Genomic DNA, 57,119 nt, shown 5'->3' with positions numbered 1-57,119 from the left:
GCCCGGCAGTATAGGCAACGCCGTTGATATCGGCTGCGGACAGGTTAGCTTCCTTTAGCGCCGCCTGGATCAGCGGCACGGTTTTGCGCACATGATCTCGGGAGGCCAGTTCCGGCACCACGCCGCCGTAGTCGGCATGCAGCTTCACCTGACTGTATAATTGGTTAGCCAATAAACCGGCTTGTTGGTCATACACTGCAATTCCGGTTTCATCGCAGGATGTTTCTATACCCAGTACTCGCATTACATTTTCCACCATTCACATGCAACTGCCAGTCTACCACAAACGTCACCATTTACCGCCAGCCCCGTGTATCCTGCCGCCAGCACACACTCTTGGTGATGATCCCTGCGATATGAGATACATGCCGGTTTGATTAAAAACGCGCATTTTTTTCTGATAGGTCTATAATCAGCGCCCGATGCAAAATTGCGCGTGTTTTAGCACAGCGGCGCAGTATTCAATTTTCTGTGGTGCTTTACAAAGCAGTATCCGTTGAAGTAGAATTTCGCACCATTTTAAGAAGGCTGGCGCTTGGTCAGCAGCAAACCGAATTTTATCGAGGTGAGAGGCACATGCCGGTAATTAAAGTACGTGAAAACGAGCCATTTGATGTTGCTTTGCGTCGTTTCAAACGCTCTTGCGAGAAAGCGGGTGTTTTAGCTGAGGTTCGTCGTCGTGAGTTCTATGAGAAACCGACTACCGAACGTAAGCGCGCTAAAGCTTCTGCTGTGAAACGTCACGCGAAGAAACTGGCTCGCGAAAACGCACGCCGCACTCGTCTGTATTGATTCTTCGGGGATATCGTTATCCCGCCGCGTGAGTTTCTGATTTTCAACATCGCGCAGACTGAGTAGTTGCATACGAAGGCCGTGCATTTCCGAAAGGAATGCGCGGCTTGTTCTCGTTTATAGGCTAGTGAAGTAGGGCTTATGGCTGGACGAATTCCGCGCGTATTTATCAATGACTTGCTGGCTCGCACTGACATCGTCGATCTGATCGACGCACGTGTGAAGCTGAAAAAGCAAGGCAAAAACTATCATGCGTGTTGTCCGTTCCACCATGAAAAGACGCCTTCTTTTACCGTTAATGGCGAAAAGCAGTTTTATTACTGTTTTGGGTGTGGTGCGCACGGTAACGCTGTCGATTTCTTGATGAATTACGACAGGCTTGAGTTTGTCGAAACCATCGAAGAACTGGCGACCATGCACGGGCTGGAAGTGCCCTACGAGGCAGGTACCGGGCTGACCCAAATCGAACGCCATCAGCGGCAAAGCCTGTATCAACTGATGGAACAACTCAGCGCATTCTATCAGCAGTCACTGCATCAGCCCGCTGGCACGTTGGCGCGCAACTACCTGCAACAGCGTGGGTTGAGTGATGACGTTATCCGCCATTTCGCCATCGGCTTTTCCCCAGCAGGATGGGATATCGCACTGAAGCGCTTTGGTCGCGACAATGATGCGCGCAGCGCTTTGAACGATGCTGGCATGTTGGTGACTAACGATCAGGGGCGATCGTATGATCGTTTCCGTGAGCGCGTGATGTTCCCTATCCGTGATAAGCGTGGGCGGGTGATCGCCTTTGGCGGACGCGTGGTAGGTGATGGCATGCCGAAATACTTGAACTCGCCGGAAACCGAAATATTTCACAAGGGTCGGCAATTGTACGGCCTGTATGAAGCGCAGCAGAGCCATCCTACCCTGCAACGGGTGCTGGTAGTGGAAGGCTATATGGATGTGGTGGCGTTGGCACAGTACGGTATCGATTATGCGGTCGCCTCACTTGGAACCTCAACGACGGCTGAACATATTCAACTGCTGTTCCGTGCCACCGATAACGTTATCTGTTGCTACGATGGCGACCGAGCTGGCCGTGAAGCGGCCTGGCGGGCGCTGGAAACCACGCTGCCTTATCTGAACGATGGGCGGCAGTTGCGGTTCATGTTTTTGCCCGATGGCGAAGACCCGGACACGCTGGTGCGCAAAGAGGGCAAGACAGTTTTCGAACAACGGATGGAACTGGCACAGCCACTTTCCACTTTCTTGTTTGAAACTTTGATGCCACAAGTGGATCTGAGCAGCCCGGATGGGCGAACCAAGCTGAGTTCGTTGGCAATTCCGATGATAAGCCAAATACCCAGTGAAACATTGCGTCTGTATTTACGACAACAACTGGGTCAAAAATTAGGCATGCCTGATGAATTCCAACTGGAGAAGTTGCTAAGTAAGCAGGTTGAAAATGCAAGCCCTTACCAGGCACCTCAACTAAAACGCACAACCATGCGTATACTGATAGGGTTACTGGTGCAAAACCCACGGCTGGCTACACTTATTCCTTCGCTTGAAGGATTGGAGCAAACTAAACAGGCGGGGTTGCCGCTGTTTGTCGAACTGGTACAGACCTGTTTGGCGCAGCCGGGGTTGACCACTGGGCAATTGTTAGAACTGTATCGCGATAACAAATTAAGCCAGCAGCTTGAAACCTTGGCGACATGGAACCATATGATCGTTGATGACAGGGTGGAGCAAACCTTTTTGGATACGTTAGCTAGCCTGTATGACTCAGTATTGGAACAGCGGCTGGAGGCGCTGATCGCACAAGCTAGAACCCATGGACTGAGCCAGGAAGAACGCGAAGAAGTACGTTCACTTAACCAGATCTTAGCGAAGAAAAACTGAACACCAACGGCTTAAGTGCTGATAAATGCGAGGGCATAGCCCTGCAATATGCCGCCATAGTGGGGCGCGGCAATAACAAAAATACCCCAAATGCTATTGTTGGCGGTTTCGCCGACCGACACCAACCCAAATACTCTGAAGTGTGGAACCGTCTTATGGAGCAAAACCCGCAGTCACAGCTAAAGCTGCTTGTCACCCGTGGTAAGGAGCAAGGCTATCTGACCTATGCTGAGGTCAATGACCATCTGCCGGAAGATATCGTCGACTCCGACCAGATCGAAGACATCATCCAGATGATCAACGACATGGGCATCCAGGTGATGGAAGAAGCACCGGATGCCGATGATCTAATGCTGGCCGAGAACACCACCGATACCGATGAAGACGCAGCGGAAGCTGCTGCTCAGGTGCTGTCTAGCGTTGAGTCTGAAATTGGCCGCACTACTGATCCAGTGCGCATGTACATGCGCGAAATGGGTACCGTGGAGTTGCTGACGCGCGAGGGCGAAATCGATATTGCCAAGCGCATTGAAGACGGCATCAACCAGGTGCAGTGTTCCGTTGCTGAATATCCAGAAGCCATTACCTACCTGCTGGAGCAGTACGATCGCGTCGAGGCGGGTGAAGCTCGCCTATCTGATCTGATCACCGGCTTTGTCGATCCAGATGCGGAAGAGGACATCGCCCCTACCGCTACACACATTGGTTCTGAACTATCGACCGAAGAGCAGGACGACGAAGACGACGACGACGCTGAAGATGACAACAGCATCGATCCAGAACTGGCGCGCCAGAAATTTGCTGACTTGCGCGATCAGTACGAAACGACTCGCCTGGTTATCAGAAAGAACAGCCGTAGTCACGCCAGCGCAGCAGAAGAGATCCTGAAACTGTCCGAAGTATTCAAGCAGTTCCGCTTGGTACCGAAACAGTTCGACTTCCTGGTCAACAGCATGCGCGCCATGATGGATCGCGTCCGTACGCAGGAACGCACCATCATGAAGTTGTGCGTTGAACAGTGTAAAATGCCGAAGAAAAACTTCGTCACCTTGTTTGCTGGCAACGAGACCTCCGATGTCTGGTTCGAAAAGGCGCAGGCAATGACTAAGCCGTGGTCGGAGAAGCTGAAAGACGTCGCGGAAGACGTACAGCGTAGCCTGCAAAAACTGCATCAAATCGAAGTAGAAACCGGCCTGACCATTGAGCAGGTGAAAGATATCAACCGCCGCATGTCGATCGGTGAAGCGAAAGCCCGCCGCGCGAAAAAAGAGATGGTTGAAGCCAACCTGCGTCTGGTTATTTCCATCGCCAAGAAATACACCAACCGTGGCTTGCAATTTCTGGATCTGATCCAGGAAGGCAATATCGGCCTGATGAAAGCAGTAGATAAGTTTGAATACCGTCGTGGTTACAAGTTCTCTACTTACGCCACTTGGTGGATACGTCAGGCTATCACCCGTTCTATCGCCGACCAGGCGCGTACCATCCGTATTCCGGTGCATATGATTGAGACTATCAACAAGCTCAACCGTATCTCGCGTCAGATGCTACAAGAGATGGGCCGTGAACCGATGCCGGAAGAGCTGGCCGAGCGTATGTTGATGCCGGAAGATAAAATCCGTAAAGTGCTGAAGATCGCTAAAGAGCCTATCTCCATGGAAACGCCGATCGGTGATGATGAAGATTCACACCTGGGCGATTTTATCGAGGATACTACCCTCGAACTACCACTGGATTCTGCGACCTCGGAAAGCCTGCGTTCTGCCACGCACGACGTACTGGCTGGTTTAACCGCGCGTGAAGCGAAAGTACTGCGTATGCGGTTCGGCATCGATATGAACACTGACCATACGCTGGAAGAAGTGGGCAAACAGTTTGACGTTACCCGTGAGCGTATTCGGCAGATCGAAGCTAAGGCGCTGCGTAAGCTGCGTCACCCAAGTCGTTCCGAAGTACTACGCAGCTTTCTCGACGACTAAGGCTCATTGTCAGCGAAAATAAAAAACTCCGATTTGGTTTCCAGAAAACGGGATAGGTATAGAGAGAGGTGAACGACTTTGCGCACCAATTAAGTGAGATCTTCTCTCTATGCTTGCCCATACAGAATGCCTTGCTGGCACATATCTGCAGCCTCGCTTACCCAGGCGTTATCTGCCGAGTACTTTCAAGATGAAAACAATTTGTGCCAAACACCCCATGCAGGTTAGACATCAGGAGCTTGACGGGCAGCGGGCGTCCACTAAAAGAATTTACAGCGGTCATCAAAAAATCCACCAGCAATAACAACAGGCTAGGGTTGAGCAGAAAAGCAACATACGAGTAGGCAACGGTAGACTTTAGCCGAAGCATTACCGTATAATCCCGCCGCCCGGCCCCTTAGCTCAGTGGTTAGAGCAGGCGACTCATAATCGCTTGGTCACTGGTTCAAGTCCAGTAGGGGCCACCAAATAAAACAAGGGGTTACGATAAAAATCGCACCCCCTTCGTGTTTCCTAGGCTACCTATAGGCTACTTCTGTGTTGATATCAAAGTGATTTATCACTATAAAAATCAACTAATTTGCACTCATGAATCAGCCCTGAATCGCCAGCCCGTGGTCAACTGCGCAATTTTCAATCACCACTATTCCATTTAATTTCATCAATCAGGCAACCGGCCTCGTATCTTTCCACCATATAGGCTTCATTCCACGACTCATAAACCGCCAGGCGATTAAATTCCGGCTCATTCTTCGCAAACGTCCTGCCGCCTCCTTTCAGGAAATACAGGGAAAGATTTCGCAAGGATGTAACCAGTACCGCGTTATCCGGGAAATGCGGCACAGGAACGGCGGGAAGTCCGCCCAGCGTCGGGTTATTCAGCAGGATCTGATTGACCAGCATTTCCTTGTTCGACTGATTGGGTGCCACGGCATTCACAAGCGGATACTCCTTGTTGAAAAGTGTATTCATGCTGCATACCGATACCAGATCCATACGGTATTGCTGAGTAATGGCCGATTGCCAGCCATCCAGTACAAGGGCGTCAACGGTGCCGTAATCGCCGTGCGAGATGATCCGCCCGTCTTCATTGCGTCCTGCAACTGAAAGCCCGCTGATAACCCTCTCCGGCGCTTCCTGACGGTACTTCTCTAGCCAGCCCACGCCGCAATCCTGACGCTTCGGATACTTTTCAGGACTGGACAGATAGGCGTAGTGCGTACCGTTAAAACCGATTAACAGGCGATCGAGGTTGCGCTGTTGATCAACTGCCGCCTTAGCCAGTTCCGGGTAATTTTCAAGATGCGTCCACGCATCCAGTTCGTCATATGAAATACAGGTGTCAAAGTTGACCTTCTGGCACTGGTAGCGGTGGGGTTTCAGTGCAGCCCCGGCCTGTGGATTCCGGCGCGTACTGCCATTGCTGACGTAGGCCAGCGATCCGCCTGACCCCACCATAACGCTTTCCCCTTCGGCGTCTTTCACGGGGGTGACGTTAATCCGGGTCAGAAATTCCGCGCTGTAGTTCGCCGCCAGCGCCCCGGACTGCACCGGGGACGGGTTGGTATTACTGTGATTGATTGACACAAAGCCTGACGTAAGATCGATTGAACCGCTTTCTTCGTTAGTCAGAGCTTCAATAACGCGCGTGACAACCGTCGCCATTGCGCGGGGCCTCTCACCGGCCAGCATGACCGGCTGCGGCAGAGCCTCATTGTTACCAGAAGGCCCGGGCAGGAAAATATTAGGATCTGAAGAATTACCCCCTCGCCCGCAGAAAACCGCTGCCCTGAGTGCCCGCCGTCATGCCGTCCGTGAAGTTCGGCTTCCAGCTTCTTATTTTCCTGCTCCATCAGAATTTTGTCCTTCGGTGAGGCACCGCTCGCAAACTGCTTGTTACGCTGAATGAGCGCCCGGATACGTGTTGCAAAGTCCATAACATTATCCTCTCAGTTATCAGCCCATGCCCTTGCACGGCTCGCGGCCATCGGCAAGCGCACGCATCTTCTCCGGGTCATTACGTGCCATCGCCATCTGTGCGCCAGACGGAGAGCGGCGCATGATGTTACGCATGTTTTCCGGGAATGAACCCGGCCAGAGATGAAGCGCATTTTCGCTGTCGTCTGCCACCGCAGCCAGATAGTCGCGGGCGGGGGTGAGGTTATTCTCGCGGGTGATATCCCTGACCAGCGAGCCAAGCAGGTTATCAAAGTCATGAGCGGGGAGCGGGGAAAGCGCAAACAGACCGCGCACAATCACCAGCGAGTCGCGCAGGCTGTTCAGCAGGGCTTCACACTCCGGCTGAATGAGCGCGGTACTCAGTTCACGCCAGGCAAAATCATAGCGTCTGGCCTTATCAGCCGCGTCATAGCGCAGCTTAAGCACTTCCACGCGGGCCGCATCAATCAGCGGGGAGATACGCCCCAGCTTATCTTTTGCCAGGCTGGCAAGCAGCGTGGCTTTGTCTGAGTCTTCACATTCAACGCCACCGGACGCCAGCAGACTCTGCTCCCATCCGTCAGACTGCCTGCCCGCTTCTTCCTCCAGCTTTTGACGGGTATCCAGCAGGTTTTGCACGGTGGCCTGTTTCGCTTGCAGCAGGCCATATGCCTCGTCAAATTCGAGGCGCACTGTCGCGGCGTTCTCTGCCAGTCGGGTAAGTTCGGGTGTCATTTTCATAGTCCTGATTCCTGATGTAATACAGTTACCACGGCACGCACTCTGCCTGCCGGTATGGCCTTTATGGTTCACCAGAATCAGAAGGGATGTCGCGGCGCTTTTGTTGTCAGCCGCAGGCAAGACCCGAAACTGTATAACAGGGCAAAATAATCACCGGATAATGCCGGACACAGAGCACTGACAAAGGCAGGAAAATCATGTACAGCCCGGCAAGAAACGGTAAATCCGTACTGCGTGCGGTCAGAGTCCCCCACGAACTGGACGAACAGATCCGCAGGCTGTGCGAACAGCATTCGCTCAGCTATTCAGGGTGTGTGATAAGACTGGCCCGGCAGGGCATGGAGCAGGCGGTAAACAGCAGTGCGGGCCGTTATCAGAGTCTGGATACCCTGATAAATGACGTGCTGGCAGGTAATGCGAGGGAAGGATAACACCCCGCCCGGAACGGGCGGGGGAACAGCACACATTGACGCTTCAATCTCCCGCCGCAGGCGGAAGCATCGCCGGTGCGTCACGACTACTGACCCGGCGTTCAAAGGCGTTCAGTGTGGTAAAGCTCTCACTACATTCCAGATTCTGGCACTGATGATACTGGCGTATGGTGTGATCGCTCAGGCGGCGACTGGTACGGGTGCGGGCCATAGCGCCGCAGAAGGGACAACGAAACATGATGATAGCTCCCCTGTGGGAGTTGAACTCGCCGATATTATGATTCAGGCAGGGCATGACAACAACATCCGGCCTGCAATAAAAATCTTTGCAGCAATCCATTCAAAATTATTCACCAGCCCACACGCCCCGTGCAGGGAGGTTCCTCAGCCTGCGGGCAGTCTGTGGAAAAATAATTTCATCTTCATTCAGCGCGTGTAAGCCACTGTGAGGGGCGCAGCCTCAATCCTGCTCCGCGCATGATCCCCGTTCTGAAATGTGCCCCACAACACGTACATTGATTCTGACGGCAAAATATTACTGGCTCACCGTCCCGCGCCCCGTCGCGTGGGCTGTTCCCCCGTCACCTGCGCGCGACATTTGCTTCATTTTTCGTGCATCTGGCGATCCGGCCTCAGCCAGCGCCAGCAGCGGGCGGAAAGGGCATAAACACCATCAAAAAAATTGTGCAAATTTGTGCACTATTGTGCAGTCACGAAAACCGATAAAACAGGCTTAAAAATGCAGGAAAACGCACCAGCGGGATCGGGTGTTATACAGACAAAACGCCCCTGATGGTGAACAGGAAAAGGCACGCCAGCCAGAAAAAGAGGCTTTACGACTCTGAGAAGGGGAAAAGCAACTGAGCAACTGAGCAACAGGCAAAATCTATCAACACCTCATTAAAAGCCTGATTTTTGCTTTTTATTTTCCTTTACTGTCAAAAACGGTGGGAACAGTGGGAACAACGTTGATATATAGGGAATATTTCTGTTCCCACCCGTATCGACCAGTGGGAACAAAGATAACAACATGCTTATAACCCATTGATTATAATCATTTTCCCACTGTTCCCACCTGGGTACAGGCAATGGGAACAGAATAAAGTCTTTTAAATCAATCGTGTTCCCACTGTTCCCACTGTTCCCACCAAAATATAATACTCGCGCGATATGCTTTTATTCTGGAAGGGTATGCCTATCAATGGGAAACCGGCTTAATGGCCAGCACGGTCATAAATAACCCTGCCTGCCGGTATCTGGCACCACCAGTTCTGGCAGTGCTGCAGGAAACAAAACAGGCCAGCGCACCGCGCAAGCCTGTCGAAAAATAGATTCCGTTCATTCACCGGATTAAGGCTTCTTACCGTACCGCCCCGCGCCCGTCAGTGGGTTAAACCTGACGGCATCTTGTAAAAACTCTGGTGCAAAATGCGCATACACCATAGTTTGCTGGATCGTTGCGTGCCCGAGGATACGTTGCAAGGTGATAATGTTCCCTCCGTTCATCATGAAGTGCGTAGCGAACGTGTGTCGTAGCACATGCAGCGCTTGGCCATTGGGAAGATCGGGCTTGATTTCTTTAAGAACGGCACGGGCATTCATATAACTCGGATAGAAAAGACGCCCCGTTGCCCTGGTTTTCACTTCCGCTTCCAGTGCGGTATCGATTGGAACAGCCCGGCGTTTGCCATTCTTGGTCTTCATAAATATCACCTTTCCACCGATCACGTGCTCCCCTTTCAGACTGGCAACCTCGTTCCATCGGCCACCTGTCGCAAGGCATAGCATCACTGCTTTTAAATCATCGCCACCAAGCCGCGACAGTAATGACTCCATTTCGTCGGCTGACAGGAAAGTCATATCGGTTTCTGCTTCCTTGAACGCTTTCACCTCATGGAACGGGTTGGGGTTCTGATATTCTTCGGCGTTGATCAGTTTGGTGAGCATACCGCTCATAATCGCGCACTGGCGATTCACGCTTGATGGTTTCAGTCCGCGATCGAGCATCATCACCCGATAGTTCATGATAGCCTTGCGTGTCAGTTGGTCGGCTCGCTTGATACCCATTTCCGCCAAATTAGCGATAATACTTGTAAGTCTTTGTCGTTCTACCTCTCCATGATGATGGCTCTTACCGTGAAATACCCACCAACGCGCTAATAATTCAGTAAGTTTTCGCCGGTCTGGCGGCTTTTCCAGCCAATCCTTATTGTGATAGTTGACCAGTATGTGACGCACAAAAATAGATGCCTCCCCCTTGCTGCTGAACTTGCGCCGGATCCTCTTACCTTCAACACCCTGCGGCCTAATATCCACCTCATAACGCCCATCATTTAGCCTTTTTATCGACATGAGCCACTTCCTTCATCATCCGACAACATCGCTTTTGAACACATATACCCATTTGGAGCCAATCTCAGGGAGCCTTACCTTTCTCTGGAAACGCCCTTCATCACCGGTATCCAGCCAGCCCGCTTCATTGCATAAACGGGCGGTTTTGGCTGTATCGGACGTACCACAAATTTCTTTCCAGCCGCTGGGGAGAACGTAGTACGTGGTTTTGGGTTCTTTGCTGTTATCCCCTTTAATAACCCGGCGAAAGCCCACCATGTTTGCCGGGCGGTTTTCTTCTGTCCATTCGGCAAACCGGGTGTACTGATTACCGGTGATAAACCGCCGTACTTTCTCCATGGCATCAGCATCTTCCTGGTTGGCGGTATGCCCACGATCTTGTATCCATGCATCAAGGCACTTCCTGGCCGCATTCTCAGCCTCACCGGGTTCCCATCCGGTGATACCGGCTTCGGTTGCAAGTTCACCGGCAACGGCCAGCAGGGCAAAACGATCAACCACACGACCCACCTGATTACCGGCATTTTCAGGAAGAAGCGTTCGCTCATATTTTTTGCGTAAGGCTCTGGCCCGCTCCGTTACCGTGTTGAGGTTGGCGGTGAGCCAGCGCAGCCAGTCGCGGAATACCGCACCATGATATTGCCTGCTCGCCTGCTCAAGATGTTCAGCAAACGCCTTGCCCCCGCTGAATCCATGTAACTCCTCAAAGGCACCAAACTGGCCCGTGTTGCTGGGGATTTGCACCATTCGCACCCCAACCCCGGCACCGGTTCGACGCTCCCCGGCTTCTGCTGCATGTTCGGCTATGGATACCTCCCCCGTGGAAAGAAACAACAGCGTCCACTGCGCCTGTTCGCGCGGGCTTCCGTCCACTCTCGCCCTTGCCTTGCCCTGACCGTTACCCAGCATATAGGCGATACGGCTCGCCTCCCTGCCGTCAACCTCGCTGATTTCGTCGAGCATAAGCACGGCGTCATTACGACGCAGCGCGATACCTTCCAGGGCGTTTCCCGTCGCCCGCCATGTTTTCCAATAATCCGGCCCGCCACAGACGGAAGCGGCCACCTTCATGGTGGTGGTTTTACCATCGGTGGATTCCCCCTTGAGGTGATATCCGCCCCCACCGATTCCCAGCAGTGTCAGCAGTGTCAGCAGGGGAGCAGCAAACGCCAGACTGACGCAAAAGACCAGGCGGGAATTTCCGGCGCAGTAACGGCCTACATGCTCCATCCACTCGCGGGTATCACCACTTACCCTGAAATCATTTTTTGATGACCGGGCGGCCTGAAAAATGACCGAACTGGCTTCGCCGCCAATCACCTCGCCATTGAGCACGTAAGAGCCACCGTACCAGCCCGTCCTCTCTACACAGGTCACTTTACGTACCGGGCGGCAGGTAGCGATATACTCCATCAACAGCCCACGCGCAGTACCGTTCACGCTGATAAAATGAAGACCATTCTCAAGTAACACCTCACGCAAATCCTGCCCGGCTCCGGCAAGTACCGTCATGGGCATGGCCCACTCATGACGGGAGCCGTTGGAATCATCCCACTCCAGCAGACGCCCGAAATTACCACCGTCTGCGTCGCAGGTAATGGCGGTCACTTTCAGCGGGCTGCAAATCTTTATCTGTTTCACCTGGCCGCTTTCACTTCCGTCATTATGGGTACGCTCGCACCACAGAAATTCTTTCGTCAGCCTGAAGCCGGGAGGCAGGCGGGTCTCCGTATCTCCGGGATTAAACATTTCTTCCGCAAAGGCTTCCCGCGCCCGCTGGACGCCAAAATCACGGCGGTAATCGTCCCAGTCTGCCTTTGCCCTGCCGGGGGGAATACTGACCCAGCCTTTTACGGCCAGTGCAGCTTTGATTGCCACTTCCCGCCCTTCATTGGGCTTGCCGTCCATGAAATCATTGTCACCGGCAATAATGATCTGCGTTTCAGGCCATTTTTCCCGCACGGCCTCTGCCGCCGCCCTGAGGTTAGTTTTGGACAGAGCCGCCAGCGGCCACGCATCACTGAGCAGTGAAACGGAAACAGCCGTAGCGTAACCCTCTGCAATAACGACTTTTTCGGGCGATCCTTCCGGAAAATCGCTAACCGGAATAAAGCAGCCGGAATATTTAGACCCTTTCATCAGGTTCTTGACGGCATTACCGCTGATAAGCTGGATACCGGTTATGTATCCCTCCGTGTTTTTAACCGGCAGCATCAGGGAGCCTGACGGGTATTTTTCACCACCGGCCATCAGTTCTCTGGTTGTCAGTCTTGACGCATGACCGGCCAGTCCTTTACCTGCCAGATAGGGACTTTCCCCTGTCACCGACTGACTCAGAAGTGCAGGCCAGTTCACCGTTGTCTGTTTTGCAGCATCTTTTCTGGCGGGGGCAGTAACAGCCGGTACGGACGGCAGACATTCAGCCACGCGAGCCGCAGCGGGAACGGTATCAATATCAAAAACCAGCTTCACAATATCAATGCCATCACCATTGCCACAGTGATTACAGAACCACGTTCCGCGCCCGTCTTTATTATCAAAACGGAAACGATCTTTCCCTCCGCATTTAGGACAGGGGCCGTGTTTCCCATTTTCGGGAATTTTTATGCCAAGGCGCTGTAGAATGTAATCCCACTTCCCCACAGACTGCTTGCTAATTTCTGACACTTTGATATTCTTCATGCCGCAACCTTTTTCAGTAAATTCATTAAGCGCCGCTCACTACGGCGCTTTTTTATTGTTATATCAGTCACTATCTTTCAGTAGTGCCTCAGCCTTATTTTCCCCATAGCGTTCAATAATATGCAGGCCAGTTACGCCCTGAAACTCAGAGAATATACCTCCAGTGATAAATATACCTGACTCGATGCGTTCCAGCTCCTCACTGAGCACCTGAAAAAGGCTGTGCATTCTTCTGGCATCTACACTATCCGCATCTTTATTTTGTGCCGTATCTCCCAGGAATATAGCCATCAAATCCACAATATCCGTAAACATATCAAGTCTGTCCTTGCTTTTCTCCGTCATAAAACAGGTATAATTTGGGAGCAATGACAGTTCGCTGTTAACGTATGAATCCGCATTTAATGTATTTTGAGACATAAAGACTCCCTGACCCGTCAGGGTCATATAAAATATGAATTTATTTACCGAATTATCAGTGCAGTTTACTGGTGTCAGGCGCGGTTATTTCCAGAACCTTAAGCGCTTTAAAATACGTTAATCCTTCCCAACGTAATTGCGCTGCAGCCCGAATAATTGCGTCTTCACGATTTAGCGCTTCAACAGTTGCTTCTGCGCTGCGGGTATAACCCTTCGGTGTTACCGCATAACCGGAAACCAGAAACGTTTTATTGCGGGTTACTTTTCCGCAGAAGATATCAGCCATGCTTTCACCTCAATAACTTTTACCATGCATTCATGCGTGACAGTGCCAACGGCATTTTTATGGATATACGCCATTTTCTGTGCGTCTTTCCAGGCAGCTTCGCGGGATTTATAGCGGCCACCGTGAACCAGTTCGCGCCGTTCGGCAGCTTCGTAATTAATTAGGGTGATAAGGATTCTAAACATGAGTCACCTCACGAACAGGCAGGCGACCAGCAAATGAGGCGACAAAATCACGCGCTATCGTGCATCGTGCGCTCATGAAATCAGGGGCGGTGACTTCCCTACGGTGCGGTTTAGACAACACGTCAGAACGGCGAACAGCGAGAAAAAGCCAAACAAATTGGGGATACAACGGGGTTGGGGTTGTCATCATAATGATGATCTCCTTGTACTTGATTAAGGAGTCACCACCGGAGTTTCCACGCTCATGATTGGTGGTGACGCTGACAGGGGTGGAAATACCGGCGTACAAGGAGACCGGCCAGCCCGAAAGCTGCCCTGCCAGCGCCACCATTGATACTGCGCGGATCTGCTCCGCTGAATATGGTGGCACTGACTTAACGACAATAAAAAAGACGCAATCGGCGTCTGGTGTCGCCTTGTACTGATACGGGTTTCCACGCCCGGTTGCCCATTGAGTGGCAACGGTAAGACGATAGCGCCGTAATGCCTTCTGCGTCAATAACAATGCATCATTTTTATTTGAAAATGATAACATCACATTGATTTTATGAGCATTAAAGATACAATGCTTGTGGTTGAGTTGTTTTGGCATAACCAATCTCCGTAAGTGATATCACCAGATCCCCCTGTGTTGCTGCACCGGGGGATTTTTATTTAGAGTGCCTGAGTACGGCGGGTGGATGCGATGTAATCATCGAGATCATGCTTGAAATAGATGACCTTTTTCAGGCCAGCTTTATAGAAAGGCAGCTTCACTTTGCCAGTGCAGGCCCAGTTAGCCATTGTTGCGGAAGTTACGCCGATATAGTCAGCAGCTTCTTTACGGGTCATTCTTTCTTTCACTTCCATCTTTCACACCTTAAGTAAGCGGGTTAACACCGTGAAAAAGATAAATTGAAAATTAGAATGGCAAAAGAATCATAAGGCTAATAGTAAGATCACAAGCAATGAGTAAGCATACTCATTAAGCCAGTGATCACTATAAAATCAGTTAGTTACTCATGTATCAATTTAAAGTGTCTTGTGTAAGGTTCTTGTGGGATCTGATTATTTTCATCACGTATATCCTGAACCCATCGCCTTAATGTCTGTATTGATGGTGCATCACGGTGTTTAGAAAGATGAACATGTAGCCTATTTGATAATGAATAGGTTGAAATATCTGGATATGGCACCAGTGTTAGTTCAACAATTCTAACAACCTCACTGTAATGCTTATTTCTTGGCCCTCTTTTAGCTTTCGGTTGATACTCAAAATATTGATCTTCGTCAGTAGAAGAACGTGATAAAAGAAGTAATGATATATTCTTTCCAAACCTAACCTTGAAATAATCCAAATAAATTCGCCTTACCAAACCGTTAACAATGACAGTAAGCAGGTTATCAGCTTGTATAGTCATACCTGTTGTCCGTAAGTAAAGGCTTGTAGAAAATGCATTCATCTCACTCTCATTAAATGGAACAGAGTATTCTTTACTCATAACCTGAACATCCCTTAAAAGAGTGGTAAAATCAGGCAAATGATCAGATGAGTCATTTGTTTTTATAACAGAGGAAACTCGCTGTATTTTGAATTTTATTTCTTTTAAGGCCGCACTTTCAATCCAAACCAAAAGACTCTCAAATATATCATACGCATTCCCATTGTTAGGAATAGAATAAGAAATGGCATCGTTAAGAATTTTTATAACCTTTGGTGATAAAAGCCCTGAAGCCTCGATTTCGGGAATTATCAACTTTATCGTATGATTGATAAAATCACGTTCATTATTTTTAGAATCATCTAAACTGTAAATGTTCATTCTTTCCCCTTCAACAATTCATTAAGCAGGGATTCTTTTTCATCTTCAGACAGAGTTTTTAATAAGTTTTTTGCCCCCGCAAAATTCCTTCTTATTCCAGCCTCATGCAGAATTTTGCTTTCAATTCTCCCTGCTGGCTCAATTAATTCTTCAACTGGCAATGATATATAACCTTGTGTTGTATCGGAAGTTCTTCCAGAGCGGTGATTCATGAGCCGCTTCAAAATATATGTACCAACGCCACTAAGTTCGGCTAGCGTCGCGAAAGTACGTCTTGCATCATGGCAAGTAAAATTAAATTCCTTCTGTTCTCTGTCCTTATCAGATATTGTTTTACTGATAATTTTGGTGATGACTTTTCGGGGATCTGTTATCAAACCGCCACGCGCCGCAGGGAAAACATAAGGATTATTATCTACACGGAATTTAAGCCGCCGCTCAAATATAACTTGCAGCGTTGACGTTATGGGCAATTCAAGAGGATCGCCATTCTTTGTTTTGTCTATCCAGAAATAGCCACCTTCAAGGTTAACCCTATCCCATTCAAGCCCAAACACCTCACCTCGCCGCAACCCGGTAAAGAGAGCCATATCAAGCGCATCGCACACCGACACAGCATGATCATCACGCCACTCAAGGGACTCTGTTCTCACGGTTTCTACAGCATTCAGCCAGCGCCCTAACTCATGGTTACGGATGCGCGTATTTTTCCTTGCCAGGCCATGCCACTGCCTTTTAGTACTGAGAACAACCGTTGGCGGTTCTGGTAACAGTTTTAGGCCCATCTCATTCCTGTAATGGTCATGAGCGAAATTAAGAATCGCTCGCAGCGCACGCCCCCACAAATCGGCCTGAGCCTTGCTACCACATCCAACGCCGGAACGGAGCGTTGAACGATCCTCACCAAACCACGCGGTGCCATCTGTTATTGCTTTATGCCTGTTGAATACACTATCCCGCGAAATATTCGCGAGAGGTTGCCCCAGCCAGTCACCGGAAAAATTATTCAGTAATCGGCGATACTGGTTCGCCGTGTTTTCTTTAAGGCGGTGCCCTCTGGTCTTGATATACAACTCCATGGCATCCCTCAAAATCACATCAGCAGCGTCATTCTCACGCTTAACCGTATTCGGGTTACGACCCGTAAGACCTATGCCCCCCAACGTCTCAAGAGCTGCGGTTCTGGCTTGATCTACAGTGATTTCAGGAAAGCGACCCAACGCCGTTCTGAAAAATTTCCCTTTGACCTTCCTGACTACGCAAAAAACCTTAAGCCCAGAGGAGCCGACCCGGATTCTAAGCCCTTTAACCTGGCTATCATGATATTCAACCTGCTTACCATGCGGGGCTGGGGGGAGATCATGAAGTTTTGCTTTTGTGAATTTGAATGTTGCCAATGTCAGGTATCCTACAGAGAAGGCCGGAACGACTCAGGAAGCGAGAAATCTCAGCGTAAGGGCTGTTGCCAGGATTCGCTTAGGCTACCTTAGAATAGCGTTTAAAGTGAATAACAGTGAGTTGCAGGCATACAAAGAGAACAACTAACATACTGAAATTTATCATATTTTATAAAAATAAATTATCCGTGAGAATCTTGATTTATTTCTCATAATCGCTTGGTCGCTGGTTCAAGTCCAGCAGGGGCCACCAAATAAAACAAGGAGTTGGATGAGAAATCGTCTGACTCCTTGTTTTATACGAATCGGGTCAGGTAAGGAATTGCCGGGACTGTTTTTGATTCGATTAAAGGTACTCAGCCAGTATATCCAGGTTCAGTAATCCCAAAATCTTTTGAAATGTCATTACCGAATGGTCAAAAAGTATGGATCCACGGAAATGCTACCGAGCATATGGCAGAATATGCAGCATCAAAAGCTGTGACACAGACGCCTGAAGCTGTAAAGCTTGCCAGTCAGGAAGAGCTAAGAAGTTTCCAGGCAGCTGTAAATACAGCAACGAAAAATAAGATGCCGTACGGTGAGAGGATCACCGTTGATGGCTGGCAGTTGGAAATTAAGCCGCCTCGTGCTGCTGGCGAGTTACCAACAATTATTCATGCTCGTTACTTAGGATCCCATTAAATGGATATAGAAATTAGTAGTCCTATAAATATCAAGATGGATGTTGTGGAGCTTGATGAGCATGTTCCATCACTAAAGTTTAGCATTACTATCCGGGTAGAAAAATTTAGCTATAGCTCCGAAGTAAACTCTCAGTTATGGATAGAATGCCAGTGTTTTGATGCGTTTATTGATAGTATGCGAAGGGGGGATATAGCAGTTCTTAAAGATATGAATGGCTTTTTTGAATTGCGAGTAAACCCGGCTCAAAGTTGGCTCGAATGGTCATGCTCCAAAGAAGACCTGGAAGGTTATGTCACTTCAGTTCAGGGCAAGGAAAAGCTAACTAATCAGTCAATGCGTACGTTATACGAGGCGTTTAACGATTATCCCAAGTGGTGGTAATTAATTAAAGATCCCGGCTATCAAGCAGGGATCTTTGTTTTTATGCTTTACCCCCCTCAACTTCGCGCCGCTGCAACCGAATCACACCGGGCGTGGCGTTGCTCTCCAGTTGTTCGGCATCGGTGATCCCAGACTCAATGATCCAGTCGCCACCGACAATCACCTCGCCGTTCTGCCGTACCCAATCCGCACCGAGGTCGTGGCGGTGTTAGCTGGCGTCACACAAGGTATGCCAGTACTGCCATCTACTGACTCATAAAGTAAAAATTTACCAAGCTTAGTGAGACTAGAGGTTGGTCATATATTAGCCTCACCCAACCAACCTAGAAAGCAGAGGATCGTTGCGCACCAACAAACACCAACGAGCAACAGCTGATAATTCAGCTGTTGTGCTGGTCATTGCACACACTCGAGCTCGAACTTTGGTCAACTTCGGAGTCAGGTCGGGGGGCGGTCGGCCAGCGGAAAAGCGGCTTCAGGTCAGGCAGCACAAGGCCCAGAGGCAAAACCGGTCGGATCTGCACCAGACACAGTAATCAGGAAGAAAAAGAAAACACCCCATCGCCTTCGCCCTCGTTATCCGAATCCTCGTCTTAACTGCCAGCCACGCAGGGAGCAAATATCATGGCCAATCGCAAACCTTCTCCGAATCGCCTGCTTACCGTCGATGAAATCTACCGCCCGCCGGTCGGCCCGGCTTCCCATCCGAAGAGCCTGTATGCGCTGCTGCTGCGGTTCGTGAAGTGGCGCAGGGAACGCAACGGGTCGGGGACCACGCTGAAGGTACAGACGCATCACAGCTACCGCTTTATCTGCTGGGCGGCAGAGCGCGGACTGTATCAGGCCGGGGACATCACGCGCCCGGTGCTGGAAACGTATCAGCGGCATCTGTATCAGTACCGGAAGAAAGACGGTGAGCCGTTAAGCACGCGCACCCAGCGGACCACGCTGCAACCGCTTCAGGTGTGGTTCTCCTGGATGGCGAAACAGGGGCTTATCCTGGCGAACCCGGCCGTTGACCTGGAGTTGCCGAGGCTGGAGAAGCGCCTGCCGCGCGCCATCCTGAGCGTGGAGCAGGTGGAAGACATCGTCAGCCTGTGCGACCTGACCACGCTTCAGGGCATCCGTGACCGGGCGCTGCTGGAGCTGCTGTGGTCAACGGGGATACGGCGGGGTGAGGTGGCCAACCTTGAGATATACAGCGCGGACTTCAGCCGGAAAATACTGACCATCTTGCAGGGAAAAGGACACGAAGACCGCATCGTGCCAGTGGGAGAGCAGGCGCTGTGGTGGCTCAACCGCTATCTGCATCATATGCGGCCAGAGCTGCTGGCGGTAGCGGGCTGTAAGGCGCTGTTCCTGGCAATGGACGGTCTGACAGGTCTGACGGCCAGCGGTATCACAATGGCCGTGGTGCCGTACCTGAGAGCGGCGGGTATCGACAAAGGGAGCTGCCACCTGTTCCGCCATGCGATGGCGACGCAGATGCTGGAGAATGGTGCGGACCTGAGATGGATACAGAGAACAGTTGGATGTCCAGGGAAAAGAGGCGAAAAAAAGGACACAACAGGCACCACCGCACATCCAAACAGACAAGAAGAAACTGTGGACTGGGAGATGGTTTAGGCAGCTAAGCAATAGAGGAACCAGGATGAAAACGTCGGGTGACCAGTTGCTCATCTAGGGGGGAATCTCAATGGAACGGAAATGTACGTTAAAAACGTAACTATATGATTTTAAGTCTATAAATACGTTACTTTGTCAACCGGATTTACGTTGATTTCATTGTTGAGTTTATTAACTTCAAAAGTGCTGAAAACGGTAAGAGGACTGACATGAATGGTAGGATTTCACTATCATTTGATAGCATGGGGTAATGTGTATTTATGCCTAAAAAATAAGTTTTTGATTAAAAACACATCAAAGCAGGCGTTTTTAGGCATAACCTTGTGCTATGCCGCGCCATTTGGGAATGAACCACGCGATGGTCTATGGTTAGGATACTCAAAATACGGCTATTGAGATTCCTAACCATCAAGTTTTTTGTGCAAAGCGGCTCTGTCTGCCCTGAGTAGGTGCCAGAGATGGAGTACGGTCAATCGTTTTTTCAATGATGGGTTAAACTGCATCGGTCATCTGGTAAAGATGACCTTCTCAACCTAAAAGGTCAAAGTTCGGTAGAATACCGAACTTTGACCTCATTAATCGCTTAACACAAACTGTCCAATTTTATGGGGTATAGTTCATTTAGTGGGCTTTATCATTTGAATTTTTAAGGTATTATTCATCAAATTTAACACACACCCAGCCATCACCATCCTTAGCCAAAATTTCATCACTCTGGCAATGAATAAGGTCAATTGGTGATGCAGTGGCAGATACCGCAATACCAGCAAGCAGTGTAAATGCAATTAACCTACTGAATACGCTTATAACTCCCCCTTTCTTGAACCTAACTACTCAACGACATATTATAGAAAAAAATAAATAATGAAAATATTATTTTTCCAGACTTTTTGTCGCCTCTTCCGGGAAAATTTTTGCTTTGAGCACGTAATCCGAACCCAACAGCTTGCCCCTCCCCAACCAGTTTACGCCCTGATATGACAATAAAATTGTGTTATCAGTACGTGTAAAACTGTAGCCACCACTGCTAGAAAAGGCATAGTCCCCTTCTTTATTGATAGCGGTCAGTAGGTAGCCATTTGTGTCAGGCGAGTATAATTGTTTTACACGCAAGAGATAATAAGACGAGAGTTCGCTGAACATTTTTTTTACTTTTACGGAATACTGTTCTGGCGACAGCCCTGGTTCATCGCGCAGCAGGCTGGCGATAAGCGCATAAACTTCCGCATTAGCACGGGCTACCGCCATGTTGGTGGCCAGGGTATCGCTAAGCTGGGTTGGATTAACCTGCTCTTTATAAACCGTGGTTTTTTTCTTGTTATTATTGCTAATGGTTTCTGCTTTTTTCTCCATAAACTGGGTACGATCGAGCGGAGAATTTAGGTTGTTAGCAATATACGCGGCACACAGGGTCTGCCTGCCTTTATTATCATCGTTAATCAACAGTGACATATTGCTGCCAGACTGCGGGATAGATTCCAGCTTAATCCCATCACGCTTTAAAGATTCTTTGACTACCGCTTTGGTGACCTCTCCACGGGCAAGCAGGCAAATTTTCTGGATTGCAGCAATATCGACATCCCCTTTAAGCTGCGGAGCCATAAGGCGGACCGTGTTTTGGATCAGTGGGAGCGCGGCCATGTCAACGTAATAAGTCCCTACCTTTGGCATTGGTGCATTCTCCTGCACTGTAGCCTCGCCGGGTGCCTGTTTAGCAGCAGGGATATCGCAGGCTGATATCAGGGAAGCGGCACATAACAAAAAGACGCACTTGATAGATTTCATTTTATCCACCTGAAGAAACAAAAAAAGGGGTATTGCTATACCCCATAGCAACATAAATCAGAATTGATAACCGGTACCTATACCTAAGCTCCACTCACCCTGGGTGTTAGTACTTATGCTGGCTTTCGTCACCCAGCGTTCGTTTTCAGAACGGTGTGAAATACCCAGAGCTAACCCAGACTCACTGTGGTAAGTACCGATACCCATCGATATCATGCTTGCGTCAGGATCGACAGGCTGCGGCAGGTTAGCCATGGCAACGACACTGGCGATACCACTGCTTAATCTTTTATTCTGGCGTGCCATCTCGTCCCTCAATTGGTTTACGTGTCTATCGGTATAGGCGTTAGAGCTCGCGCCGACATTAGCGAGACTGTTTTTCAGTTGATCGTAGTTAACGGCATCTGTTCCTTGTGTTGCAGCTGCAACATGGGTTATCTGACGTTCATGGCCTTTACTCCCCACAGAGACAGAATTATCCCGCTCGGCTATGGAGGATGCCCCCAGCGCCACAGAGTTGCTGCTTTTAGCCATTGCGCCGTTACCCAAGGCAGTTGAATTATTCCCTGATGCGCTGGCACCCGCTCCGGCAGCCAAGCTGTTATTACCGGTCGGCGTTGGTGAGGCCTGCCCATTGGTATCTTTCACCTGGATAATACCTGACGTACCTTGCCGCAAAGCAGTAATGTTAGCCTCAGCTTTATCCATACGCCTACCATAACTGCCACCCTCAATGGCGGAGGCGTGAGCAATGGCGTCGTCGGTATATCTTTTTGACTCTGCTACGGCACCGTCAAGTTGCCGAACGTTAACCGCATCGTTAGCCAGTCGACCATCGGCCACATTACTGATGGTACGCGTTTCACCTGTCGCCGCATTGCCGACAGAAACCGTACCTACGCTTTGGTTACTGGCCCCTGAGTATTGACCCGTATAAGTCTCCGCCCCTCGGCCATTGTCTGAAGCCCCCGAACCGAGGACAACGCTGTTTTTGGCTTGCGCCTCGGCCCCGGTACCCATCGCGACAGCGTTATTGCCGGACGCCGTCGCTTCTGCGCCCATCGCTAAAGAATCAGTACCACTCGCTGAAGCATCCGCCTTGCTGGAATTAGCGCGGTAATATTTAACCCCGTTACCTGCATTCATATCATTGACCGCAGCTTCAACATTGGTCATTCTGGTGCCCAATTTATTCACCTCGGTGTTAGTGGCAAACAACTGACTGCCATTGACTCCATCAGTGCTGGTGTCAGACAATCGGCCCGCAGCCATATGGGTAAGCTGTCGCTCGGCACCGGCCTTACCCACACTCACTACATCACCGGCAACGGGTGCACCACCTGCAAAACTATAATTGTTACCATTAAGCGTAGTGGAGGAGGTTGGATTAGCGGCCTCTACGGTTGAGGCATTTCCCAAGACAACAGCACCATTAAGATCGGAGGGTATAGTAATATCATTGCCAATCGCAAAAGCATTATTGGCCTCAATGGTATTATTATTGCCGAGTGAGTAAGAATTAGAACCGGAGACGGTTGAAGGGTCACCGATAGCGCCGGAACCATTACCTGATACAGTATTACCAAAACCTATGCTGATGCTTTTATTACCGGTAGCCTTGGCTGTATTGCCGATAGCCACGCCGTAGTTTCCGGTTGCTGACGCATAGGAGCCCAAGGCGAGACTTTTGACTCCTTTGGCGTGGCTATAATAGCCTAATGCTATAGTATTGGGTCCGTCTGCTTTAGCAGATGGACCCAATGCTGCAGAGAATGAGCCATCTACCACAGCACTTTCTCCTATAGCAACACTGGCATAGCTTTGGTTAGTTGCCTTGGCACGTTGGCCAATTGCTATACCAAACTCCCCTGATACAGAAGAATTTAGACCAAAGGTCATGCCTTGTTGAGCATCATGGGTAATCTTTGAGTTATGGCCCATAGCGATACTATTATCTCCTAGTGCCGAAGTGTCAGTGCCTAAAGCTATGGAATTGTACCCCCCTGTGGTATTGGCATGATTACCAATGGCAATACCATTTTTTTCGGCAGTCGCGCCATTACCGCCGCCAATTGCAATGCTATTTGGATCACATCTGACGGAAGTGGTTGCCCCACTTCCCATTACATTATCAGAATCAATTTTGTCAATTTGAATACAAGTTCCGGCTAAAGCAGGTACAGATAGAAAAGAGATAATTGACGAAAAAATTGACTTTATAATTATTTCTTTTTTAAATAAGAAATAATTTTTATAACCCACTAATAACAAGTTTTTTCTAATTTTATATTTATTGCCCACTTTTAACCTCGCAATTTAAATAAAAAACTCACGCAAAACACACTAAAATATGTGTTTTTAATATCTAGCGAATCGATAACCCCTCACACAAGCTAATATAATGTGAATAATCTGTTCTTTCACGATGCTAACTATTTAATGCTGAATATTATCGTCATATTATTATACCATTACTTTCGATTTTGTGCCCAATCGTTAAAAACGGTACGAAAAATCGCTGCAAAGTAATAAATTCGTCATAATTTCATGAGCAGGAGAAATAAAACTTTTGATGGGATACATGTTGAAGATCAGTTAAATGCACTTAGGGTTTGAAGCCCAATGCAACGGAGCGGTGTGTAGTGGCACACTGAATTTGGCCACCTGAACAGAGGTGATATGCTCACCTCAGAACAACACGGGTGCTCCAATGTGTTAGTACCAATGAAAAAAAGAAATTTTAGTGCAGAACTCAAACGTGAAACGGCTCAGTTGGTTGTCGATCAGAGCTACACCGTTGCTGAAGCAGCAAAAGCCATGGATATTGGCCTTTCAACAATGACCCGATGGGTCAGACAATTACGGGACGAACGACAGGGAAAAACACCGAAAGCTTCTCCCATTACCCCGGAGCAAATTGAAATACGTGAGTTTAAGAAAAAACTACAACGTATTGAAATGGAAAATAAAATATTAAAAAAGGCTACCGCGCTCTTGATGTCAGACTCCCTGAACAGTTCTCGTTAATCGGAAAACTCAGGGCGCGTTATCCCGTGGCTACACTCTGCCACGTATTTGGGGTTCACCGCAGCAGCTATAAATACTGGAAATGCCGTCCTGATAAGCCGGACAGAAAGCATACAGAGTTACGCAGTCAGGTTCAGGAACTATACAACATTAGTCATGGCTCAGCCGGGGCAAGGAGTATCGCCGCAATGGCAACGCTCAGAGGCTTCCTGATGGGGCGCTGGCTTGCCGGCAGACTCATGAAAGAGCTGGGGCTGGTCAGTTGTCAGCAGTCCACTCATCGGTATAAACGCGGTGGCCCTGAACACATCGCTATCCCGAATCACCTTGAGCGTCAGTTCGCAGTGACAGAGCCTAATCAGGTGTGGTGCGGCGACGTGACGTATATCTGGACAGGTAAGCGCTGGGCATACCTCGCCGTTGTTCTCGACCTGTTCGCGAGGAAACCGGTGGGTTGGGCAATGTCGTTCTCACCGGACAGCAGACTGACCATCAAAGCGCTGGAAATGGCGTGGGAAGTTCGTGGCAAACCAGCCGGGGTGATGTTCCACAGCGATCAGGGCAGCCATTACACAAGCAGGCAGTTCCGGCAGTCACTTCACTGTGGCGGTACCGGATCAGGCAGAGTATGAGTCGTCGTGGAAACTGCTGGGATAATAGTCCGATGGAGCGCTTCTTCAGAAGCCTGAAGACTGGAAAATAGGAAAAGATTATCTATACTCGGTGGAGTATAACCACCTCAACAACCAGATCCAGATAAGGAACGAGACGATGTAATTGACATCACATGGAGGGGAATCAATTCAATTAATCGTTTAATGGTCTTGAGGTGACTATGTTTTTTATATTGTTACGCTCAATGCGTAAGTATCTTTGGTTAAGAATACTCGCGTTAGCGCTAATTTGCAGTTCCGTAGGTTCTGGATTGACGTTCATCATGGTTTTTGGTGAGCTGGCCAGATTGAACGCGGCACCGTCCTCCTTTGCCTTGGCGTTTATTTTGTCAACATCACCGGGGTTTTTGGGGAGTATTGCAGGAAAATATCTGCTTGCACGTATTGAAGCAAAATATTGCTTCATGATCGCTGAATGCATTGGCGCACTGGGTTTGATGGTTCCCTGGTACGGATTGGTTCATGGTTCCGTGACCATACTGCAGCTTGCTGGCGTTGCCTCGTCGGTATCTGCGGGGATCACCATTCCTGCCATTAATCATTATACCAAAGCTAAACTTGCTCCAGAAGATATTGGTGCCGGTGCGGTTATCGACACGCTGGTGTTTGCTTGACAGGTTTTATTTGGCATAGGTGTTGGCGTATTCCTTTATGGTACCGTCCAGAGCAATACCTATTTGTTGGCAAATCTGCTCAGCTACATCATAGCCATTACATTTATATTTTCACTGCCAAAGCTGGCGAATTATGCAGAACAGAATGTTTACGCACAAGGGTTGCCTAAAAGGTTGTCATCAAAACAACGTGCTAGCCTCTATTTATTGCCGGCACTGGCAATGACAGGAGCGCCGGCTATGTCGCTCCTGCCCACATTGGTTCATAGCAATAATGACCAAAAAGAAACACTGTTGTTTTTATTGTTCGCCCGCAGTCTGGGACAACTTCTCGGGCCATTTTTGGTCAAGGAAGAACGTTACAAAAATCAGTCATCAAAGTTTATTATTGCGTGCATGGCGGCGTTTATTTTGTGTTATTTTTTCATTCCATTGACACCGTTCATGAGTATTTCATTAGTACTGGTTTTTTCTGCTCATGTATTTTCTAATATTATATACAGTCTTGGCTGGTACAGTTTGCTGACGAACTTTAACAACGAACAGGTAGCAGCAGCCTCTGCCAGCAGCTACAGAAAACAAATCATTATCGGTGCAGTAGTCAGTATTTCGGCAGGTATGCTGGCTGACAGAGTAGGCAGTCCGCTGGCTCTTGTCATTTGTTCCATGACTGGGTTGTTGCTTTCTTCTCTACTCATTTTACATGTAAAGCGTCAGTCTTAATGACATTAAAATGGTCGGTATTGATTACTGGCCATAACTTCAGCTTTTATGAAAGAAACCAGCAACGGAACAACGCATATTGTCCCCGGCACTGACATCAACTTTCTTGATACAGTGTGAGTAATTTGGTTTTATTATCACAAGTCGATTGGGTTTGGGGTAAATAAATGTTCCGACCCCACAATCATTGATACTGCGTTCACGGATGCTCCATCCAAACTCCGGTCCAACAGCACCTCCGGTTATCCCTGACATGCGTAAAACCTCTTCAGACGCATTGTAGGTTTGTTCGGACAACCCTGCGCTGGAATTAACGGGGGTGTCGATGACACAAATCTCCCCACCCCAATTGGGTTTCCATTCTGGATGCGCATAAAATATGTATGCTCCTTTATATTGGGCATCGTCTTCATGCCAGCCTAGCCCGCTACCAGCTGGATACAGGAACGTTGTGAGTGAAAATGCATTCCAATCCTCCCCCAAAAAATTACGCAGATGTGATGTTATTAAACCGATCTTTTTACTTAAAATATCAATGCCGGAAGTAATGACATTATCATCCACGGTGGTTTTTTCTGTCAGCAATGAGTAAAAATAGCTGACACTCACCAACGGTTCTCCGTCGGTCATTCTCCAAGATTTTGACCACCCCAGAGAATGGACGAGATAGTAATTCTCAAATTGCATATATAACTGAATGGCGAAAATCTCATCGCTACTTAAAAAATCGTCAAGAATCAGATAGCCATCCCATTCAGCTATATCACTCATAATTGTTTCTCCTGGTTGAAATATTTTCCCGCATCATTTTCCAACGTCCATTCTTCGATGAGTGATTTCCAGGGAGGTAAAAAGGCGTCCCTCACGGGATATAAACGTGTGGCCAAATTAAATCGCATCATTATTGCAGAGTCCAATGCCTCATTTATCCATGTTAATTCTTCAACCCGATATTCCTCGGAAAGGTATTGCGCTACTTTACGACGATATCTAACAATTTCCCCGTATACGTAACAAACATTGAAAGCCTGGGTATAACTGAAAGTTCGATCTTGCCGTTGAGGAAAATCTATCAACGACTCCCCCAGAGTTCCCTGACAGTATTGATTACCATGAAATGCGTTGAACGTGTGTACTTGATGATGGAGTGCTTCGTGATAAAGATTTTCGACGAATCCAAGAAACCCGAATTCTCTTAGAAGCTTATGGAACGGTGGAACAAAGAATAGTGTGGCATCGAAAATAAAGGTAACATGTGGAAGTTCGTAAAATGATGCACTCCCATTATTGGCGTTTGCATTTTTAGGAACCAACCATACCAATGTTGAGATAAAATTAGCGATGAATGACATTTCACTCTCATATAACGAAGAAAACCTTTTCACGCCGTCATTGAGGAATGCCAATCGATTATCACATACTGGAATGCTGCCAACATCAGAAATCCCCATCAGCAGTGCCATAAAGGTGGCGCGCAACTGTTCCAGGGAAGCTGGGTCGTGCCGACCATAGGAAGCCAACGCGAACAACGAGCGTGCCGTCTCGGGGTTGTGCCGCGCTTCAATGATGGCCTCATCGATGGCCTGGACTGCACGTTGCCAGTGATTGACAGGTTCGGGCTTCGGCGCTTTTGCCGGCAGGCCACTGGTGAACCCAGTTTGGGGCTCGGGCCAGAATAGCTTTGCCTGCTCGCCTGGCGGGCTTATATCCCTTACCTCAATCGAACTGATTGCCGTTGCCGCCGCCTCCAGCATCTGCAACCGTACTGTCGGGTTCAGGGTTTCATACGGTCGCCACAGACTTTGCCCAGCACGTAGCGGATGCCCGCAGCCTTCCCAGACTTGGCGAAGATATCCCGCATAGGTGCCGCATGCCGAAAGCGGGGTGTTCAGCTCATCGAGCAGCGTGCGTAGTAGCCGAAACCACAATCCAGCGTGGATGCGTCGGCGCGGCAACTCCACATGGCCGCTCGTCAGTGCCTGCCAGGTACGTTGGTCCATCACCGCAATCGCGTCGCTGGCGGTGCGCGGTGCAGTGTCAGCGTTCTCCCAGCCGAGAAACCGCCCTGGCACGCCCCAATAGGTTTCCAACCAGCACCCATGCAGCGGGCAGCTCAGCATCAGGGGCAGCTTCCATGCAAGCAGTACGGCTTGGTTTGCCGGGTCGTTCAGACAGAGCGGACAGGCGCGATGTATCGGCTGGCTGGGCAGCCAGGCACGCCAGCTCATGATGGATCGCGTCCTACGGCGGAGTTTCGGCAGCAGCACCGAGAGCTGGAACACATAGGTTTCCAATGCGTCTGGAATCTGATCATCAAGGCTGTCCAGTAGCCAAGACACCCAGCCAGCGAAACTCATGCAACGCAGCCGGTCCAGCTTGATGCCGCTCCGCTGGGAGAGCATCGACAGCAGCGCCAGTGGTGGCGCGGCGTCCAGGTCATCGACCAGGCCGTGACCAAGATCGTGCTCCAGCAGCTCGGGCACCTCCATGTAATAGCAAAGAGCCACGCGGTTGAACCATGAGGACAAGGCTTCGCCTTCCCTGGGAGCGGGCTGCAGCGGCCAGCGCGGGGCTGGCTTCACATCAGTTCCCGCTCGAATTGCCGACGCCGCTCGCCAGGGCCGGTGTAATCGGCCATGCTAAGCGTGCGGTGGTTGATCGCTTCTTCACCACTCTCCACGGCGGCGACAGCCGCTGCCATCAACAGGTGCGCCAACTCGCCGATGGTGCCCTCGCTGCGCGTGAGCAGGTAGCGGGCCATGTCCAGCGTGGCAATCGACGAGGGTCGCCGCAGCGGGAGCGAAGCCGCGAAGCTGGCCAGCAGTGAGCAGCAATCATCGTTGGCCTCCCACACCGGCAGCATCATCGGCTCAAAGCGGTTTTCCAACTGGTCATCTGAGCGGATGGCTAGGTAGGCGTCGCGCGTGCCAACCCCAACCAGCGGGATGCGCAGTTCGTTACCGAGAAAGCGCAGCAGATTGAGGAATTCCCGGCGGTTGACGCTGTTGCCGGCCAGCACGTTGTGCAACTCGTCGATCACCAGCATGCGCACGCCGACCTTGCGCAACAGTGCCAGGGCCAGTTGCTCCATTTCCGGCAGCCGTGGGCGCGGTCACAATGGGGCACCCATCGCCGCGAGCAGCGCGACGTAGAAGCGGATCACGGACGGTTCGGAAGGCATCTGCACGACCAGCACCGGAATGTGCTCCTGGTCGGCATCGGAGTTGACCGGGTGGGTGCGGCGGAACTTCTCGACAATCATCGACTTGCCGTTGTTGGTTGGCCCAACCAACAGCAGATTGGGCATGCGTTGTTTGTTCGGCCACGCATACAGGGTTCCCAGCCGATTCAGCGCCTAGACTGCGCGCGGATAGCCGATCCAGCGGTCGGCACGCAGGTGCTGGATGCGTTCGTCCGCCGGGTGACGGGCCAAGCCCTGGGCCGTCGGCAGCAGGTAAGACAGGTCGATGATGGGATATTCGTCCACGGCTACCACTCCTCGATCTGATCGAACGGTTTGGCTGATGGCTGGTTGTCCGCCTGCGGGTCAGCCATGTCCGTATCCGGCGGTAGCGTCGTTTTGACGGGCGGTGCCGTTGCCTTGAGGTGCTGGCGTCGATCCGTATCGCGCCGAGCCTTGCACGTAGCCTTCTGCGCAGTGGTCACGATTTCGCGCATCTGGCCGATCATACGGAACAGCGCCGACTCATCCACCTGCTCGCGTCCTTGCTGCCGCAATTTCGCCAGCGCCTGCCGTTGTTCCCAGAGGGTGACAGCCGGGTGCGACAAGGTGCGGTAGGGAATTTCCAGATAGTGCTGACCCTCTGGTTCCAGCACCCAGATGCGGCTGATGTCGCGCGGGTCGCGCCGGATCAGGAACGCGGGCAAGCGGTCACGCCGAGCAATCCACGGCTTGAGCGCATCGGCGTAGTAGTGGATGTGGTCGATGACGAAGCCCGTGCGGGTCAGCGTGCGGCGGATGATGGGCAGAAAATCGACCACAAAAGCCGTGGCACGGGTGATGACGGCGGGCACGCCGGCCAGTGCGACAGCTTCGGCCCAGCGCGCGGCAGGCGGTTGGAGCAAGCCGTTGTGCACGGAGCCGTGATAGGTGCCGACCGCCAATGCGAGCCAGCGCTCCAGCTCACGCAGCGTCAGGGCAGCCATCTTCTCGGAGACGTATTCCCCGCGCTGCTCAGAGTTGGAAAAGGTCGTCCCTGGCAGTTCGTTGTGGATCATCTGCATCGCCGTACCGATGATCCGTTCCACGATGCCGCCGTAGTGCGGCTGCCCAAGCGGGCGATAGTCCAGGCGGATGCCATGCTGTTCGCAACCACGGCGCAGCGCCTCGCTCTTGAACTCGGCTGCGTTATCTAGGTAAAGCAGCCTGGCTTGCCACTCATCGGCCAGTCCATCTCTACGTCCAACCCTTCCAGCCAAGGGCGCTTGTCGCCGCCGACACGCGCAAGGCACAGGCCGACCGAGACGGCGGATGGCGCTTCCAACGTGACCACCATGCCAACCACGCAGCGGGTAAATACGTCGATGGCGAGGGTCAGGTACGGACGGCCAATCGGTTGCCGGTCGCGCTCGTCCACCACGATCAGGTCGATGACTGTAGGGTCAATCTGTACCTGCTCTAGTGGCGCGGAGACTGGCGGCGGAATGCCGCCGGCACCTTGCAGGGTGCGGGACGCATCCTGGCCTTCCCGAAGACGAGTGGCCTTGAGTGGATCAAGGCTGGCGATCCGCAACGCCACGGTGTTGCGCGCCGGCACCCGCAGCTTATGCAGCTTGCACGCCCGCGCAACTTCACGGTGAAAGGACGCCAAGCTGCGCTTCTGTTTGGTCAGGAAGCGCTTTTGCAGTAGCTCGCGGATGATTCGTTCGACCAACTCCGGCAAGCGACCCTTGCCTTTGCCGCCGCTCGACTGCCCAAGAGCCATGTCAGTGACCAGCCCCGAACCTTGCCGGGCACGGCGGATCAGGACATACACCTGTCGCCGGGACAGACCCAGTGCCTGGGCTGCCGCGTTGGCCGCTTCATGCCCGACCGTCTCCGACTGTGCCAGCGGCCCAATGATCTCCGCGCGGCGGCGCGCACGCTCCCACGCCTGTTCTGGCAAGGTGGCCACGCCGTATTCGGTAATCGATGCGGTATCGGTCACCATGCTCACCTCGCTTTGGTGCACACAAGTATTGAGCATAGACGAGTTTCGTGTAGAGGAGTCCTGATATCGGTCTGTCAGGAGCCGTATGCACAACAGGCTTCAAGCCCCATTGATTGGTGCAGTCGTCTTCTGAAAATGACATAAATTGGCCGGTTGGTTTTTGGCTATTTAAAATGACCGCTTAACGGCGTTTACGGTTCCATTCCTCCCTAAACCCCAGGAATTGGCGCAGAGCGAACGGGTAATTGTCGTCTAATATTATACGGAGAGATAGTTTATCGGGGAGGGGAAGTTCCATACGCCAGCCTTAATTTCATTAACATTTTAATTAATAAAGGTTAAGTGATGTATTTATTTTCAAAAAAAATGGTTACTACTACAATTCTACTAAGCATGAACATTATAGCTATACCGTTATATTCCATGGCTTATTCTCTTACGCCAAACACAAAAGAATTTACGCTAAAGTTGGGTACCTCGCGAGTTATTTATCACGCCAACTCCAGTGGTGCAATGCTGTCCGTCATTAATGAGCAGGACTATCCCATTCTGGTTCAGGGCAAAGTCTATGCCGAAGATAAAAAATCGCCCCCCCCCTTTTATTGTCACTCCTCCTCTGTTCCGGCTGGAGGCCGGACAGCAGAGCCGTATGCGCATCATCCATACTGGCGGCGCGGATGTTTTAGACCGCGAGAGCCTGCAGTGGCTCTGCGTTGCCGGAATACCCCCCAAAGACGTCGACGTCTGGGCAAAAGATGAAAAAAACAATAATTCCAGCCCCTCCACCCCAGTTACTGTCAATCTGGGTGTTAGCGTGCATAGCTGCATCAAGCTGCTCGTTCGCCCCAGTGGTGTGAAAGGCATGCCGACTGATGTGGCGGCTGACCTAACCTGGAAGCGGCGGGGAAATAAAATTTCTGTGCACAACAGCTCGCCGTTTTACATGAATCTGTTGTCCGTTACCGTTGGGGGAAAACCTGTAAACGACCTGGATTATGTTGCTCCCTTTGCTGAACGCAGCTTTACCCTGCCGGAAGGGGCATCAGGAAAAGTTGAATGGAAAATCATTACTGATGTCGGTGGTGAAAGCCGGGTGTTCCAGTCGTCCGCTTCCGTCTGATAGTGAATCACGATGCGCTTCTGGATTTCTTTCATAGCTCTGACTGTATGGTCAGCCTTGCTACCGGTCTGTGCGGTAGCAAAAAACTACGTTTTTGATGCCAGCCAGTTGGGAGAAAATGTCAGCAATGCCGATATCGCGTTGTTTAATCAGGGCAGGCAGTTGCCAGGCACCTATACCGTTGATGTGTTGGTTAACCGCGAGCATGTTGGCTCGGAGAATATTGTTTTTCGTTCGCGTGAAACAGAACAGGGAAAGAGCGGGCTGGAAGCCTGCCTGAGTGTGGAACAACTGTCCCGCTATGGCGTGAAGGTGGAAGACCATCCCGGCCTAACGGGTACCCCGGACGAAAACTGTGCCGACTTATCGGCCATTCCGCAAGCGCAGGTAGAGTTTCAGTTCAGTAGTCAGCAACTGCTGCTGAGCATTCCGCAAGTGGCCATGCGCCCGATAGTATGGGGGATAGCCCCGGAGTCGCTCTGGGATGATGGGTTGCCAGCGTTTCTGATGAATTATCGGTTCAGCAATACACAGACTGAGTACAAGGGGAACTACCGCAGTCGTAATAGCAGTCAGTATGTACAGCTTGAACCGGGTGCAAACATCGGCCCATGGCGGCTGAGGAATAACACGGCTTGGCACAAGAGTCAGGGGCAACCTGTCCGGTGGCAGAAGTCTTACACCTATGCTGAGCGGGGGCTCAATCGGCTGAAAAGCCGACTGACGCTTGGGGAGCAATTTACTCCCTCAAACGTTTTTGACAGCTTCCCCTTCCGTGGCGTGATGCTGCATTCTGATGACACCATGGTGGCAGCGAGTATGCGGGCTTTTGCGCCCGTGGTGCGCGGTATTGCCCGGACGCATGCCCGGGTTGAGGTAAAGCAGAACGGTTACACTCTTTATAATGCTGTGGTTGCCCCGGGTGCTTTTGCGCTGACTGACCTTTCTGCGAGCAATTCGGGTGGGGAACTTGAGGTCACAGTCTGGGAAACCGACGGCAAACCACAGGTGTTTACCGTTCCCTGGCAGACGCCCGCCATTGCCTTAAAGACTGGCTATCTCAGCTATAGCGTGATGGTAGGGCAGTATCGGTCATCCCACAGTGAGGGGGAGGCACCTGCGGTGGGGCAGGTGACGGTGATGTATGGTCTGCCCCGGAGCCTGACGGCGTATGGCGGACTCCAGGCCACCGAAAACTACCGCGCCGTGACGACAGGCCTGGGGGCATCGCTGGGACGTTGGGGCGCCCTGTCGCTTGACGGCACACAATCTGACCAAAAAAGAAACGATAGTAAAAATGAGACAGGTGCCTCATGGCGGCTGCGCTACAGCAATTCCGTTGAGACCACGAACAGTGCGTTTACGCTGGAGAGCTACCAATATTCCTCTGCCGGGTATAACACGCTGTCTGATGTGCTGGATGTTTATCACAGCGGACGGAATGACAACCAGCGTGAGCGCAGCAAAAGCCTCAGTACTGTTACCCTCAGCCAGTCGCTGGGCGACGCGGGATATATCGGCCTGAACGGCAGCCGGGAAACTTACCGGAACCACAGTGGCCACAAGGATTCATGGGGAGGCAGCTACGGCACCACAATTAAAAACGTCTCCCTGTCGCTGAACTGGACACAGAGTCACAGTCGCCACGGTGAACAGCAGAGAAACAATAGTCTTTTCAGCATCAGCGCCAGCGTGCCGCTGGACTGGTGGCTAGGTGGCAATACGCGGGCAAACTATCAGATGACGTCACCGTCTTCAGGTGGCAGTACTCAGCAGGTGGGGCTGAGCGGACAGGCGTTTGATCGGCAGCTTAACTGGAACGTCAGCCAGAGCTGGCGTTCCGTTAAGAACAGCAGTAACCACAGTACCGGTATGGCGCGTCTAGGTTGGAGTGGCAACTGCGGTCAGCTGAGCGGCAGCTACAGCTACAGCGATACCTCTAGCCAGACGGGTATGGATGCTGCGGGCGGGATAATTATCAGCAGCGAGGGCATGACACTGGCGCAACCGCTGGATATGAACAACGGCGTGGCACTGGTTGCCGCCCCCGGTGCCTCCGGCGTGCCGGTGAACGGTTGGCCCGGGGTGAAAACGGATTACCGGGGGTATACCACCCTATCCTATCTCATCCCGTATCAGCAAAATACGGTCAGCTTGGACCCGACGAGGCTGCCTGCGGATGCGGAAATCACCCAGACGGACGTGAAGGTTATCCCGACGAAAGGGGCCGTCACGCGGGCGGCATTTGCCACGCATGTAGGCGGGCGCGCACTGATTTCACTGAAACGCCCGGACGGTCAGGTGCTTTCCTTTGGTGCGCTGGCCACGCTGAGTAGTAAGGACGGCGGAACCAGCGGTGTCGTGGGTGACGGCGGGCAGGTTTACCTGACCGGGCTGCCGGATACTGGGCAACTGATGGTCCAGTGGGGAGAGGGGCAGCAGTGCCGTGCGGACTACCTCCTTCCGGGAGTGAAGGCAGAGGCCGGACTTTATATGACGGAGGCGGTGTGCCGCTGAACTCGGTCATACCACCTGAATATAAAAAGGTAAGCAACTTGGAGAATTATTAATGAATCGGTGTATTACTGGAATGAAGTCAGCCCCACTCCTGCCTGGTGGGCTGTTGATACAACCTGCTTGGGCCACATAGGTACCATCGTCAGTCATGATAGCCATAACGGGTTGCAGGTATAGTGTGAATCAGGGGAAAGTGATAATCAGCTGAGATTTGATGAGTTAGCAAATGGTGATCAGCGAAAAAACCCGACAGTTATACGATTGAAATTAATGCATAATTTTATTCATGGGAGAATATCCGCAAATTAAATATCTGGCTAATATTAAATTAATGGATTACCCTTAAAGGTGGATAGTATAATGGCAAGTTGACACAATTTCTTTTGTGATTAAATAAACGCATTTCTTTGGCATTGGGATTTTTTGTTATCTTTTAAATTTTGTTATCTTTTAAATAAAGAGGGGGGTTATCATGATGATTTTACGTAAATTAGCTTTAACTACTATTTTTATTGGCGCAGGGTTTGCAGGTATAGCGCATGCTGGATCCTTGGGTGGCGATGCATCCACAGCATCCGATGATGCTGTTTTCAATGGTTCAACTCAGGTGACCAATAAATTGAGTGCGGTGAGCAACCTGGTTGCCGGTAACGTAGCACATAACACTATTATTGCTACAGGTTCAATCGGAAGTGTGGATGGCAATGCTCATCGTTATGTCATAAGACTTGCAAACGGTGTTCCTCAAGGGGCGGAGAGTTTGTATGAGCTTACTGGCAATAATAATACTTCTAATAAGTTAAAAGTTGCGTTGAATTTAGATGTAGGATCCGATTGGGAACGTATAAATGGCAATGGGTTCACAAAAACACGAAACGCGATTAAATCAACTAATTACAGGATAAATACATACGAAGGGCAATACGTTAATGCTGATGTTTACACCATTCAGTCGGAAGCGTATGTTTATAATGAGTGATTTTGGGGCACTGTTGCAAAGTTCATGACGAGGGAACCTGTAATTTAAATTGTGTAATTGCCTGTTTTTGATATGTTCACTCCAACAACGGAGACAGGCAAATTATGGACGACAAGAAACTCAGAGCCCTTGCGGCGGAACTGGCTAAAAGCCTTAAAACCGAAGCCGACCTCAATCAGTTTTCCCGGATGCTGACGAAATTAACCGTCGAAACAGCGCTCAATGCGGAACTGACTGACCATCTCGGGCATGAGAAAAATGCACCTAAAACCGGCACCAACACCCGCAATGGCTACTCGTCAAAAACGCTGCTCTGCGACGATGGCGAAATCGAACTGAACACGCCGCGTGACCGTGAAAATACCTTCGAACCGCAGTTGATTAAGAATGTAGCGCGGCGAAAAATTCCGGACTGTTTTGCAGGTAATTCTGAACTGCTGAACCCCATAAAAAACGTGTGATTTGGACAGTCCGGAATTGTTTGCAAATAGCCGTCAGGTAAAGTTACTGATGATTAACTCTTTTCCCTGATGACGGTTGCTGCCTATTGAATATTTAAGTTCGACTGCTTCAATGTTCAAGCCAGAGAACGTTTGTCGCATCTCTGGGATGTCATTTACCGATATGATCATGCTACCTTTGATTTTGCGAGCCATTTTGGCTATGGCATCGTGTTGTTCCAGCCCAAACTCAACACCATAACCCTGCGTGCCCCAATAGGGGGGATCAAGATAAAACAAGGTATGAGGACGATCATATTTCTCTATGCATTCAAGCCAGCTCAGATGTTCTATCGTTGTACGAGCAAGCCGCAGATGAGCTGCTGAGAGGTTTTCCTCCAGCCTTAACAGATTAATACCTACTGGAGCAGTCGTTGCGGTTCCAAAAGTTTGTCCCTCGACCCTTGCCCCAAAGGCCATATTCTGGAGGTAATAAAACCGAGCCGCCCGTTGTATATCGGTCAATATTTCAACTGGAGTTGCTTTTTCCCACTCAAATATCTGCCGACTGCTAAGCGCCCACTTAAACTGGCGAATAAACTCCTCCAGGTGATTTTTGACCACGCGATACAGATTAATTAGTTCACCGTTTACGTCATTAATGACTTCAACCTTAGATGCATTCTTTTTGAAAAAAAGTGCTGCACCGCCGCAAAATGGCTCAACGTAGCACTTATGCTCAGGAAACAGGGGTAACAGATGCTTAGCCAAACGGCGTTTTCCTCCCACCCAAGGGACGATTGGATTACTCAATATAAATCTCCTTAATTATTAATATGATCGACAAAACAGATCAATTTCTATAATTTGATCGCTTAAATTGCTTAAATTTGTCAATAGACTAAAAAAAGCTGCATGAGCAGTTGTAAAAATGTTTCAACCAGAGCAATTTCACCTAAAATCCGAGCTGCCATTTTATCTCCTCATGATCTATTTAAACGATCAATCGCCTACAATTGATCGGCTAAACTAATATCGCATAGTCACTTCGAAACTGGCATATCCGAAGCCGTAGGGGCAATATCAATTTGAGGGCTTTCATAAAGTAATTATAAGCCCCCATTTTGTCGCTCAGGTATTCAAAGTGTTTTCTGGGCGAAATGCAGTTTGTCCTTGATTTTAATGGAAAATATCAAGCTTGGTTTTTCAATGAAACGATATGACAAGTAAGATAGAGGCAGGACTACCAGAAGATAGAGAGAGAGTTTCAGGAAGCTAAAATCGCCAGAAATATTGAATTCGCTGGAGAAGAGTTCAAGTGCAAACTGGTGAAGCAAGTACATTGAGTAACTAATAGTACCAAGAAAAATAAAGGGTCGGAAGGTTAGCTTCCATTTTGATGTCATGACAATGAAGAAAGCAACTGAGCAGGCGTACGTCATTAGATAGGCTATAGGATTTTCACCAAATCCGTAGCTCTTTGAGTATGCTAAAAAGCAGATGGCTGGTAACGATAGTGCGAAACATATCGTCCACCAGATGCAAAGATTTCGTGAGTATATATCCTTTTTAACAGTTGCCTCCCGCCACAATGAACCAAAAAACATTAATGACAGAGCCAGAGGAACAGCCACTGGTATTTTTCTATCTAAATACCATCGAAGCCATGACATGGCGACAGCTAAAATCAAAAAGGAAACTGCGATTATGAAATTTGATGTTTTGTTCTTTAGGAGGCCGAAAATAAAAATAAACACACACAGCCCATAAAAAAGCAACTCAATAATGAGCGTCCAATAAACACCGAATAAATCTGGAATACCAAATACCGATTGAAGCATTGTCGTATTAAGAAGTACTACCTTTATCTCTGGCTGAATCTGAAAAAAAAGCATGGATGTGATTACAGCTATAAAGACTGAAAACCAATAGGCTGGATAAAGTCTGAAAAACCTTGAAACGATAAAAAATCTGACACCACCATATTCAGATTTCAGGCTATAAGGTATTACCATCCCACTCAGAATAAAGAAAAGTACAACCCCGAACTGTCCGAGGTTGAAGTTCGAGAAAAACCATGTTTGGTGTAGTGGCGTTCTTTCAATAAAGTGAGATAAAACAACAGTTAGCGCGGCTATCCCACGTATAGCATCTAAGTATCTTAGCCTTTGTTGCATAAGTATAAAATCCATACTGGTGTCGTCAAAGGCATATGGTACATGTGTAGGAAGGATGTGAGCAATCTCACTTTGTTTTATCATCACCTTTTAAAGCAGGTTCCGCTGGCCAGCTCAACTCAGGAAAACGGCTTAAGTCAAGTCTCATCAATGCCAGTCTGTAATCCAACCATTCCACAAGTTCACCTGCTTCTTCTGAAGTTGCTTTCTTACGATTAACAGCATCCTGTCTCCATGCTATTTCGGCTTCTGCCTTGGCGCGCAAGCTGTTTCGTTGGGTTTTTGCGATAGACATAGAATTCTGTAGGATTTCACTGATTATTCCATTTTTTATCAGCCACCCTCCTGTGATGTTAATTCCCTCAGGGATATCTGATGGCGAAAACTCTGACACGGAGCAGTTCAAAGGGAATAACATGCTGGCATCTTCTGATATGCTTCTGATAACGCCGTTGGAGTCATAAGATATCTTAACTGTGTTCTCTTCGAAAGTTTTTGCTGTTTCATACCAGTCTTCTCCATTGTCAGATATAAGGAATTGAACATTAAACTGTTCAGCTTCTTCTTTCTGAGTATCTGTTAAATTGATATTGATAGTGAAATTTTTGTAAGTCTTCTTTTTCATGATCCAATTACCCTCCATGAACTACCGATGAGTATTTGCAATGTCCGACGCCCGGCAACATCTGGAATGGGATCATTATCTTCATTTGATACCTGTGTTATTACATAACCGACCTGGTCTCTATATCCGCCAGGGTTAGTTTGTATTACAGTTGTTTCAAGTGCACCAAATCTTACCCCTCTTACACAGTTAGAATTTGCCCAGTCAATCGCATTTTTTTGTGCATTATTTGCCCTGCTCTGAGCATCATTGTTGGCTTCAGATTTTGTATACACATCCAAATCTGAAGCCAGTGGTTTGTTCGCTTCATCATAGAGCATTATCCAGCCTTGCCAGATTCCATTTCGCAAAGAGTTACGATAGGTTTTGTTATATACGCTACCTTTTTCAATCAGCGCCCTAGCAATCAGAACACCATCCCTACCAAAATTGATAGATGACCAATCTAGTTCATAGGAAACGGTGGTAGATGGCATATCAGTAGAACCTTGGCTTACCGCATACTTACCTGTTTGGGATGATTTCATTATGTCAAGCGTACCCGATGAGGAGATAATTGGGGTGTTACCGCCAATACCAAACTCACTGCGTTTGACATACCCTTCCGTTGCCGTGCCTGTGATTTTCTTGATTGCCGCCAGTAATTGGTCTTGCTTGGACGGGTCGATTTTAATTCCCGCTTCTTTAAGTACGGAGGCTAATTCTTGCTGGTTGCCGATAATGGCACCCTGTACTGGGTTCAGCCATTTGGCAGACACCGCAGTGCCTTCTATACCTGTTGACGGATCACCATCATGAAACAGGCCGTCCTCAGTATTGACCGGAGAAATAATGTCTTTCATGGCGTGGGTTTCTCCTTGTAATTAAAGACCACTTGCGTATGTGCAGGTTTTAAATCCTGGAATATGTTTTCAATCAAGTTTTGGCCGAATGTCATAAGCCTTTCACCTGCGACCGAACTGCCTGCCCGGAAGCGATACACCGGCACCTGGGCATCGTCGATATTCACTATCCAGACCCAGATAATTTCCGGCACCCAAAGACGATCACCTGCGCGGTTAATGCCCGCTCTAAAGGGTTCCGGTTCGTCAATAGTGATGTTGTAGCCCAGCGATTTGGCCAGGTTGATAAAATATTTCCGGCTCAGGCCGCCGGTGGCGTTAATCTTGGCCAGCACCTGCTGGCGGCGCTGCTGTATTGTCATGCTACTGTCAACGCTGATAGCCAGCACCCGTTCCCAGTCCGACAGCAGGCTGACGGCAAAGAACGGCGTAATCCCATTCAATACCTCGTCCGACTTGATTTCCGTGCGCGCCAGGCAATTGCCTTCCGCCAGCAGCTCCGCGCTTAATTGCTTGCCGTCCAGGGAATAGCTTTTAGGCGGCAACAACAGCCCCAGTAGCTCGGCGTAATCCTGGCCGTTCATGGCATGTTATCCACGGTCACGGTGCCCAGGCGTATCCATTGCACTTTGGTTTTATCCACCACGGGCACAATATTCCCCGTGGGCTTAATAAAGTCGTAATCGATAACACCGACAATATTGGTGATACTGCCGCCGATTTGTTTTAAAACGGCAATTTCCCCCGGTGCCAGGCGATTGAAATAATCGGTGATGGCGGCGGTAATTTGCTTTCTCGCTTCATCCAGCGAAAGTTCCGATAATTTGACCGTGACGGACACATCCGTAATCACCTCTTCCGGGGCCAGCACCAGGGTATTTTTTGCCGTAACCGGGCGCACGTCATCGATATGCGCCTGGGTGGACTTGATGGTCTCCTCGGACGGCATACTGTTGTTGGCCACAATCACCACGTCCACGGTGCCATAGCCCCGGCGCAGAGGGTACACGTAGGCTTCTGTGACACCCGGCACCTCAACCGCCCAGCGGTGATAGTCGTACTTGTTGCCTCCGGCTGCAGGGCGGCGGATCACTTCGAGCAATCGGGTCAGCAACGAGGCATCTTTCTCGTCGTCAGTGCCGCCGGTCATGTGCAGGATGGTGACGTCGCTGTCGATGCCCTCCGGTGCGATAAGCAACGTCCCCGGCGTATTGTCGGCCAGATTGCCCACGGTGCCGGTCTCCAGCGGCCTGGCCGCTACCGCCACCTTGCCATCGCTGCTGATGATTGCATCTTCGGTGGTCTGACACAGCAGGCTGCTGCCTTTGGGGCGAAACTGCAGACCGGCCTTTACCGCAACACCGGTGTTGCCTGTGAGCTGCACCTTGCCACCGGCATAGGTGGCGGGTTTGGGGTGCAGGTTACGTGTCCGGGCATGCATCACCAGGTAATCATGGTCGGCGGTGTCGGGGAACATCTGGCGGACAATCCACACCTGGTGCTGGTAGAGTCCCTGCACCGCGCTGGCAATGGAATTGGCGCGGATGGCAAAATCGCTGTCTTTGCCGACGTCGGCATCCGGCAACTGGTTGCTGATATCCCGCAGCAGCGTGGCGGCGGTATCATCCAGTAGCGGTAGTGTGTACGCCATGTAAACCCCGTTTAAATCACTTTTACCGAATGGGTGAAGGTCTGGACGGCGCTATTGGCCTGCGTGACGACAATCGTCAGCAACAGCCAGCCATCCTGCTGGCGACTCACGCCAACGGCCAACGCGGTGGCACGCTTGTCATCAAGCAACGGTTGCAGTGCCTGTTCGGCATACTGCTGCGCCAGGCGGCGGGTTGTGGCGGAGTCCTTGGCGCGTTCCAGCTCATGCAACCGGGAGCCTAACAACGGGTTGGCCCAGTAGCTGGCCAGCGGGGTTTTCAACCGCAGATAAACCGCAGTGTGAAGGTCATAGGTGCGTGTGCCGGTGTAGTCGCCGGTCTGGCTGTCAATGAGTGCGTCCATAGGGCGCAGAATAGAAAATGTGGGGTCTGGTGGGCAGTGACGGAGGCGTAGTGGGTAAGATTGGCGCGGGTATTGCCGCGCCAGAACCAGTTTACCCACTGATCGGGCCGTCGGAAAGCCCGGACGGCGTAGTGTGTTTGTGGGTGCCTTGCTTGACCCCGTTGATCTCGACGTCGGGGCTGCTGATTGTGCCGCCTGTGTGCTCGACGTTACCCTCGAAGCTGGCGGTCGCGCCTTTTCCGCCCTTGATGGCCATCCCGCCGTTGCCGCTGATTTTGCCCTCGGCAATGACCTGCTGTGTAGCCGTCAGTTCCGGCGTGTCGAAGGCGGCGTTCTCTTCGGCCTCTACGCGGTAACGCTTGCATTTGACCTGGTAATCATCGCACTCGACGGCGATCACCTTGTTGTGCTTGAGGATGATGCTGGCTCCCTCGTCGGTATAGAGCGCCACCTCGCCGCCCTCCAGCCCCTGCAGGCGGTAGCGGCTGTGCTCGGTAGCAATAACGATGCTGTGGGAGGTCGCGCCGCCGACAGGCAGCATGATGGCCATGGCACCGTCGGGCGGTACAGACGTCAGCCCGTAATGCTGGAAGAACTCCACCTCCGGGTGGGTCTCGCTGGCAAGACCAGAGACTTGCGTCATCTGGACGCCACCCTCGGTATTCACCCGCTTAAGCACGCCACGATACGCCAGGCGCAGGCCGCCCAGGGCGCGGCGGATACGTTTATCAATCAAATCTGTCAAATTAGCCATTGTCGATCTGCTCCCAGCTGCTCCAGAGGGCTTTTTTGCCTTTCCCTTTGCGTTTGCGCTTGGATTTAGGGAAGGCATCCGGCAACCAGATGCCGTCTTCGCGCAGGGTCAGCGTAGTCAGCAGCTGCTGACCACGTCCGCCGCTGAAGCGGCGATGCATCACAAAATAAATGTCGTCAATACCGTGCTTCTCACTCTTGACCTGGACACGTTGCCCCGGCTCCCAAAGTTGCCCGGAGGTTGTGCGCAGTCCTTTGACGACGGCGGTCATCAAAAAACCCTGCAACCGGGCGTCAGCCATCAGCTTACGGGCACGAAACTGTACCTCTTCGTCGCTGTCGGTATCGGCCACCACCTCAATCAGGGGACGGTAGAACGGCACGGAGGTGTCGCGCACCGTGCAGCGTCGGTCATGCTTGCCGTCAGCTTTCGCACTGCCGTGCCCCTGGGCCAGTACCGTGACCTCGGAATAACGGGCGCTGACGTTACGGGTCACGGACAGCCGTAGCAGGTTATTGCCCTGGCCATCCTCGCGCATGATCAGCGTATCGACTGCCGGTGTGCTGTAATCCGGCCCGCCGATCACCAGCGTGCCGTCCGCAATGACCCAGGGCCACAGGCCGCTGGCCTCCGCCGCTTTCTTCAGCGCATCCCAGGCGGTGTCGCCTGGGTCAACGCTTGCTTTCTTCGACGGTAGCGGTTTTTCTGCCTGGATACGGATCGCCGTGACGCCCAGGGGCTTGACGATTTGGGCAATCACTTCCTGCAGGGTCATGTCACGGGCGGTGAAGATAGGCGCAGAACAATCTACCAAGACTGCCGACGCGTCACGGCCAAACAGCCCCAGGCTATGCTGATTTCTGCCGATATTATCGGTGATTTCATCCACCTGGCCGGTCATGATCACATCGTCGCCGGTGCGCAGCTCTGCCCTGGCACCCGCCTGGACTTCTGCTGGTAACACCGCTTCCACATTGCCAACGGAGAACGACCAGCCATCGGCAGGGGTCTGCAAGTCGGAATCGACTTCGAAGTCCAGCCAGTCATTATGGGACACCCCGCCGATACGCAGCGTAATACGCTCGGCACCGTCATTTAGCGAAGGCATAGAGCACGTCCCCCGGCTGTAAACTGTTGGGATGACGTAAGGTCGGATTGAGCCGCGCCAGCTCGACAGCACGGTGGCGATCACCATACCATTCAAACGCCAGTAAATGCAGGTTACAAGCGCGTTTAACTTCACGGCGTACCAACGGTGGCAACGTCAAGATAACGCCCCTGGCCAACGTCTGCAGCGTGTAGGCCAACGCCTGCAGCTCCGCAATCTGTGCCGCATCATTGCTGATATCCTGCGTAACACCATAGGTCAATTGCGCCTGCTGCTGCCACGTGGCCACCATGGATCGCTGTACCTGGATGGCCTCAACAATCAGTGACCGGACATCATGGGTGATGCGCTCGATATCCGTCGCGGCCAACGTCGGCGTCTCGCTTTCGTACTGCATGATATCGGCGGCAACTTCCACCCACTCGCTGATAACGGTCAATCGGACAACCTGATTGACCCGGTCTCTGTCTTCCTGGGGCATGATGCTGGCGCGGTGCCGCGTTGACACAAACACGCCGCCGCTATCGGCAGAGTGTGAGGCGGTGAAACGGTTGTCCTGCAACGTGATCACTTGCTTGCCCAGGGCGCGTACCGCCTGCCAATCAGTCAGGCGTGTCACCTCGTTGAAGTCCAGGCGATCGGTAAAGGCCGACAGCAGGGTTTTCAGGTCTGAGACAAAGGCTGCCGGGTAGTCCAGATAGTTCAGGGCACTGCCGAGGGTGCTCTGGATCTCATTGGCCAGCGATTGCACCACGTACTCCGCCGACGCAATAATGTTACTGACCCGGCCCAGCGTATCTTGTCCCTGTTTGACCCAGCCTATGGTATCGCTGAAGCCTTTCTTCACGCTGTCCAGCAGGCTGTCGGTGCTGGTCTCCGGGTAGACTGTGGCAAACAGCGCCTGCTCGGTGGTCGCCTCGATAAAGACCAGCTCAACGGTGACGGCATTGAGCGGTTCGACCTCATGCTCGACACCGGCCTCCAAAAACTGCACCTTGGGGATGGAGCCATAGACCGGGTGGATCAGTTCACCAGAACCGGCCTTTTTCAGCGTCTTCAGGAAAGCTTTCAGTTCGGTTTGATAGCGGTTGCCCCAGAACAACGCAGAAAGACGAAAATTCATCGCCTTCATGCCCTGGTCTTCGACCTCGGCCCCGTCGCGGTAAGGATACTCATAGGCCACGGTATCCCTGGACAGCGTGTCACGGGTATAGAGGCAATCGAACTCAACGCCCCGGAACGAGGCCGGAAGCAGCGTATCGATGCCCAGCGCACCTGCCAGGTCATGCACGATATCATCCATTATTTTCTTCTCCCATCGCGGTCAAAACGTTGCTCTACAGCGGTAGCAATCTCGCGCCCATCCAGCGTGACCGTCAGATTAACGGTCGGTGCTGCTGGCGCAGGTGCCGCTGCAGCAGCTTTATCCACAGCTTTATCCTGGCCGCTGCCGGAGAACCACTTGCGGATCTCGTCCAGGGTATCCAGCGCTCCGGCAGGTTTGGGCATCAGCGCCATCATTGCCGGGTTGGATTCGCCGCCCCTGGCGCGGGCCTTGGCGGCCTGGATCTTTACCGCGCTGGATATCAATCAGCGGAAAATCCTGTGAACCCTGATAAGCCATCGCGGCTTCGCCCAGGAATGGCACCCACTTCAACATGCCCGCCGCTTTACCGGCAGTGCACGCACCTTCAGCGACACCTGCGCCGCCTTTGCCGAAAAGTCCCTGGAGCTTACCCAGCACGCCACCGCCAGCTTTACCCGTCGTGACTATCGTCGCCACGCCCATCAGCAGGTCAGCGCCGGATTTCACTGCAGCAGCAGCCCCCAGCGCCGTGATGGCGACGGCTGCACCGGCTGCCGCTGTGGTCAGCCCTGGGAACTCTTGCGCCAGCTTGGAACTGTAGTCGGCCAGATCGCCCAGGGTTTTGGCAACTGGGGCTATGGCGTCGTTAGTGGCAAACCGCTTCTCGTTCTGCGCCTGGTGCATCTGGAACTCCGGCTCCTGCTTGATCAGGTCAAAGTCCAGCTCGGCAGACCGCTTCTCTGCCGGCAGATCAAACTGCGCCATCTGCTCATGCTGCAGCTTGTTGAAATAGGGTATTTGCCGGCGATAGAGTTGGAAGGCGTTTTTAGAATACTGGTTCGGGAACAGTTGCGAAATGTACTGTCCCTCAATCAGATCACGCTGAGCTTCCAGCGAGGTGCGTTCGCCTTCGTCTTGGGTGCTGGCCAGTTTCTTACCCAGACCCTGATAGTTTTTGTCATATTTGAGGGCGGTATCGACCAGGTTATTGACGGTGTCGAGGGGCGTCAGCCCTTTGGCCGCATCCTTGACGGACAGCGCCTTAAAATCGACGCCTTTCCCCTTGATCGTGATGTGCTTGGCGTTGTTGGACAGGTTACTGGAGGTCAGTTCGGCCAACAGGTTGGTGACGTTGGTCGCCGCCTCTTCCGGCGTACCGGCACCGATGGCGGCAGCTTCAAACAGCGCCGCGACCTGGGAGAACCCCGCACGGCCTTTAAAACCGGCTGATTTCGCCGACTCCAGCGCCTTGGGCATTTCCCTGGCCAGCAGCGGTACGCCGACGCGGCCATGCTGCGCCGCCGTGGTGGTCACGCTCAGCGCGGAGAGTGCATCTTTTTTTGACAAGCCGAAGTTATAGGCGCTGGCCTGCAGGTTAGCCACGGCTTCCGGGTCAGAGCCGGTAGCAGAGGCATTCATCATGACGCCAGGCAACGACTGCTGCGCCTCGGTCACGGTCATGGAGCCGGAGCGGATCATCGACTGCAGGGCGGCAAACGCCTGCTCCGGTGTGCCACCTCCCAACCGCAGCGCCCTACGGATACTGGCATCCAGCTGCTTTTTGCCCGTGATGCGTCCGGCCACGTCCTCTTTATTGAAGGCGAGGTTGGCCAGCTCCGCCAGGTGCATACTGTAGCTGGCCTGGTCGTTGATCGGCTTGCGCAGCGTCATGGCTCCTGCCGCTATACCGCTGCCGATGGCGAATGCCGCCTTGCCCCAGCTGCGCTGCTGACGTTCGGCGCCGGCCATCTCCTGGCGCAGCCGGGCAATGCTCGACTGCATCTTGTCATAGGCGCGGATTTGTTCGTTGGCCGACAGTGTACCACTGCGCTCCAGGCGGTTATAGGCGGCCATAGTGCGGGCGATCTCGCGCTGAATATTACGCTCCGAGCGGATGCCCAGCGTCTCGCGGGCGCTGCTCATGCGGCGGAATTCAGCAGACAGGGCGCGGATGCGCGGCGTCGTGTTATCCGTTACCCCAAACTTTATCTGGGTATCAAATTCACGGGCCATACGCTATTTCCGGTTGTGCTTACGGCAGCGGGCAGGAGAGCCACCGCGCCCGCTACGTGGGCGGCGGAGACTTTTAACGGTGTTCGACGTGTTCTTTTTCCAGCCTTTGGGGTTCTCCAGTCGGTGGATGGCATCAAGAACCCCGCTCAATGCTACAGCGCTAAGTCCTCTAACGCGTTCTTCGCTGAAGCCGTACTGGCCAAGCCGGATAATGGCGTATCGGTAATCACCGAGGCGTTCCTCAGCTCGCTGAGCTTTTTTTCGCCTCTTGCTGGGCGGTGCGCAGGGCTTGGTAGTCCTCGGACACCAGCGCATCACACAACAACTGATAAGTGATCTCCTCTTCCGGAATGCTGCCCAAGGTGGTGAGGCAGCGTGCCAGCACACCGACCAGGGTGCCGGAGTCCGGGATACCGTCTTCCACCACGGCGATCTCATCGCCGACGGTGCTCATGCGGATGGTAAAATCACGGTGCAGCTGTCCCTGATAAAAGACGCCGATCGGCAAGGTGGCGCTGTGGGTAAACTCCATCGGTTACTCCTCAATCTTGTTAAGTGCAAAGGCGCTGATGTTGATACGGGCCTCGTTATCAACGGTGTATTGCTCGCCCACCTCAGTCACAAACACATCCTGATAGGTGGTACGTTTGCCGCCGGTCAGCGGGTACTGGGTCAGTTTCGCCCCGGCAATCTTCGCCCAGTTGATGTTCTGGTCGAGCGGCACCACGGCAGTGATGGACAGCTCCCAGGTCGCAATCCCTTGCGTGTAGCCCTTGGCGCGTCCGGCGCTGTTCATGGTCTTGACCAGCTTTTTACCGGTGGTCTCGCGGGGGCTGAACTCCGTCACCTCCACTTCGGTGCTGTTAACCTCCAGCACGATAGAGCCTGTGTATTCCAGTGCCATCTTGGCCCCCTTTACAGCAGATAAATGGTGCCCGCGAACACATGCAGGCCGCGAACGATGGACGCCGGGATAGTGGCATCGGCGCGGGTGTCGTCCTGCCGATTACGCGTGACGAGGAGCTGGTCTTTCAGCGTGTCCACGTTCTCGACGATCTCTAACGTTTCCAGGCTATAGAGTACGTCCAGCAGTTCGGAGCGAATACGCGCCCGGCGGGTATCGGTCAGCTTTTCACGCGGGAAACGCAGCGTCATGCGGGTACGGCACGCCAGGCGCACGTAGTCCAGGGAACGGATGATGGTGATATCCATCAGTGACCGGTCGGTGACATCCAGCGCGTTTTTGACGTAGGTACTGACGGCGCGCACGATTTGTACGGTGCTGCCGCTGACCTCAAACGGCGTCAGCCCGTTACTCAGTGCGTTCTCCTGTTCGGTACGCCCCGGCCACTTGTCCTGCGCGGTGATATCCAGCCCCGGCAGTGTCAGCGTGTTGAGCGGGCGCGCCGGATCGGACTCGCTGGCCATGATGGCGGCATACACGGCGGCCAGCTCACCGTTCGGCAGTGCGGAGCCGTTGTACCAGCCCATCGTGATGCGCGCGGCGTTAACAGTCGTGGTCAGCGTGGTGCCAGCGGACAGCGTGCCGTTCCACCCGGTGACGCCAACCGCGCCGCGCTGCTCCAGCGGCCCGGAGACCTTATCCAGGTAGGTGGACAAGGTGCGCAGTGAACCGGCATCGGAGTACGGCGAAATCACCAGGGTATGACCGGCGCTGAAGATAGCCGCCAGGGCATCATCCAGTTCGGGGTCGCCCTGGCCGCCGCTCATGGCCTTCAGGGTGGCCGTTAGCCCGGCAGCGTTCACCGTGGCCGTCAAGCCGACCTGATTGCCCACGGTGCCCTTATTACGGGCAATCAGGGTAATTTGCTTGCCTGTCGCTTTGGCTCCGCCTTCCACCGGGATGTCTTCCACGCTGGCAGACAGGGGCAGTTCCTGGCGCGTGTTGATGGCTTTCGCCAGCGCAGTCATCACTACATCCGCCGTATCGCCGCTGGCCACGGCGGTGGCAACGGTGACGCCGCAGACCGACAGCCGCGCCTGGCCCGTGCCGGTGGCCGCACCCGACAACGCCAGGGCACCGGTTGCCGCCACACCGGCCGCCGCATCCTCCAGGCCGACAATCGCCAGCTGCAGAGAGCCATTGGCGTAAATCGCTGCCTTGGCCATACGGTGCGCCTGGGAGCCGCGCCCGAAATAGACGGCAGCTTCTTCGTCGCTGAACACATCGACCGGCGTCAATCGCTCCGCCACCGTAGGCAACGTGGTACGCTGGGCCAAAATCAGCAGTTTCTGGTCATTGGTCGCCAGGGCGCGGGAGGCCAGTGTGGTGTTAAACCCGAAGTAATACCCCGGTTTGTACGTCGGGATCGGGATAGTGGCATCAATGCTCATTTCGCCCCCTTAACCTTGGTGGGAATAGCCTGTTCATCTGGAGCGCTGGCCGCCGGTTCATCGCCTGACGGCGCGTCCTTGGCCAACAACAAATCACCTTCGCGCAAGCGGCGGCGGTAGTAAGCGGATTGCGCCACGCTGACCGCTTCGCGGTCGGTGATATAACGATCGGGTGTCTCTTCTTTCGGCACCCGGACACCGTTGCGGGCGATCACGTTAATCATGGTCTTTTGCCTCTGTAGAAATAATGTCTTGCGCTACCGCCGGGCCTTGGCCATCCAGGTGATACGCCAGCCCGGTGCTTTCATGCATCGGATAAGGCTTATCGAGCCGCCCGCGATACCAGGCAAACACCCGGTCGGGGTCGTCGTCACCTTCCGGCGCGGGCCAGTGGCCGCACTCCAGCGCCTCTTCGATCCAGACGGTGTCGAACTCGCAGGCATAGGCCGACATGGCTTTTTCATTGAGCCGGGAACTGAACAGCGAACGCACCCGGCCCGGTAGCAGCGGTTCAATCGGCAAGCCCATATCCTGGCGGGTCAGCAGGCGGCGAACGGAGCGGATAATAAGATTGCATCCCACTTCATCGAGTCGAGGCCCGCCACGACGCTGCGCCGCCTCCTGGCGCACGTTGTACGCCGTGACCATCACCGCAAAGCGGGCATTCACGCGAAAACGGTTTTTATGCGTACTGACCGGCGTGGTGCTCTGGATACCCAGAAAGGTGATCCACACTGCCGGTAACGCCCGGACGATAGCCCCGACGTCGTCCAGTTCGCCGCCATAGCTGCTCACTTCTTTCACCATGTCGCCCAGTCCGGTACGCAGGCGCTCAATCATGGCCAGTTCGGTTTCGTTAATCATCAGTAACCCCCTCCACCGGTAGAGCGCCGTGCCCAGGTACGCCGCCCGGAAAAGAACTTCACCCCTGTAGCGCTGGAGGGTACGGTGGTACCGGTATCGTCAAAGGTGCCCAGGCTGACGCGACCCGCCGCCACGCCTTCCAGATAGCGGATGGCATCCCGGTAACGGTCGCGAATTTCGTCACTGCAGACGCGCTCGGTGCCGCTCAGCCGGTAGCGGGCAATGTCACAGGCAAGCCCTTTCAGAATCGGCGGCAGCTTGGGCAACGGCAGACGATAACGTCCCGCGATATACCCGTTGATCTCGTCGCTGGCCGTGGATAACCCGCCTGCCAGCACCTGATCGTCAATCGCACCGGTATAGGTGAGGTCAGTCAGGGCGATCACTTCCCGTTCACCGAACCGGGTCACCATATCGTCGCGGGTGGCGTACATGATTATTTCCCGTCGCCGGTGGAGCCGAAGGCCATCTGCCAGAAGCCGAAACCGGCCTGGCCGCGCGCTTCTGCACCGAACTTGAACTCACCGCGCATAAAGACGTCGTCCGCGTTCATGTCGGTTTGCGACACAAACTCCGGCGCTTCACGCTGCTGGAAGATCAGCGGTTTGAGCGGGCGTTTGGTGTCCAGCAGGAACCAGGCGGTGTCGGAGGTCAGACGCGGCTCAACCAGCACTTCCGCCGTGCCCTTGTACGGGTTGACCTTGCCGTCTTCCAGGCGGTCAGCCGTCATCAGCGCGTTGGCCACATCTTCCAGCGCTGGCGGCACCACCAACAGGTCGGGCAGGATGTTCAGCGGTCGGCCTTCCTCGTCCTTCACCTTGCGCATCTGGGTACGGGCGGCCCCATACGACGCCCTGGCTGCTGCCACGGTATCGATGGACAGCGGCTTGTTACCCTTGTTGGAGTAAAACGCCTTGCCCACCGCGTGCTTGTCAAAGAAAAACGGCTTCTTGTCATAGCATTGCGCGCTGAAGCCACGGTTAAGCAGTTCAAATACGATTTCATCCGGCCACTGCTTGGCGCTGAATCCCGCGTCCTGGGCCTGGGGCGCATAGATACCCAGTTGATCGTCCTTGATATCATTGCGCTTGACGGCCACCGTGGCTTCGAAGTCGTCGTTGATCAGGCTGTAGCCGTTGGCCTCCAACGCCTTGACCTGCTTGTCCCCGATCCACTTGCGCATTTTCGGAAAGTTGCTGAGCCAGGAATAATCGTTCGATTTGCCGGTAGACGGCACCAGGGTGGCCACCCGCTGCCATTGCGAAGGGGCCGCCTCAAACGCCTGGTTAAAGGTCAGTTTAAGGTTGACGAAAATGGCCTTGACCGTCGATGCGTTAACTAACATGTGTCTTTACTCCTTAGTAGATCCAGACACCGTCAGTGTCGATCATGATGATGGTGCCTGCCTGGGAACGGGTGGCCGCCGTGGCTGCTGTCTTGCCATCCTCGGACGCCGGAGCACTGCCGTCATCCGCCGTCACCGTCTGGTTGTCGAGGATGCTGGCACGTTTGCCCAGGTGCGCCTGGGTGATGCTGCCGTCGTTCTCCCAACAGAACGCCTTGTGGCTGCGCACCAGGATGTACTGCTCGCCGTTCCCGCCGTCGCTGTTGTCCACCGAATCATCGGCGCGCCCGGCGTAGAACAAGCCGGGGGCTTCCTTGCCGTTGATGGCGTAGCCGTCCGCGTTGATGCAGACAATGACGCCAGCGGGGATCTTCTCCTTGGCGGCGACCGGGATGGGCGTCAGTTCGCAATCACGGTACGGGGTGTTACGGTCTTGGGTAGTGGCTGCCATGGTTAGATCTCCTGTGATAAGGTGGCGACGTCTTTTGGGTCATGGCCGAACAGGCTACAGACGGCCAGGGCATCCGCATCCAGGCCCGTTTTATCCTGGGCATTGGCGGGCGGTTTGCCACCGGTTTGCAGTGCGCTGAGAGCAGCAACCTTCGGCGCTTTGTCCAGGTACGATTTGAGCGATGCAATATCGTTGTTGCCCAATGATTTGGCCCACTCCTGCATATCCGGCAGCAGACGACCGTCGCTGAGCGCAGCCTGGATAAGCCCATCCACTTCACCGCCAGTCACTTTCTCACTCAGCGCGGCCAACTGTTGCTGCACGGCAGTGAGTACACTCACCGGCACAAACTTGGCCGGATCGGGCACGCCAGGTACCTGGGCTGAAAGCGCCGCGATGCGATCATCCTGTTGGGTCAGCAGCTCCAGCAGGTTGACGCTGGCCGCCGCAGTGCCCTGGTTGTTGGAAAGCCGGTTAATCAGCTTTTGCAGCTCGGCCTTGATATCGTCTGCCGTCGAAGACAGCGGCAGCGTCAACAGCCAGCGCAGTTGTTGTAACAGTTCATCGTCGTCCACGGTGTTCTCTCCCGTCAGTTGTTGAGACGCCGCCGCAATCAGCGCCTCCATATCATCCAGCGCAGGCGTATTCGTCAGCGCGGCGTTAATCAAATGCTTTACGTTTCCCTGGCAGTCGTAATTAAACAGCGGAGATATAAAGCAGTATTCCTCGGCCTCAATCATGGCGCGGGCGGCGTCTGTCCATTTCACATCAATGGCAAACAGGCCTTCGCCTTCCACCCATTCAAGCCGGGTAAACCAGCCCGCTGCAGGGTTGGGTTTGCCGTTGGTTTTGCTGTGTAGGGTCTGGTGTTCGTAGTCGAAGCAGTACGGCGTGTTGCGCTGCGCCGCTTCATCAATCAGCCCCTGTGCCAGAGCCGCATCGATATACCAGTGCGGTGCATCGGTGGGTCTGCCGTCCCTGGCACAAAAGGCACCGGCTGGGAACAGTTGCACACGCGGCCCGGCACTTTTGATAGCAACACTGAGCGCGGCGAGGCGTAACGGTGATTTCACAGAGTAGTCATTCCCGAAAGTGGCTGATAGGTAGCACTTTACCGGGAGGGGGAAACAGCAAGCAGTGACCGGGGCGTAGTGGGTAATACCGTGGGGGCGAAACAAGGATAATGCGGAGAAAAGAAGATAACAGGCAAACGCGGCGACCGACACCCCCTTTAAACCCCGTTTAAATCGCCGTATAAGCGGTTAACGGGGCTGGGGTGGTAACATCGTATCCATTCAGGCGGTCATTAGCGTGAAGGCGTTCACAGGCGCTAATCATCCAGCGCGCTGCCCAGGTAGTCCTGGATGGTGTGGTTGATGGTGTCGTGATCGCTTTCCGTCAGGCTCAGGAAGCGCCGCTCCGGGATAACCGAGCCGGGGTGATTGACCTTTTTGACCACCCGACCGTTGAAGGCCAGCGCCTGCTTGTAGCGCGGGCGGATCACATGCGGGCGCGTGGTGCCGCCTTCGTTATGGATGCGCGCGTACACCACGTTGGTGCCGACCACCGCCATATTGTTGTCGGCGTCGCTGTCGATGGAGGACATCAGGCGGCGGGTGTTCTGCAGTATTTTTCCCGCCCGCTGGACAGGGAGCCACTTGGGCCGCCCCTCCTGTTCGAAGTTCTCCATTACCGCGCTTAGCATGTCTTCACTGATCGCCTGCATCAGCGGCTGGCGGTTTTCCAGCGAACGCACCATGCGCTCCAGGGCACGCCGCAACGTGTCGGGCACGTCAATAAACAACTCAACCATCGTGCCACTCTCCCACCAGGACAGGCAGGTGCATCAGCTCCGCCTCATCGCCGTCAAACAACAGCCAGGTATGCTTAACGACAGGGCTACCGGTGAATAGGCTAACCTGTGCGGCGCGTGGTGTGGCGCTTTGCGTGACCACATACACCAGGTCGCCATTGGTCTCCCGCAGTACCACGTCGGGATGCGCCAGCAGCGCGGGCAGTCGTAGCCAGGCATTGGACAGTGAGGCGTTCCCGGCATCACGCACCGCCGCGCCCGTCAGCGTAATGGCTGCACGCTGCGGGGCAGCCTGCAGCGCATCCAACACCGACGGCAACAAGGCTCCGGCATAACGCCAGTCCTGGTGCAGTGCCGGGTCGGCTGCCGCACGGCGTACCCAGTCGGACAGGTCACGGGTAAACGTCTCCAGCTCACGCGGGGAAGAAAATACCGTTTTTACCGCCTGGGCCGTGAGCGGCGGCGGTGCTGTATCGCCCTTGCGCAGCAGCTGTTGCCCCAATTCCTGCATGTACCCTTTGCCGGGGTTGAGGTGGAACCCGGCATCCGGCGTAAAGAGCCGCCCGGACTTGGGGTCTTGATAGGCTGTCACCGGGCGGGTTTTACCGTCGGTGCCATAGGGTTGCTGGATGGTCTCCAGACGGTCGCCCGTCGCTTCGACGCCGATCGGATGGTTGGCCATGTCGCGTTCGCTACGGGCGCGAACGGTGCACCGGCAGTGGTAACCGTTCGGCGGGAAGAAGGTATCCCAGAACGGATCGTCATAGCGGTAAACGCGCCCGTTAAGCGAGGCATGGGACGGGCGGGTACGCGTATCCATCACCGCGCTGTACTCCCAGTAGGGGCGGAAAGCGACATTTTCCATCATGCTCTGGTAGCGGCCCGCCATGTAGCTGGACTGCATGTTGGTGCGGAAGATGGTGTCCAGCCGGTACGGCAGCAGCTGCTTGCCCTCCAGCTCTCCGTCCGGGGAGGCTTTCAGCCCCTTGCCGATCCAGCCCTTGCGGGCCAGTTCGGGCAGCAGTTCGTTCTTGAACTGGGCCTGGGATTTGCCCTCTTTGAGTGCGTTGGCCTGGGCAGTGCTGATATCGGTCAGCACATCCAGCTTCAGGATACCGGACACGGTGAAGGCAGTGGCATGGGCTGAATCTTTCACATCGTGCCAGTTGAAGCCAATGGTGTAGCCCTTCGACTCGAAGTAGGCGATCGCCTTCTCCGGCTGCAGGGTCATGGCGAACCCCAGGTCAACGTCCATTGAGTCGCCCCCACACGTCTGCCACAAAAATGGCCTGGGCAATCAGTTGGCGCAGCTCGCCGTCGTCCAGTCGTGGGTAGGACTCTGCCAACATGACCATGGCCTCATCCGGCGAGTGTCCCCGATCTAACGCGGCAATCACCGGCGACAACATCTTGTCCATGGCCTGGCCAACGGCATCGGCAACTGACGGCGGTGCATCATCAATCGCCACCTGGATAGGGTCGTTTTCCACTGCTGCTCCGGCAGTGTTCAGCGCGGCCAGCCGCGTCAGAGCAGCAGACTGGCTCAGTCCCACCGGGCCAAAACTGGACGTTATCGGCTGCAGCAGCGCCTGGCCTTTTTTCGGTGCAGGCATCCCGGTTTTTTCCAAGGCCCAATCCACAGTGACCGGTACCCCGGCGCGGACAAGCCGGTCAATGGCGGTGGCGGTCTGGGCCAAGTCGTCCGGTTCACGGGTATCAAATTTAAACCGACACATCCGGCGCGGCGTGATATCGCCGTAGCCGTTGAGCACCAGCAGCGGGTACAGCAGCTCGCGAGTCAAGGTGCCCGCCAGCTGTACGGCGTCGCTGGCCATCAGGTCATGACGGACTTCGTTGTGCACATTGCCCAGGGCGTTGGTGCTGCTCTTGCCGTCGGCCTGCGCGGTCAGCGTCGCGCCCAGGATAATTTTTGACTGGGTACGTTCGCACCACTCGATCATGAATTGGAACGGATCAACCTGGCCCTGGGCGGCAGACTGGAAATCAATAATCATGCCATCGGGGATAATGCCGCCCGCATCGTGTCCCAGGCTCATGATGGCGTCCATCAGGATGTCTTTCTGGTCTTCGGTGGTGCCCGACGGATATTTACCCACGCGCATGGGCAAGCCGTAGATCTCCAGGAACTCGGCCAGGTCACGGGCGGACAGGTTCTTGAACAGATACGACCAGGCCAGGACACGGAACAGGCCGCTTTCGGCCAGCCAGCCGCTTTTGGCTCGGTACTTGTGTAACAACCAACCGAACGGCTGCAGCGGTGCGCCGTCCTGGGAGCCGTCAATCAGCGTAATGGTGTTGCCCTGGAATTGGGGCGTCTGGAACCAACGTTGCGGGCGCTTGTGGAAAGCTTTAGGCAACCAGATCCCCTCGGCGCGTTCCCACTCCAGCTCAACCGGCGAAAAGCCGTGCCCGATGGCGTCCAGCATATCGAACAACAGCGATTCGAAGTCCGGCAAGTCCTGAAACCACTCGGTGGCCTCCGCCGCCATGGCTTTTTCGCGGGCGTTGGCATTACGTGGCGGCGCTATGCTCCAGCTGAGCGGCATCACTGCGCGGCGGCGTTTGCTCAGTTCGGCAAACAGGTGGCCGTCGCGCTCCTCCATATCGCTGAAAAAGTCCGCCTGGCGGGTCAGGTTGCCCTGTTCGGCTTCCTGAAAAATGCGGTACAGCCGACGAATATCAATGCCCAGAGAGGGATGCTCTGCCCACTGGCGGCGCAGGTAGCTCCCGGTGGTCTCTGATTGCTGCTGTTTCAGCGTCCCGGATGACAGGGGATTGCCGTGAATATCAACC

56 protein-coding genes, 1 tRNA gene and 5 pseudogenes (2 of these 62 only partly in view) are annotated in these 57,119 nt (G+C 52.8%); 17 read left to right on the top strand and 45 right to left on the bottom strand.

The window, feature by feature from the left end; all coding sequences use genetic code 11:
* A protein-coding gene (tsaD, locus tag SYMBAF_RS02665; protein WP_185899915.1) for a tRNA (adenosine(37)-N6)-threonylcarbamoyltransferase complex transferase subunit TsaD crosses the window boundary here: on the bottom strand, positions 1–244 show its beginning. It extends 770 nt beyond the left edge of the window; the window shows 244 of its 1,014 coding nt (coding positions 1–244); its start codon is at positions 242–244; its stop codon lies beyond the left edge, outside the window.
* Between the two features lie 332 nt (positions 245–576).
* On the opposite strand from tsaD, the gene rpsU reads away from it, so the two are divergent.
* The 4 genes from rpsU (at position 577) to SYMBAF_RS02645 (ending at position 5,128) form a co-directional block, all read left to right on the top strand.
* Complete coding sequence (rpsU, locus tag SYMBAF_RS02660; RefSeq protein WP_001144069.1) at positions 577–792, top strand: 30S ribosomal protein S21; 216 nt, start codon at positions 577–579, stop codon at positions 790–792.
* 141 nt (positions 793–933) lie between these two features.
* A complete protein-coding gene (gene dnaG, locus SYMBAF_RS02655) occupies positions 934–2,682 on the top strand; it encodes a DNA primase (RefSeq protein WP_040263359.1) in 1,749 nt (582 codons plus the stop codon).
* Between the two features lie 140 nt (positions 2,683–2,822).
* Positions 2,823–4,661, top strand: coding sequence for an RNA polymerase sigma factor RpoD (gene rpoD, locus SYMBAF_RS02650; RefSeq protein ID WP_272899531.1), 1,839 nt, complete (start codon positions 2,823–2,825; stop codon positions 4,659–4,661).
* A 391-nt stretch (positions 4,662–5,052) separates the two neighbouring features.
* Positions 5,053–5,128: transfer RNA gene (locus tag SYMBAF_RS02645), tRNA-Ile, on the top strand.
* 166 nt (positions 5,129–5,294) lie between these two features.
* Here the strand turns inward: SYMBAF_RS02645 and SYMBAF_RS02640 are convergent.
* Positions 5,295–6,353 carry a P2 family phage major capsid protein gene (locus SYMBAF_RS02640; protein ID WP_185899914.1) on the bottom strand — a complete coding sequence of 353 codons (1,059 nt, stop codon included), beginning with the start codon at positions 6,351–6,353 and terminating at the stop codon, positions 5,295–5,297.
* Between the two features lie 264 nt (positions 6,354–6,617).
* Entirely contained in the window at positions 6,618–7,340 is a 723-nt protein-coding gene (locus SYMBAF_RS02635) for a hypothetical protein (protein ID WP_040263367.1), read from the bottom strand.
* Positions 7,341–7,537: 197 nt separating this feature from the next.
* On the opposite strand from SYMBAF_RS02635, the gene SYMBAF_RS02630 reads away from it, so the two are divergent.
* Entirely contained in the window at positions 7,538–7,771 is a 234-nt protein-coding gene (locus SYMBAF_RS02630) for a hypothetical protein (RefSeq protein ID WP_040263370.1), read from the top strand.
* Positions 7,772–7,814: 43 nt separating this feature from the next.
* Here SYMBAF_RS02630 and SYMBAF_RS02625 read toward each other — a convergent pair whose 3' ends face one another.
* From SYMBAF_RS02625 to SYMBAF_RS02580, 10 genes are all read right to left on the bottom strand, one after another.
* Positions 7,815–8,009: an Ogr/Delta-like zinc finger protein gene (locus SYMBAF_RS02625; RefSeq protein ID WP_082026831.1), complete on the bottom strand. Its 195-nt coding sequence runs from the start codon at positions 8,007–8,009 to the stop codon at positions 7,815–7,817.
* Between the two features lie 1,112 nt (positions 8,010–9,121).
* A complete protein-coding gene (locus SYMBAF_RS02620) occupies positions 9,122–10,123 on the bottom strand; it encodes a phage integrase (RefSeq protein ID WP_040263373.1) in 1,002 nt (333 codons plus the stop codon).
* A gap of 15 nt (positions 10,124–10,138) precedes the next feature.
* Positions 10,139–12,805 (bottom strand): DUF927 domain-containing protein, encoded by a 2,667-nt coding sequence (locus SYMBAF_RS02615; RefSeq protein ID WP_040263375.1) that lies wholly within the window; start codon positions 12,803–12,805, stop codon positions 10,139–10,141.
* 63 nt (positions 12,806–12,868) lie between these two features.
* Entirely contained in the window at positions 12,869–13,225 is a 357-nt protein-coding gene (locus SYMBAF_RS02610; RefSeq protein WP_040263378.1) for a hypothetical protein, read from the bottom strand.
* Between the two features lie 55 nt (positions 13,226–13,280).
* Complete coding sequence (locus tag SYMBAF_RS02605) at positions 13,281–13,511, bottom strand: hypothetical protein (RefSeq protein WP_040263380.1); 231 nt, start codon at positions 13,509–13,511, stop codon at positions 13,281–13,283.
* On the bottom strand, positions 13,484–13,696 hold the full coding sequence (locus SYMBAF_RS02600) for a hypothetical protein (RefSeq protein WP_040263382.1): 213 nt from the start codon (positions 13,694–13,696) through the stop codon (positions 13,484–13,486). Before SYMBAF_RS02600 ends, SYMBAF_RS02605 begins: the two co-directional genes overlap by 28 nt.
* Positions 13,689–14,288 carry a host cell division inhibitor Icd-like protein gene (locus SYMBAF_RS02595; RefSeq protein ID WP_237162921.1) on the bottom strand — a complete coding sequence of 200 codons (600 nt, stop codon included), beginning with the start codon at positions 14,286–14,288 and terminating at the stop codon, positions 13,689–13,691. The genes SYMBAF_RS02600 and SYMBAF_RS02595 overlap by 8 nt, the downstream gene beginning before the upstream one ends.
* Positions 14,289–14,350: 62 nt before the next feature.
* Positions 14,351–14,545 (bottom strand): helix-turn-helix domain-containing protein, encoded by a 195-nt coding sequence (locus SYMBAF_RS02590; RefSeq protein WP_040263384.1) that lies wholly within the window; start codon positions 14,543–14,545, stop codon positions 14,351–14,353.
* A gap of 146 nt (positions 14,546–14,691) precedes the next feature.
* The gene (locus SYMBAF_RS02585; protein ID WP_040263386.1) at positions 14,692–15,498 is read right to left on the bottom strand and encodes a hypothetical protein; all 807 of its coding nucleotides are present in this window, start codon (positions 15,496–15,498) and stop codon (positions 14,692–14,694) included.
* Positions 15,495–16,895 carry a site-specific integrase gene (locus tag SYMBAF_RS02580; RefSeq protein WP_040263388.1) on the bottom strand — a complete coding sequence of 467 codons (1,401 nt, stop codon included), beginning with the start codon at positions 16,893–16,895 and terminating at the stop codon, positions 15,495–15,497. The genes SYMBAF_RS02585 and SYMBAF_RS02580 overlap by 4 nt, the downstream gene beginning before the upstream one ends.
* Positions 16,896–17,294: 399 nt before the next feature.
* Here SYMBAF_RS02580 and SYMBAF_RS02575 point away from each other — a divergent pair, with 399 nt between their 5' ends.
* The 4 genes from SYMBAF_RS02575 to xerC all read left to right on the top strand — a co-directional run bounded on the left by SYMBAF_RS02575 (position 17,295) and on the right by xerC (position 19,589).
* Positions 17,295–17,579 (top strand): hypothetical protein, encoded by a 285-nt coding sequence (locus tag SYMBAF_RS02575; RefSeq protein ID WP_226019916.1) that lies wholly within the window; start codon positions 17,295–17,297, stop codon positions 17,577–17,579.
* Positions 17,580–17,963: a hypothetical protein gene (locus SYMBAF_RS02570; RefSeq protein ID WP_040263390.1), complete on the top strand. Its 384-nt coding sequence runs from the start codon at positions 17,580–17,582 to the stop codon at positions 17,961–17,963.
* Between the two features lie 34 nt (positions 17,964–17,997).
* On the top strand, positions 17,998–18,222 hold the full coding sequence (locus tag SYMBAF_RS18275; protein WP_160289771.1) for a hypothetical protein: 225 nt from the start codon (positions 17,998–18,000) through the stop codon (positions 18,220–18,222).
* A gap of 365 nt (positions 18,223–18,587) precedes the next feature.
* A complete protein-coding gene (gene xerC / locus SYMBAF_RS02560) occupies positions 18,588–19,589 on the top strand; it encodes a site-specific tyrosine recombinase XerC (protein WP_082026834.1) in 1,002 nt (333 codons plus the stop codon).
* Between the two features lie 873 nt (positions 19,590–20,462).
* Here the strand turns inward: xerC and SYMBAF_RS02555 are convergent.
* Together SYMBAF_RS02555 and SYMBAF_RS02550 are read right to left on the bottom strand one after the other, a co-directional pair.
* On the bottom strand, positions 20,463–21,374 hold the full coding sequence (locus tag SYMBAF_RS02555; RefSeq protein ID WP_040263392.1) for a hypothetical protein: 912 nt from the start codon (positions 21,372–21,374) through the stop codon (positions 20,463–20,465).
* Between the two features lie 57 nt (positions 21,375–21,431).
* A complete protein-coding gene (locus SYMBAF_RS02550; RefSeq protein WP_152609028.1) occupies positions 21,432–23,675 on the bottom strand; it encodes a YadA family autotransporter adhesin in 2,244 nt (747 codons plus the stop codon).
* A gap of 423 nt (positions 23,676–24,098) precedes the next feature.
* On the opposite strand from SYMBAF_RS02550, the pseudogene SYMBAF_RS02545 reads away from it, so the two are divergent.
* The 3 genes and pseudogenes from SYMBAF_RS02545 to SYMBAF_RS02535 form a co-directional block, all read left to right on the top strand.
* A pseudogene (locus SYMBAF_RS02545) lies at positions 24,099–25,092 on the top strand (IS3 family transposase); the annotation flags it as partial.
* A 234-nt stretch (positions 25,093–25,326) separates the two neighbouring features.
* A complete protein-coding gene (locus SYMBAF_RS02540) occupies positions 25,327–25,689 on the top strand; it encodes a hypothetical protein (RefSeq protein WP_152609029.1) in 363 nt (120 codons plus the stop codon).
* 66 nt (positions 25,690–25,755) lie between these two features.
* On the top strand, positions 25,756–26,412 hold the full coding sequence (locus tag SYMBAF_RS02535; RefSeq protein WP_152609030.1) for an MFS transporter: 657 nt from the start codon (positions 25,756–25,758) through the stop codon (positions 26,410–26,412).
* A 39-nt stretch (positions 26,413–26,451) separates the two neighbouring features.
* Here the strand turns inward: SYMBAF_RS02535 and SYMBAF_RS02530 are convergent, their stop codons facing one another.
* The 6 genes and pseudogenes from SYMBAF_RS02530 to SYMBAF_RS18665 form a co-directional block, all read right to left on the bottom strand.
* A complete protein-coding gene (locus SYMBAF_RS02530; protein ID WP_040263398.1) occupies positions 26,452–27,183 on the bottom strand; it encodes a 2OG-Fe(II) oxygenase in 732 nt (243 codons plus the stop codon).
* 692 nt (positions 27,184–27,875) lie between these two features.
* Positions 27,876–28,994, bottom strand: a pseudogene (locus tag SYMBAF_RS02525) (TniQ family protein); the annotation flags it as partial.
* A pseudogene (locus SYMBAF_RS17360) lies at positions 28,991–29,755 on the bottom strand (TniB family NTP-binding protein). The pseudogenes SYMBAF_RS02525 and SYMBAF_RS17360, both read right to left, overlap by 4 nt.
* Positions 29,756–29,767: 12 nt before the next feature.
* Positions 29,768–29,899 carry a hypothetical protein gene (locus SYMBAF_RS18675; RefSeq protein WP_473967808.1) on the bottom strand — a complete coding sequence of 44 codons (132 nt, stop codon included), beginning with the start codon at positions 29,897–29,899 and terminating at the stop codon, positions 29,768–29,770.
* A gap of 2 nt (positions 29,900–29,901) precedes the next feature.
* Positions 29,902–30,852 carry a Mu transposase C-terminal domain-containing protein gene (locus SYMBAF_RS18670; protein ID WP_473967807.1) on the bottom strand — a complete coding sequence of 317 codons (951 nt, stop codon included), beginning with the start codon at positions 30,850–30,852 and terminating at the stop codon, positions 29,902–29,904.
* Complete coding sequence (locus SYMBAF_RS18665; protein WP_473967806.1) at positions 30,786–31,619, bottom strand: hypothetical protein; 834 nt, start codon at positions 31,617–31,619, stop codon at positions 30,786–30,788. Before SYMBAF_RS18665 ends, SYMBAF_RS18670 begins: the two co-directional genes overlap by 67 nt.
* A 309-nt stretch (positions 31,620–31,928) precedes the next feature.
* Between SYMBAF_RS18665 and SYMBAF_RS18135 the strand changes: the two are divergent.
* From SYMBAF_RS18135 to SYMBAF_RS02490, 5 genes and pseudogenes are all read left to right on the top strand, one after another.
* A pseudogene (locus SYMBAF_RS18135) lies at positions 31,929–32,123 on the top strand (pili assembly chaperone protein SafB); the annotation flags it as partial.
* A gap of 28 nt (positions 32,124–32,151) precedes the next feature.
* On the top strand, positions 32,152–32,703 hold the full coding sequence (locus SYMBAF_RS02505; protein ID WP_272899522.1) for a fimbria/pilus periplasmic chaperone: 552 nt from the start codon (positions 32,152–32,154) through the stop codon (positions 32,701–32,703).
* Between the two features lie 12 nt (positions 32,704–32,715).
* Positions 32,716–35,220: a fimbria/pilus outer membrane usher protein gene (locus SYMBAF_RS02500; protein WP_040263400.1), complete on the top strand. Its 2,505-nt coding sequence runs from the start codon at positions 32,716–32,718 to the stop codon at positions 35,218–35,220.
* Positions 35,221–35,692: 472 nt separating this feature from the next.
* Positions 35,693–36,199: a hypothetical protein gene (locus SYMBAF_RS02495; RefSeq protein ID WP_040263402.1), complete on the top strand. Its 507-nt coding sequence runs from the start codon at positions 35,693–35,695 to the stop codon at positions 36,197–36,199.
* Positions 36,200–36,303: 104 nt separating this feature from the next.
* Positions 36,304–36,585, top strand: a pseudogene (locus SYMBAF_RS02490) (transposase); the annotation flags it as partial.
* A 108-nt stretch (positions 36,586–36,693) separates the two neighbouring features.
* Here the strand turns inward: SYMBAF_RS02490 and SYMBAF_RS02485 are convergent.
* From SYMBAF_RS02485 to SYMBAF_RS02375, 24 genes are all read right to left on the bottom strand, one after another.
* Complete coding sequence (locus SYMBAF_RS02485; RefSeq protein ID WP_082026837.1) at positions 36,694–37,452, bottom strand: DNA adenine methylase; 759 nt, start codon at positions 37,450–37,452, stop codon at positions 36,694–36,696.
* A 326-nt stretch (positions 37,453–37,778) separates the two neighbouring features.
* Positions 37,779–38,900, bottom strand: coding sequence for an acyltransferase family protein (locus tag SYMBAF_RS02480; RefSeq protein WP_226020039.1), 1,122 nt, complete (start codon positions 38,898–38,900; stop codon positions 37,779–37,781).
* The gene (locus SYMBAF_RS02475; protein WP_052447639.1) at positions 38,884–39,441 is read right to left on the bottom strand and encodes a tail fiber assembly protein; all 558 of its coding nucleotides are present in this window, start codon (positions 39,439–39,441) and stop codon (positions 38,884–38,886) included. Before SYMBAF_RS02475 ends, SYMBAF_RS02480 begins: the two co-directional genes overlap by 17 nt.
* A complete protein-coding gene (locus SYMBAF_RS02470) occupies positions 39,438–40,283 on the bottom strand; it encodes a hypothetical protein (protein WP_052447640.1) in 846 nt (281 codons plus the stop codon). Before SYMBAF_RS02470 ends, SYMBAF_RS02475 begins: the two co-directional genes overlap by 4 nt.
* The gene (locus tag SYMBAF_RS02465) at positions 40,280–40,867 is read right to left on the bottom strand and encodes a YmfQ family protein (protein WP_040263407.1); all 588 of its coding nucleotides are present in this window, start codon (positions 40,865–40,867) and stop codon (positions 40,280–40,282) included. Before SYMBAF_RS02465 ends, SYMBAF_RS02470 begins: the two co-directional genes overlap by 4 nt.
* Positions 40,864–41,934 carry a baseplate J/gp47 family protein gene (locus tag SYMBAF_RS02460; protein ID WP_040263408.1) on the bottom strand — a complete coding sequence of 357 codons (1,071 nt, stop codon included), beginning with the start codon at positions 41,932–41,934 and terminating at the stop codon, positions 40,864–40,866. Before SYMBAF_RS02460 ends, SYMBAF_RS02465 begins: the two co-directional genes overlap by 4 nt.
* An 11-nt stretch (positions 41,935–41,945) precedes the next feature.
* Positions 41,946–42,395, bottom strand: coding sequence for a phage GP46 family protein (locus SYMBAF_RS02455; RefSeq protein ID WP_404829930.1), 450 nt, complete (start codon positions 42,393–42,395; stop codon positions 41,946–41,948).
* Positions 42,388–43,050, bottom strand: coding sequence for a phage baseplate assembly protein V (locus SYMBAF_RS02450; protein WP_040263411.1), 663 nt, complete (start codon positions 43,048–43,050; stop codon positions 42,388–42,390). Before SYMBAF_RS02450 ends, SYMBAF_RS02455 begins: the two co-directional genes overlap by 8 nt.
* Entirely contained in the window at positions 43,043–44,158 is a 1,116-nt protein-coding gene (locus SYMBAF_RS02445) for a phage baseplate assembly protein (RefSeq protein ID WP_040263412.1), read from the bottom strand. The genes SYMBAF_RS02450 and SYMBAF_RS02445 overlap by 8 nt, the downstream gene beginning before the upstream one ends.
* Positions 44,142–45,461, bottom strand: a complete 1,320-nt coding sequence (locus SYMBAF_RS02440) for a DNA circularization protein (protein ID WP_040263414.1) — start codon at positions 45,459–45,461, stop codon at positions 44,142–44,144. The genes SYMBAF_RS02445 and SYMBAF_RS02440 overlap by 17 nt, the downstream gene beginning before the upstream one ends.
* Positions 45,461–45,589, bottom strand: coding sequence for a hypothetical protein (locus SYMBAF_RS18055; protein ID WP_272899521.1), 129 nt, complete (start codon positions 45,587–45,589; stop codon positions 45,461–45,463). The genes SYMBAF_RS02440 and SYMBAF_RS18055 overlap by 1 nt, the downstream gene beginning before the upstream one ends.
* Positions 45,590–45,593: 4 nt before the next feature.
* Positions 45,594–47,477: a phage tail tape measure protein gene (locus SYMBAF_RS02435; RefSeq protein WP_185899913.1), complete on the bottom strand. Its 1,884-nt coding sequence runs from the start codon at positions 47,475–47,477 to the stop codon at positions 45,594–45,596.
* A gap of 241 nt (positions 47,478–47,718) precedes the next feature.
* Entirely contained in the window at positions 47,719–48,009 is a 291-nt protein-coding gene (locus SYMBAF_RS02430) for a hypothetical protein (RefSeq protein WP_237162919.1), read from the bottom strand.
* 3 nt (positions 48,010–48,012) lie between these two features.
* Entirely contained in the window at positions 48,013–48,381 is a 369-nt protein-coding gene (locus tag SYMBAF_RS02425; protein WP_040263421.1) for a hypothetical protein, read from the bottom strand.
* An 11-nt stretch (positions 48,382–48,392) separates the two neighbouring features.
* Entirely contained in the window at positions 48,393–49,832 is a 1,440-nt protein-coding gene (locus SYMBAF_RS02420; RefSeq protein WP_040264944.1) for a phage tail sheath C-terminal domain-containing protein, read from the bottom strand.
* Complete coding sequence (locus SYMBAF_RS02415; RefSeq protein ID WP_040263423.1) at positions 49,829–50,056, bottom strand: DUF2635 domain-containing protein; 228 nt, start codon at positions 50,054–50,056, stop codon at positions 49,829–49,831. Before SYMBAF_RS02415 ends, SYMBAF_RS02420 begins: the two co-directional genes overlap by 4 nt.
* A complete protein-coding gene (locus SYMBAF_RS02410; RefSeq protein ID WP_040264943.1) occupies positions 50,049–50,696 on the bottom strand; it encodes a DUF1834 family protein in 648 nt (215 codons plus the stop codon). The genes SYMBAF_RS02415 and SYMBAF_RS02410 overlap by 8 nt, the downstream gene beginning before the upstream one ends.
* Positions 50,696–51,130 (bottom strand): gp436 family protein, encoded by a 435-nt coding sequence (locus SYMBAF_RS02405; protein WP_040264942.1) that lies wholly within the window; start codon positions 51,128–51,130, stop codon positions 50,696–50,698. The genes SYMBAF_RS02410 and SYMBAF_RS02405 overlap by 1 nt, the downstream gene beginning before the upstream one ends.
* 2 nt (positions 51,131–51,132) lie before the next feature.
* Positions 51,133–52,041, bottom strand: coding sequence for a Mu-like prophage major head subunit gpT family protein (locus SYMBAF_RS02400; RefSeq protein WP_040264941.1), 909 nt, complete (start codon positions 52,039–52,041; stop codon positions 51,133–51,135).
* 13 nt (positions 52,042–52,054) lie between these two features.
* On the bottom strand, positions 52,055–52,492 hold the full coding sequence (locus tag SYMBAF_RS02395; RefSeq protein WP_040264940.1) for a hypothetical protein: 438 nt from the start codon (positions 52,490–52,492) through the stop codon (positions 52,055–52,057).
* Positions 52,493–52,494: 2 nt separating this feature from the next.
* Complete coding sequence (locus SYMBAF_RS02390) at positions 52,495–53,565, bottom strand: phage protease (RefSeq protein ID WP_040264939.1); 1,071 nt, start codon at positions 53,563–53,565, stop codon at positions 52,495–52,497.
* A 257-nt stretch (positions 53,566–53,822) separates the two neighbouring features.
* Positions 53,823–54,305 carry a phage virion morphogenesis protein gene (locus tag SYMBAF_RS02385; protein ID WP_040264938.1) on the bottom strand — a complete coding sequence of 161 codons (483 nt, stop codon included), beginning with the start codon at positions 54,303–54,305 and terminating at the stop codon, positions 53,823–53,825.
* A complete protein-coding gene (locus SYMBAF_RS02380) occupies positions 54,298–55,587 on the bottom strand; it encodes a phage head morphogenesis protein (RefSeq protein ID WP_185899891.1) in 1,290 nt (429 codons plus the stop codon). The genes SYMBAF_RS02385 and SYMBAF_RS02380 overlap by 8 nt, the downstream gene beginning before the upstream one ends.
* Positions 55,550–57,119, bottom strand: the 3' portion of a protein-coding gene (locus SYMBAF_RS02375; protein WP_040264937.1) for a DUF935 domain-containing protein. The gene runs 11 nt beyond the window's last position; only the last 1,570 of its 1,581 coding nucleotides appear in the window; its start codon lies beyond the right edge, outside the window; its stop codon occupies positions 55,550–55,552. The genes SYMBAF_RS02380 and SYMBAF_RS02375 overlap by 38 nt, the downstream gene beginning before the upstream one ends.

Origin of the sequence: Serratia symbiotica (genome assembly GCF_000821185.2) — a bacterium.
GTDB lineage: Bacteria > Pseudomonadota > Gammaproteobacteria > Enterobacterales > Enterobacteriaceae > Serratia > Serratia symbiotica.
This window is presented reverse-complemented; position numbering and strand designations above follow the sequence as displayed.

Excerpts from the sequence above, each read along its gene's own strand:
- rpsU (WP_001144069.1), top strand. The coding sequence starts at position 577 with ATGCCGGTAATTAAAGTACGTGAAAACGAGCCATTTGATGTTGCTTTG.
- dnaG (WP_040263359.1), top strand. The coding sequence starts at position 934 with ATGGCTGGACGAATTCCGCGCGTATTTATCAATGACTTGCTGGCTCGC.
- SYMBAF_RS02640 (WP_185899914.1), bottom strand. The coding sequence starts at position 6,353 with ATGCTGGCCGGTGAGAGGCCCCGCGCAATGGCGACGGTTGTCACGCGC.
- SYMBAF_RS02635 (WP_040263367.1), bottom strand. The coding sequence starts at position 7,340 with ATGAAAATGACACCCGAACTTACCCGACTGGCAGAGAACGCCGCGACA.
- SYMBAF_RS02630 (WP_040263370.1), top strand. The coding sequence starts at position 7,538 with ATGTACAGCCCGGCAAGAAACGGTAAATCCGTACTGCGTGCGGTCAGA.
- SYMBAF_RS02625 (WP_082026831.1), bottom strand. The coding sequence starts at position 8,009 with ATGTTTCGTTGTCCCTTCTGCGGCGCTATGGCCCGCACCCGTACCAGT.
- SYMBAF_RS02620 (WP_040263373.1), bottom strand. The coding sequence starts at position 10,123 with ATGTCGATAAAAAGGCTAAATGATGGGCGTTATGAGGTGGATATTAGG.
- SYMBAF_RS02615 (WP_040263375.1), bottom strand. The coding sequence starts at position 12,805 with ATGAAGAATATCAAAGTGTCAGAAATTAGCAAGCAGTCTGTGGGGAAG.
- SYMBAF_RS02610 (WP_040263378.1), bottom strand. The coding sequence starts at position 13,225 with ATGTCTCAAAATACATTAAATGCGGATTCATACGTTAACAGCGAACTG.
- SYMBAF_RS02605 (WP_040263380.1), bottom strand. The coding sequence starts at position 13,511 with ATGGCTGATATCTTCTGCGGAAAAGTAACCCGCAATAAAACGTTTCTG.
- SYMBAF_RS02600 (WP_040263382.1), bottom strand. The coding sequence starts at position 13,696 with ATGTTTAGAATCCTTATCACCCTAATTAATTACGAAGCTGCCGAACGG.
- SYMBAF_RS02595 (WP_237162921.1), bottom strand. The coding sequence starts at position 14,288 with ATGCCAAAACAACTCAACCACAAGCATTGTATCTTTAATGCTCATAAA.
- SYMBAF_RS02590 (WP_040263384.1), bottom strand. The coding sequence starts at position 14,545 with ATGGAAGTGAAAGAAAGAATGACCCGTAAAGAAGCTGCTGACTATATC.
- SYMBAF_RS02585 (WP_040263386.1), bottom strand. The coding sequence starts at position 15,498 with ATGAACATTTACAGTTTAGATGATTCTAAAAATAATGAACGTGATTTT.
- SYMBAF_RS02575 (WP_226019916.1), top strand. The coding sequence starts at position 17,295 with ATGTCATTACCGAATGGTCAAAAAGTATGGATCCACGGAAATGCTACC.
- SYMBAF_RS02570 (WP_040263390.1), top strand. The coding sequence starts at position 17,580 with ATGGATATAGAAATTAGTAGTCCTATAAATATCAAGATGGATGTTGTG.
- xerC (WP_082026834.1), top strand. The coding sequence starts at position 18,588 with ATGGCCAATCGCAAACCTTCTCCGAATCGCCTGCTTACCGTCGATGAA.
- SYMBAF_RS02555 (WP_040263392.1), bottom strand. The coding sequence starts at position 21,374 with ATGAAATCTATCAAGTGCGTCTTTTTGTTATGTGCCGCTTCCCTGATA.
- SYMBAF_RS02530 (WP_040263398.1), bottom strand. The coding sequence starts at position 27,183 with ATGAGTGATATAGCTGAATGGGATGGCTATCTGATTCTTGACGATTTT.
- SYMBAF_RS18665 (WP_473967806.1), bottom strand. The coding sequence starts at position 31,619 with ATGCTCAATACTTGTGTGCACCAAAGCGAGGTGAGCATGGTGACCGAT.
- SYMBAF_RS02505 (WP_272899522.1), top strand. The coding sequence starts at position 32,152 with ATGCCGAAGATAAAAAATCGCCCCCCCCCTTTTATTGTCACTCCTCCT.
- SYMBAF_RS02500 (WP_040263400.1), top strand. The coding sequence starts at position 32,716 with ATGCGCTTCTGGATTTCTTTCATAGCTCTGACTGTATGGTCAGCCTTG.
- SYMBAF_RS02495 (WP_040263402.1), top strand. The coding sequence starts at position 35,693 with ATGATGATTTTACGTAAATTAGCTTTAACTACTATTTTTATTGGCGCA.
- SYMBAF_RS02480 (WP_226020039.1), bottom strand. The coding sequence starts at position 38,900 with ATGATAAAACAAAGTGAGATTGCTCACATCCTTCCTACACATGTACCA.
- SYMBAF_RS02475 (WP_052447639.1), bottom strand. The coding sequence starts at position 39,441 with ATGAAAAAGAAGACTTACAAAAATTTCACTATCAATATCAATTTAACA.
- SYMBAF_RS02470 (WP_052447640.1), bottom strand. The coding sequence starts at position 40,283 with ATGAAAGACATTATTTCTCCGGTCAATACTGAGGACGGCCTGTTTCAT.
- SYMBAF_RS02465 (WP_040263407.1), bottom strand. The coding sequence starts at position 40,867 with ATGAACGGCCAGGATTACGCCGAGCTACTGGGGCTGTTGTTGCCGCCT.
- SYMBAF_RS02460 (WP_040263408.1), bottom strand. The coding sequence starts at position 41,934 with ATGGCGTACACACTACCGCTACTGGATGATACCGCCGCCACGCTGCTG.
- SYMBAF_RS02450 (WP_040263411.1), bottom strand. The coding sequence starts at position 43,050 with ATGGCTAATTTGACAGATTTGATTGATAAACGTATCCGCCGCGCCCTG.
- SYMBAF_RS02445 (WP_040263412.1), bottom strand. The coding sequence starts at position 44,158 with ATGCCTTCGCTAAATGACGGTGCCGAGCGTATTACGCTGCGTATCGGC.
- SYMBAF_RS02440 (WP_040263414.1), bottom strand. The coding sequence starts at position 45,461 with ATGGATGATATCGTGCATGACCTGGCAGGTGCGCTGGGCATCGATACG.
- SYMBAF_RS02435 (WP_185899913.1), bottom strand. The coding sequence starts at position 47,477 with ATGGCCCGTGAATTTGATACCCAGATAAAGTTTGGGGTAACGGATAAC.
- SYMBAF_RS02430 (WP_237162919.1), bottom strand. The coding sequence starts at position 48,009 with ATGGAGTTTACCCACAGCGCCACCTTGCCGATCGGCGTCTTTTATCAG.
- SYMBAF_RS02425 (WP_040263421.1), bottom strand. The coding sequence starts at position 48,381 with ATGGCACTGGAATACACAGGCTCTATCGTGCTGGAGGTTAACAGCACC.
- SYMBAF_RS02420 (WP_040264944.1), bottom strand. The coding sequence starts at position 49,832 with ATGAGCATTGATGCCACTATCCCGATCCCGACGTACAAACCGGGGTAT.
- SYMBAF_RS02415 (WP_040263423.1), bottom strand. The coding sequence starts at position 50,056 with ATGATTAACGTGATCGCCCGCAACGGTGTCCGGGTGCCGAAAGAAGAG.
- SYMBAF_RS02410 (WP_040264943.1), bottom strand. The coding sequence starts at position 50,696 with ATGATTAACGAAACCGAACTGGCCATGATTGAGCGCCTGCGTACCGGA.
- SYMBAF_RS02405 (WP_040264942.1), bottom strand. The coding sequence starts at position 51,130 with ATGTACGCCACCCGCGACGATATGGTGACCCGGTTCGGTGAACGGGAA.
- SYMBAF_RS02400 (WP_040264941.1), bottom strand. The coding sequence starts at position 52,041 with ATGTTAGTTAACGCATCGACGGTCAAGGCCATTTTCGTCAACCTTAAA.
- SYMBAF_RS02395 (WP_040264940.1), bottom strand. The coding sequence starts at position 52,492 with ATGGCAGCCACTACCCAAGACCGTAACACCCCGTACCGTGATTGCGAA.
- SYMBAF_RS02385 (WP_040264938.1), bottom strand. The coding sequence starts at position 54,305 with ATGGTTGAGTTGTTTATTGACGTGCCCGACACGTTGCGGCGTGCCCTG.